This window comes from Pararhodonellum marinum, assembly GCF_015354735.1.
Classification (GTDB): Bacteria; Bacteroidota; Bacteroidia; order Cytophagales; family Cyclobacteriaceae; genus Pararhodonellum; species Pararhodonellum marinum.
The window spans coordinates 115,344-173,014 of record NZ_JACEFJ010000011.1 but is presented as its reverse complement, the minus strand read 5'-3'; the positions used below and the strand labels follow the sequence as shown (position 1 = coordinate 173,014).

42 protein-coding genes and 1 riboswitch (1 of these 43 only partly in view) are annotated in these 57,671 nt (G+C 44.5%); of the genes, 21 read left to right on the top strand and 21 right to left on the bottom strand.

Annotated elements, in window-relative coordinates; genetic code table 11:
• Positions 1-200: 200 nt before the first annotated feature.
• From H1A14_RS18140 to H1A14_RS18130, 3 genes are all read right to left on the bottom strand, one after another.
• Positions 201-1,220 carry a pirin family protein gene (locus H1A14_RS18140; protein ID WP_194777701.1) on the bottom strand — a complete coding sequence of 340 codons (1,020 nt, stop codon included), beginning with the start codon at positions 1,218-1,220 and terminating at the stop codon, positions 201-203.
• A 71-nt stretch (positions 1,221-1,291) separates the two neighbouring features.
• Complete coding sequence (locus H1A14_RS18135; protein WP_228527858.1) at positions 1,292-2,686, bottom strand: amidohydrolase family protein; 1,395 nt, start codon at positions 2,684-2,686, stop codon at positions 1,292-1,294.
• 197 nt (positions 2,687-2,883) lie between these two features.
• Complete coding sequence (locus H1A14_RS18130) at positions 2,884-3,861, bottom strand: NAD(P)H-quinone oxidoreductase (RefSeq protein WP_194777700.1); 978 nt, start codon at positions 3,859-3,861, stop codon at positions 2,884-2,886.
• 131 nt (positions 3,862-3,992) lie between these two features.
• On the opposite strand from H1A14_RS18130, the gene H1A14_RS18125 reads away from it, so the two are divergent.
• The 5 genes from H1A14_RS18125 to H1A14_RS18105 all read left to right on the top strand — a co-directional run bounded on the left by H1A14_RS18125 (position 3,993) and on the right by H1A14_RS18105 (position 13,561).
• Positions 3,993-6,215 (top strand): sodium-translocating pyrophosphatase, encoded by a 2,223-nt coding sequence (locus tag H1A14_RS18125; RefSeq protein WP_194777699.1) that lies wholly within the window; start codon positions 3,993-3,995, stop codon positions 6,213-6,215.
• Positions 6,216-7,072: 857 nt separating this feature from the next.
• Entirely contained in the window at positions 7,073-10,276 is a 3,204-nt protein-coding gene (locus H1A14_RS18120; protein WP_194777698.1) for a SusC/RagA family TonB-linked outer membrane protein, read from the top strand.
• 18 nt (positions 10,277-10,294) lie between these two features.
• Positions 10,295-11,740, top strand: a complete 1,446-nt coding sequence (locus H1A14_RS18115; protein ID WP_194777697.1) for a SusD/RagB family nutrient-binding outer membrane lipoprotein — start codon at positions 10,295-10,297, stop codon at positions 11,738-11,740.
• A 27-nt stretch (positions 11,741-11,767) separates the two neighbouring features.
• The gene (locus H1A14_RS18110) at positions 11,768-12,184 is read left to right on the top strand and encodes a hypothetical protein (protein WP_194777696.1); all 417 of its coding nucleotides are present in this window, start codon (positions 11,768-11,770) and stop codon (positions 12,182-12,184) included.
• 72 nt (positions 12,185-12,256) lie between these two features.
• Positions 12,257-13,561, top strand: a complete 1,305-nt coding sequence (locus H1A14_RS18105; protein ID WP_194777695.1) for a D-alanyl-D-alanine carboxypeptidase — start codon at positions 12,257-12,259, stop codon at positions 13,559-13,561.
• Between the two features lie 88 nt (positions 13,562-13,649).
• Here the strand turns inward: H1A14_RS18105 and H1A14_RS18100 are convergent, their stop codons facing one another.
• Positions 13,650-15,497 carry a M1 family metallopeptidase gene (locus H1A14_RS18100; protein WP_194777694.1) on the bottom strand — a complete coding sequence of 616 codons (1,848 nt, stop codon included), beginning with the start codon at positions 15,495-15,497 and terminating at the stop codon, positions 13,650-13,652.
• Positions 15,498-15,674: 177 nt separating this feature from the next.
• Here H1A14_RS18100 and H1A14_RS18095 point away from each other — a divergent pair, with 177 nt between their 5' ends.
• Positions 15,675-17,960, top strand: coding sequence for an efflux RND transporter permease subunit (locus tag H1A14_RS18095; protein ID WP_194777693.1), 2,286 nt, complete (start codon positions 15,675-15,677; stop codon positions 17,958-17,960).
• On the opposite strand, the gene H1A14_RS18090 is transcribed toward H1A14_RS18095, so the two are convergent.
• Positions 17,929-19,002 carry an endonuclease/exonuclease/phosphatase family protein gene (locus H1A14_RS18090; RefSeq protein WP_194777692.1) on the bottom strand — a complete coding sequence of 358 codons (1,074 nt, stop codon included), beginning with the start codon at positions 19,000-19,002 and terminating at the stop codon, positions 17,929-17,931. The two genes, H1A14_RS18095 and H1A14_RS18090, sit on opposite strands and share 32 nt — an antisense overlap.
• A gap of 77 nt (positions 19,003-19,079) precedes the next feature.
• Entirely contained in the window at positions 19,080-20,426 is a 1,347-nt protein-coding gene (locus H1A14_RS18085) for a M24 family metallopeptidase (protein ID WP_194777691.1), read from the bottom strand.
• A gap of 255 nt (positions 20,427-20,681) precedes the next feature.
• Between H1A14_RS18085 and H1A14_RS18080 the strand changes: the two genes are divergently transcribed.
• The 3 genes from H1A14_RS18080 to H1A14_RS18070 all read left to right on the top strand — a co-directional run bounded on the left by H1A14_RS18080 (position 20,682) and on the right by H1A14_RS18070 (position 25,076).
• A complete protein-coding gene (locus H1A14_RS18080; RefSeq protein WP_194777690.1) occupies positions 20,682-21,254 on the top strand; it encodes a DUF2911 domain-containing protein in 573 nt (190 codons plus the stop codon).
• A 233-nt stretch (positions 21,255-21,487) separates the two neighbouring features.
• Positions 21,488-22,327 (top strand): prolipoprotein diacylglyceryl transferase, encoded by an 840-nt coding sequence (gene lgt / locus H1A14_RS18075; RefSeq protein WP_228527857.1) that lies wholly within the window; start codon positions 21,488-21,490, stop codon positions 22,325-22,327.
• Positions 22,328-22,490: 163 nt separating this feature from the next.
• On the top strand, positions 22,491-25,076 hold the full coding sequence (locus tag H1A14_RS18070; RefSeq protein WP_194777689.1) for a zinc-dependent metalloprotease: 2,586 nt from the start codon (positions 22,491-22,493) through the stop codon (positions 25,074-25,076).
• A 117-nt stretch (positions 25,077-25,193) separates the two neighbouring features.
• Here the strand turns inward: H1A14_RS18070 and H1A14_RS18065 are convergent, their stop codons facing one another.
• Positions 25,194-26,363, bottom strand: a complete 1,170-nt coding sequence (locus H1A14_RS18065; RefSeq protein WP_194777688.1) for a baeRF7 domain-containing protein — start codon at positions 26,361-26,363, stop codon at positions 25,194-25,196.
• A gap of 128 nt (positions 26,364-26,491) precedes the next feature.
• Between H1A14_RS18065 and H1A14_RS18060 the strand changes: the two genes are divergently transcribed.
• On the top strand, positions 26,492-26,800 hold the full coding sequence (locus H1A14_RS18060) for an HPF/RaiA family ribosome-associated protein (RefSeq protein ID WP_194777687.1): 309 nt from the start codon (positions 26,492-26,494) through the stop codon (positions 26,798-26,800).
• A gap of 53 nt (positions 26,801-26,853) precedes the next feature.
• Here the strand turns inward: H1A14_RS18060 and H1A14_RS18055 are convergent, their stop codons facing one another.
• The 5 genes from H1A14_RS18055 to H1A14_RS18035 all read right to left on the bottom strand — a co-directional run bounded on the left by H1A14_RS18055 (position 26,854) and on the right by H1A14_RS18035 (position 35,134).
• Complete coding sequence (locus tag H1A14_RS18055; protein ID WP_194777686.1) at positions 26,854-27,837, bottom strand: c-type cytochrome; 984 nt, start codon at positions 27,835-27,837, stop codon at positions 26,854-26,856.
• A 1,046-nt stretch (positions 27,838-28,883) separates the two neighbouring features.
• Positions 28,884-30,497 carry a tetratricopeptide repeat protein gene (locus H1A14_RS23370; protein WP_194777685.1) on the bottom strand — a complete coding sequence of 538 codons (1,614 nt, stop codon included), beginning with the start codon at positions 30,495-30,497 and terminating at the stop codon, positions 28,884-28,886.
• A gap of 1,380 nt (positions 30,498-31,877) precedes the next feature.
• On the bottom strand, positions 31,878-32,897 hold the full coding sequence (locus H1A14_RS18045; protein WP_194777684.1) for an ABC transporter ATP-binding protein: 1,020 nt from the start codon (positions 32,895-32,897) through the stop codon (positions 31,878-31,880).
• Between the two features lie 4 nt (positions 32,898-32,901).
• Positions 32,902-33,936 carry an iron ABC transporter permease gene (locus H1A14_RS18040; protein WP_194777683.1) on the bottom strand — a complete coding sequence of 345 codons (1,035 nt, stop codon included), beginning with the start codon at positions 33,934-33,936 and terminating at the stop codon, positions 32,902-32,904.
• Positions 33,926-35,134, bottom strand: a complete 1,209-nt coding sequence (locus tag H1A14_RS18035; protein ID WP_228527856.1) for an ABC transporter substrate-binding protein — start codon at positions 35,132-35,134, stop codon at positions 33,926-33,928. The genes H1A14_RS18040 and H1A14_RS18035 overlap by 11 nt, the downstream gene beginning before the upstream one ends.
• A gap of 163 nt (positions 35,135-35,297) precedes the next feature.
• Positions 35,298-35,514, top strand: a riboswitch (cobalamin riboswitch).
• A 173-nt stretch (positions 35,515-35,687) separates the two neighbouring features.
• On the opposite strand from H1A14_RS18035, the gene H1A14_RS18030 reads away from it, so the two are divergent.
• Both H1A14_RS18030 and H1A14_RS18025 read left to right on the top strand, forming a co-directional pair.
• A complete protein-coding gene (locus tag H1A14_RS18030) occupies positions 35,688-37,568 on the top strand; it encodes a TonB-dependent receptor (protein WP_228527855.1) in 1,881 nt (626 codons plus the stop codon).
• A complete protein-coding gene (locus H1A14_RS18025) occupies positions 37,565-38,623 on the top strand; it encodes a YncE family protein (protein WP_194777682.1) in 1,059 nt (352 codons plus the stop codon). The genes H1A14_RS18030 and H1A14_RS18025 overlap by 4 nt, the downstream gene beginning before the upstream one ends.
• A gap of 520 nt (positions 38,624-39,143) precedes the next feature.
• On the opposite strand, the gene H1A14_RS18020 is transcribed toward H1A14_RS18025, so the two are convergent.
• The gene (locus H1A14_RS18020; RefSeq protein ID WP_194777681.1) at positions 39,144-39,290 is read right to left on the bottom strand and encodes a hypothetical protein; all 147 of its coding nucleotides are present in this window, start codon (positions 39,288-39,290) and stop codon (positions 39,144-39,146) included.
• A 169-nt stretch (positions 39,291-39,459) separates the two neighbouring features.
• Between H1A14_RS18020 and H1A14_RS18015 the strand changes: the two genes are divergently transcribed.
• From H1A14_RS18015 to H1A14_RS18005, 3 genes are read left to right on the top strand one after another with little or no spacing between them, the layout of a single operon-like run.
• Positions 39,460-40,041, top strand: a complete 582-nt coding sequence (locus H1A14_RS18015) for an RNA polymerase sigma-70 factor (protein ID WP_194777680.1) — start codon at positions 39,460-39,462, stop codon at positions 40,039-40,041.
• Positions 40,038-41,009 carry a FecR family protein gene (locus H1A14_RS18010; RefSeq protein WP_194777679.1) on the top strand — a complete coding sequence of 324 codons (972 nt, stop codon included), beginning with the start codon at positions 40,038-40,040 and terminating at the stop codon, positions 41,007-41,009. Before H1A14_RS18015 ends, H1A14_RS18010 begins: the two co-directional genes overlap by 4 nt.
• Positions 40,996-42,705 (top strand): carboxypeptidase-like regulatory domain-containing protein, encoded by a 1,710-nt coding sequence (locus H1A14_RS18005; protein ID WP_228527854.1) that lies wholly within the window; start codon positions 40,996-40,998, stop codon positions 42,703-42,705. Before H1A14_RS18010 ends, H1A14_RS18005 begins: the two co-directional genes overlap by 14 nt.
• Positions 42,706-42,771: 66 nt before the next feature.
• Here H1A14_RS18005 and H1A14_RS18000 read toward each other — a convergent pair whose 3' ends face one another.
• The 4 genes from H1A14_RS18000 to H1A14_RS17985 all read right to left on the bottom strand — a co-directional run bounded on the left by H1A14_RS18000 (position 42,772) and on the right by H1A14_RS17985 (position 45,798).
• Positions 42,772-43,611, bottom strand: a complete 840-nt coding sequence (locus H1A14_RS18000; protein WP_194777678.1) for a helix-turn-helix domain-containing protein — start codon at positions 43,609-43,611, stop codon at positions 42,772-42,774.
• Positions 43,611-44,165 (bottom strand): cupin domain-containing protein, encoded by a 555-nt coding sequence (locus tag H1A14_RS17995; protein WP_194777677.1) that lies wholly within the window; start codon positions 44,163-44,165, stop codon positions 43,611-43,613. Before H1A14_RS17995 ends, H1A14_RS18000 begins: the two co-directional genes overlap by 1 nt.
• Before the next feature lie 157 nt (positions 44,166-44,322).
• Positions 44,323-44,880: a cupin domain-containing protein gene (locus tag H1A14_RS17990; RefSeq protein WP_194777676.1), complete on the bottom strand. Its 558-nt coding sequence runs from the start codon at positions 44,878-44,880 to the stop codon at positions 44,323-44,325.
• A gap of 84 nt (positions 44,881-44,964) precedes the next feature.
• Entirely contained in the window at positions 44,965-45,798 is an 834-nt protein-coding gene (locus H1A14_RS17985) for a helix-turn-helix domain-containing protein (RefSeq protein ID WP_194777675.1), read from the bottom strand.
• Between the two features lie 231 nt (positions 45,799-46,029).
• Here H1A14_RS17985 and H1A14_RS23450 point away from each other — a divergent pair, with 231 nt between their 5' ends.
• From H1A14_RS23450 to H1A14_RS17955, 6 genes are all read left to right on the top strand, one after another.
• Positions 46,030-46,125 carry a nucleotidyltransferase domain-containing protein gene (locus H1A14_RS23450; protein ID WP_394355337.1) on the top strand — a complete coding sequence of 32 codons (96 nt, stop codon included), beginning with the start codon at positions 46,030-46,032 and terminating at the stop codon, positions 46,123-46,125.
• 286 nt (positions 46,126-46,411) lie between these two features.
• Complete coding sequence (locus H1A14_RS17975; RefSeq protein WP_228527852.1) at positions 46,412-47,641, top strand: hypothetical protein; 1,230 nt, start codon at positions 46,412-46,414, stop codon at positions 47,639-47,641.
• Between the two features lie 164 nt (positions 47,642-47,805).
• Positions 47,806-48,411, top strand: a complete 606-nt coding sequence (locus H1A14_RS17970) for a porin family protein (protein ID WP_194777674.1) — start codon at positions 47,806-47,808, stop codon at positions 48,409-48,411.
• Positions 48,412-48,546: 135 nt separating this feature from the next.
• Positions 48,547-50,892 carry a TonB-dependent receptor gene (locus H1A14_RS17965; protein ID WP_194777673.1) on the top strand — a complete coding sequence of 782 codons (2,346 nt, stop codon included), beginning with the start codon at positions 48,547-48,549 and terminating at the stop codon, positions 50,890-50,892.
• 98 nt (positions 50,893-50,990) lie between these two features.
• The gene (locus tag H1A14_RS17960; RefSeq protein ID WP_194777672.1) at positions 50,991-53,183 is read left to right on the top strand and encodes an alpha-L-rhamnosidase-related protein; all 2,193 of its coding nucleotides are present in this window, start codon (positions 50,991-50,993) and stop codon (positions 53,181-53,183) included.
• A 111-nt stretch (positions 53,184-53,294) separates the two neighbouring features.
• Positions 53,295-54,017, top strand: coding sequence for an adenine nucleotide alpha hydrolase (locus H1A14_RS17955; protein WP_194777671.1), 723 nt, complete (start codon positions 53,295-53,297; stop codon positions 54,015-54,017).
• Positions 54,018-54,037: 20 nt separating this feature from the next.
• Here the strand turns inward: H1A14_RS17955 and H1A14_RS17950 are convergent, their stop codons facing one another.
• The 4 genes from H1A14_RS17950 to H1A14_RS17935 form a co-directional block, all read right to left on the bottom strand.
• Positions 54,038-54,640: a hypothetical protein gene (locus H1A14_RS17950; RefSeq protein ID WP_194777670.1), complete on the bottom strand. Its 603-nt coding sequence runs from the start codon at positions 54,638-54,640 to the stop codon at positions 54,038-54,040.
• An 18-nt stretch (positions 54,641-54,658) separates the two neighbouring features.
• A complete protein-coding gene (locus H1A14_RS17945; RefSeq protein WP_194777669.1) occupies positions 54,659-55,939 on the bottom strand; it encodes an LVIVD repeat-containing protein in 1,281 nt (426 codons plus the stop codon).
• Between the two features lie 108 nt (positions 55,940-56,047).
• Complete coding sequence (locus H1A14_RS17940) at positions 56,048-56,464, bottom strand: HI0074 family nucleotidyltransferase substrate-binding subunit (RefSeq protein ID WP_194777668.1); 417 nt, start codon at positions 56,462-56,464, stop codon at positions 56,048-56,050.
• Positions 56,465-56,958: 494 nt separating this feature from the next.
• Positions 56,959-57,671: the final stretch of a S1C family serine protease gene (locus tag H1A14_RS17935; protein WP_228527851.1), read on the bottom strand. It continues 736 nt past the right edge of the window; 713 of the gene's 1,449 nt are visible here — the last part of the coding sequence; its start codon lies beyond the right edge, outside the window — the gene reads right to left on this strand; its stop codon occupies positions 56,959-56,961.

Below are 57,671 nucleotides of genomic sequence, written 5' to 3'. Positions count from 1 at the left end.
TTCAAAAGGAAATTAATCCATTGATTGTTAATGCTTTTTGATTAAGTCAAAATTAAATTATAGAAAATTAATTTTTTCTATTATGAAGAAATGATGACTTTTCATTCTGAATCCACTCAATGGAAACTCCTTTGATTGCGAAAAAAAAGAGACCCTGTTAATAAGGTCTCTACCATTTTTCTACGCAGCACAATGTTAGATTAAGCTTTTTCTTCCAGTCTACCATCCGCATGGATCGCAAACCTGCCTTTCTCCCTTCCATGTACATTTTCGTAATTGGGCCAAGGCCATCCACCGAATTGGGTTCTTTGGAAATCATGGACTGCTTTTTGAATTTCCTGTGGAGAATTCATCACAAAAGGTCCATGCTGAACCACCGGCTCTCCTATAGGTTTGGCCTGGAGAAAGATAAATGCCGAGGGTTTTTCTCCATTGACCAGGGTGATTGGTGAGGTTGGATTAAAGTCCAAGCCATGACCAGCCTCTAATTCTTCGCCTGCAATAGAACAGGAGCCTCCGTCATAATAAAAAAGAGATCGGTTGATTCCAGCCTGAGAAGCGGGAATCGTAAAAGAAGCGCCAGGATCCATATTGATCTTCCAGATGGCCACCTGATTGTCAGGGTCAGCTGCCCATGAATCAGGCGCAGGTTGAGGACCTTGGGTCTCGTTCAGTGCTCCGCTGATGATTTTGATTCGGCTTATTTTACCCTTGTCATCTCTTGATTCAAGGATAGGAATACCCTCAGACCAGAGCATTTTAAAATGGGGTTCCACCTCTTTTTTGGCCCTGGGCAGGTTGAGCCAGATCTGGAACAGCAGCAGTGGATTTTCTTTTTTGGTATCCAAAAGGGGGAACATTTCAGCATGCATCAGGCCTTTGCCTGCAGTCATCCATTGTACGTCACCGTTACCAAATCTCCCAGCCGCTCCTAATCCATCCGAATGGTCTACCAATCCTTCTTCTACCAAAGTCACGGTTTCGAAACCTTTGTGGGGATGGGCAGGGAAGCCAGGTACCTTGGAGCCATGGTACATGCTCCAGCCGTCCTTTCCTCCAAAATCCTGACCGATGTTTCTACCTGACAGCGATACAGAGGGCTCCATGTTGTCATTTCCTTTCGGGAATACGTCACGGTGATAAGCACAGAACAAAAAAGGATCCTGGGTTTCCCAGTGTTGACCGATGGCTTTGATTTTCAATATGGCATTTTGGCTCATGAGTTTCTTGTTTTTTTCACATGAATAAACCCGTTCTGACTCGCTTAGTTCCTGGATGAAAGGGAAAAATATCAGTCCTCCCGGTAGGCTTTGGCTATTTCTTTGAGTTTCAGATGAAGGTAGTTTCTTGACAGCCACTGTCCCTTGACCATCACTCCTTGAGGGTCTTTCAAATGTGCCAAATCATCCAGTGGATTGTTGTCTACCAGGATCATATCGGCGCTGGCACCCTCAGTGATTTCTCCAAATTCCCCTTCTTTGCCGAAAAATTTGGCTGGATTTAAGGTCCCGATCTGTAAAGCCTCCAACGGACTCAATCCTGCCCGAATCATGCCATCCAATTCATGGTGGATGGAGAAGCCAGGGACATTGAATACCTGAGGGGCATCAGAACCCAATAGCAAACCCTGTCCTGAGTTATGCAAGGCTTTGATCAATTGAAACCGAATCTGGTTGAATTGCGCCCATTGGGCTGCATTGAATTCGAGATTGTCGATCAGGTTGTCTTTGCTGTTGGACCAGGCTTCCCGGGTATCCGGGGAAATGTATTGCATTTCCGGTTCACCGACCAAGACCTGGGAAGGGATGGGAGAAAACCACCGGTCAAACAAGGCTTGGGTTGGAACCACCCATACTTTATTGTCTTTGGCCAATTGGACAAGTTCTGGTATTCGATTAGGGTCTGCCAATAAAGTGAAATTATAGCCAAAAAAGCCGTTTTCCAAGGGATTGACTTCTGCCGAAGCGGGTACCAATCCCTCCAAAAACCCATCCACATGGTCTACAGAAGCATATTGATTTTTGAGGGCATGATCTATGCCCACCAAATTGGAAACATGGCCTGCATAGGGAATACCTACTTCATGGGCTGTTTTTACTATTTCGTCAAACACATGCTTCCGGATCCCTGGATGTAGCTTGAGAAAATCGTATCCGTCAGCTTGGTAGGCGGTTACCTTTTCTCTGGCTTGCTTGGGTGTAGTAACGGTATTGCCATTCAAAGAGGGGCTCGAGGTATAAATTCTGGGTGAAAGGATGCTGTTTTCTTCCGCTTTACTTCTGAGTTCCAGATGAGAGGGTTGTCCCAACATCCCTCTGATGGTGGTCACGCCATTGGACAGATAAAGGAACAAGGTCTCTTTCATCTTGGGATCGTTCCATTCCACATTGGGCACATGGGCATGCATTTCCGCCAACCCGGGCAACAGGTATTTGCCCTGTGCATCAATGATTTGTACATCCCTGAGTTTAGGGTTGACTGTGGTGTCATAAACAGCTTCAATGAGACCATCTTTCACCAATACATGCCCTTTTTTTATACTGCCATCATGGATGTTAATGATATTTGCAAAGGTGAAAATACTCATTTCTGAAGGCTTGTTGTAGCTTTGGGCATTGGAGGATATTGCCGTCATGAAAAAGAGCAAGGATATTATTGGGTAGCTAAGAGCATTTTTGGGTTTCATGGAGTAGGGTTTTGGTGACTGACTCTTGAATTTACAAAATACCTCTCGAATTTGCTTGCTTTTTGTTTCAAGCGGGTTTTTTTGGCATTTTAGAAAAAGGTACTTTATACGGAAAGCGTTCAGGCTATTCAGCCTGTTTTTTACATTTTATTCGGAAAAAATAAATGGTCTTTAAAATCAGGCAGTTTAACCAGAGATCAAGGAATCAGCAGTATTTTACCCATATGGGATGAGGATTCCATCAACTTATGGGCTTCAGAGGCTTCTGAAAGGGGAAAGGTTTTGTAAACGATCGGTTTGATTTTATTAGGAAAATGAGGCCAGATATGGATCATCAGATTTTTGGCTATCTGACCTTTGTAGGCGATTGATTGGGGCCTAAGGGTAGAACCGGTAATGGTAAGTCTTTTGACCATGATTTTGATCAGGTCAACAGTGGCTTCCCGACCTTTCATGGCATTGATCATGATCAGTCTTCCATTGGGGTTCAGGAGATTCAGGTTTTTGGGTGTGTAGTCCCCTCCAATCATACCCAAAACAATATCTATACCCGTAATTTTTGAACTCTCTTTGATGGCTTTTTCAAAATCCTCGAGCTTGTAATTGATGGCCAGATCGGCGCCCAATTTGCGACAGAAGTCACATTTTTCTTCAGATCCGGCAGTGATGACCACCCTTCCACCAAGTGCTTTGACCATCTGAATGGCTGCAGCCCCAATACCGCTGCTGCCTCCATGGATTAGCACTGTTTCACCCGCTTTAAATTGGCCGATGTCAAATACATTATTCCAAACGGTAAAGAAGGTTTCAGGAATGGCGGCTGCCTCTACCAGATCCACGTCTTCGGGAAGTGGCAGGCATTGTGCCGCTGGAGCCAAAACATAGTCAGCATAGCCTCCTCCCGAAACCAAGGCACAGACAGCATCGCCTACTTCCCAGTTTTTGACACTTTCTCCAAAGGAGGCAATGGTACCTGATACTTCCAGTCCCGGAATATCTGCAGGAGCATCGGGAGGAGCGGGATAATGGCCTTTTCGCTGCGCTATATCGGGTCTATTGACGCCTGCAGCGGCCACCTTTATCAAAACTTCTTTCTTTTTTGGTTTGGGCTTATCCACGGTTTTAAGGATAAGTACCTCTGCTTCTCCGGGTTCAGAAATGACAATTGCTTTCATAAAAATGCTTCGGTTTAGTCTTCTTAAAATTACAGGAATTTCCGCTTAAATCCACAACGATGGTTGCTAGGTTCATTTATAGTAATATATTTGTCGGAATGTTTTGAAAAACAATAAATCCCTTCAATAATATGGAACAATTATTTCTTTATCTGGTCCCTGCATTGGGTCTTGTAGGTTTGATTATCATGTTTACCAAATCAAGCTGGGTGGTCAAACAACCCACTGGTGATGCAAACATGGTGGAACTGGCAGGTCATATTTCCAAAGGGGCCATGGCATTTTTAAAGGCAGAATGGAAAATACTCAGTTATTTCGTCGTCATCGCTGCCATCATTCTGGCTTGGTCGGGGACGCTGGTGGACAATTCCAGTCCCATCATCGCCATTTCTTTTGTTATTGGAGCAGTCCTTTCTGCCTTGGCAGGATACATCGGGATGAACATTGCGACCAAAGCCAATGTCAGAACCACTGAAGCTGCTAAAACCAGTCTTTCCAAAGCGCTAAAAGTTTCTTTTACTGGAGGGTCCGTGATGGGTCTTGGAGTGGCCGGATTGGCCGTGCTGGGAATGGGCTCACTTTTCATTGTATTTTACAACATGTTTGTCATTTCCACAGGAGGCGATGTCAATGGACAGGCTATGGAAACCGCCTTGGAAGTATTGGCAGGTTTCTCCTTGGGGGCTGAATCCATCGCTTTGTTTGCCAGAGTGGGTGGAGGTATCTATACCAAAGCCGCTGACGTGGGAGCCGACCTTGTAGGTAAAGTGGAAGCAGGGATTCCTGAAGATGATGTAAGAAATCCAGCTACGATTGCAGACAATGTCGGTGACAATGTAGGGGATGTGGCCGGTATGGGCGCTGACCTTTTTGGGTCATACGTAGCTACTATTTTGGCATCCATGGTATTGGGTAGAGAGATTGTATCCAATGATAACTTTGGAGGGATCGCACCCATTTTGTTGCCTTTGGTGATTGCTGGCTTGGGCTTGATGTTTTCCATCGTGGGAACCTTCTTTGTTCGGATCAATAAAGAGACTGACAGTGTACAGTTGGCTTTAAATAAAGGGAACTGGATATCTATTTTATTGACAGTGGGTGCTTCCTACTTCCTAATTGATTACATGCTCCCGGAAGGTGATTTGGTACTTTCTAGAGGCGGCTCCATTACTTTTACCAAAATGGGGGTATTTGGAGCAGTGTTTATAGGCTTGATAGTAGGCGCTTTGATGAGCATCATCACTGAATATTATACGGCTATGGGTAAAAGGCCGGTCAATAGCATCGTGCAACAATCTTCTACCGGACATGCCACCAACATCATAGCAGGTTTGTCGGTAGGCATGGAATCTACAGTTCTTCCTATTTTGGTATTGGCTGCCGGTATCTATACCTCCTTTTTGGCAGCGGGTCTTTATGGTGTGGCCATAGCGGCTGCAGGAATGATGGCCACCACAGCCATGCAGTTGGCCATCGATGCTTTCGGACCCATTGCGGATAATGCCGGAGGAATTGCCGAAATGGCGGGATGTGATAAGAAGGTGAGGGAAAGAACGGATGTTTTGGATGCGGTAGGCAATACCACTGCTGCTGCCGGAAAAGGATTTGCCATTGCCTCGGCTGCCTTGACTGCCTTGGCACTTTTTGCGGCTTATGTAGGTATTGCAGGAATTTCTTCTATTGACATTTATAAAGCAGACGTATTATCCGGTCTATTTGTAGGTGCCATGATTCCTTTCATTTTCTCTTCTTTGGCCATAGCTGCTGTAGGAAGAGCGGCCATGGACATGGTCAATGAGGTGCGTAGGCAGTTTAGGGAAATTCCCGGAATCATGGAGTACAAAGCCAAGCCCGAATATGAAAAGTGTGTGGAGATTTCCACCAAGGCTTCCCTTCGGGAAATGGTTGCCCCGGGAGCCATAGCTTTGCTGGTTCCGATCATCGTAGGTTTTTTGTTTGGACCTGAAGTGCTGGGCGGGGTATTGGCCGGAGTTACAGTATCTGGTGTCTTGATGGGTATTTTCCAAAACAATGCCGGCGGGGCTTGGGACAATGCAAAGAAATCCTTTGAAAAAGGCGTGGAGATCGATGGTAAGATGGAATACAAAGGTTCTGAACCGCACAAAGCCTCCGTTACCGGTGATACGGTGGGAGATCCTTTCAAAGATACCTCTGGGCCATCCATGAATATCCTGATAAAGTTGATGTCCATTGTGGCCTTGGTGATTGCCCCTCACATTTCTGAAGGAGATGGTACGCATGGTATCGTGGAGCAAAAAGAGGAGGCAAAAGAAATTGTCCATGATCAGGATTTAAAAGTAATAGAGAAGGAAATCATCATGCTCACAGAGTAGAAGATTAAAAACTTTCTATCTAAGCCCATTGATTGCAAAGTCAATGGGTTTTTTTGTGTCTTTTTTCTTTTATTCTGGAAATTAGGTTGCATGCAGAGGCGAAAAAGCGCAGAGAAAGAAGTAATCCTGGTTTTGCAAGGCGTAAATTTTAAAAAGATTTGGACACAAAGACACAAAGGCCCAGAGAATGGATGTTATTATTGTTTTGAGGTTTGGATTTTTTCAATCTGACGCAGGTTTGTTTGTATTCACGCAAAAAAACCTTTGGTTCTTAGGAATCTTTGCGAGAAAATAAATAGCACGCAAAGGCGCAGAGAAAAGGAGTGTTTTTGGTTTTTTTGGGGTGGTGATTTTGAAACTTACCCATCTTGGTTTGAATTTGATATTCTTAAAATAACCTTGGGTTTATGGGTCATTGCGAGAAAAAAACCTGACAACAAATACAAGTAGCCTAAAATGAGCCCAAACCGCAAAAAACTGCAAATTTGTTTTTTGCAGTTTTTTAGAATTTAATATCGCATAAAACTGCATTGCGAAATGAAAGAAAATCAAAACAAATTTTTACCATATTTCATTTCTACATTAATAAAATATTAACTTTTTTATTTGTTTTTACTGGAATATTTTGAAACTTATTGATTCAAAAATACCTGTTTTTTTACATTTTGACGGTAGTATTATGCGCTGTTTAAGGAGGAAATGTGATAAAAACTGCTAACAAACCCAAAAATTACCTACATCAGAAAACGCCAAGTCTTTCAATCAAAATAGACTTGGTGTATTGCGGTCGGTTCCGACGGAGGTCGGATAGCTATTAATCAGCAAACCAAATTTTAAACTTTAACCAAAAAAAATTCATGAAACACCTTTTTACCAAAATCATGGCCGTGTTTTTCCTGAGTTTGTTCTGCCTGTCCCTCAGTGCTCAGGCGCAAACCGTAAGAGGAAAGGTAACGGACCAAAGCAGCGGAGAACCCATTCCCGGTGTAAGTGTATTGGTTCAAAACACCAATGTGGGCTCAGTAACAGACATTGATGGGAATTATGTCATAGAAGTCCCTTCTGGCAACCAAAACCTGGTATTCTCCTTTATAGGTTTTGAAAGTCAGACTATCGCCGTAAACAATCGTTCCACGTTGGATGTCCGGCTAAGACAAGATGTGACAGACATGCAAGAAGTAGTGGTGACTGCTTTTGGACTAACCCAGGAAAAGAAGAAAATTTCTTTTTCAGCCCAAGAGGTCAACTCCACCGAAATCATGCAGTCTAGGGAACAAAATGTAGTGGATGCCTTAAACGCTAAAGTTGCCGGTGTACAGGTGACGCGTCAGGGTGGGTCTGCTGGTGCAGGTTCCAGCATTGTGATCAGAGGGATCCAGTCTATTTCTGGACAAAATCAGCCTCTGTTTGTGGTAGATGGCGTGCCTGTCAATAACTCCTTCAGGGCTTCAATCGGAACTTCTGGCGGGGTGGATTATGCCAACAGGGCCATCGATATCAATCCTAATGATATAGAAACTATCACGGTATTGAAAGGACCTGCAGCCACCTCTCTTTATGGGATTCAGGGGGCTACCGGTGTGGTTTTGATCACCACCAAGAAAGGCTCCAGACAAAAAGGATTTACCGTAGACATTTCTACCAATACCTCCACCGATAGGATCATGAATTACTTTCCGCAACAACTGGCCTACAGTCAGGGAGACAATGGGCTTTTCAGCGGTGGAACTACCTTCAACCATTATGGTGCCCCCATGTCTACATTACGGTATGATGAAAGTACCCCAAACCCTAAAGATCCAAGGGGAACCATTGTGGATATGAATCACCCAAATGCTGGTCCTAGAGTCCCGATTTATGACAATCAGCGTTTGTTTTTCCAAAATGGATTTACCAATGATTCCCATGTGGCTGTATCTTCCTCTACTGACAAATCTAATTTTTATCTGTCAGCAGGAAACATGTACCAGCAGGGAATTACCCCAAATAACGTCTTTAACAGGACATCATTTAAATTGTCTGCTGATTCTCAGATCAGTAAAGTGGTTAAATTCGGAGGTTCGGTCAATTACATCAACAGTACAAGCACCAAATTCGGAAGGGGAGATAATTTCTCAGATGCCATTCAAGGACTTTACAGGACTCCGCCATCATTTGACAATTCAGCCGGATTTGTTTATCCAAATGGAGAGCAGAGAAACTTTCGGGGGGCTGTTGATGGATCAAGACCTTTCAGTCCTGACAACCCTTTTTGGACGGTCAACAACAACCCCTATTCCGATGATGTAAACAGGTTTATCACATTTCTTCAGACTGATATCACACCTGCCCCTTGGTTGACGATCACCCATAGATTGGGATTTGATTTTGCCCATGATGAAAGGACCCAACAATGGGCACCCTCTTCTTCCGGTGGAGCAGCGATTTCAGCCAGTGGGGCATTGGGAGGTAGAATTTATGAAGATACCTATACAGATAAAATCCTCAATTCTGATTTGATCATTTCAGGGACCAAGGATTTCAGTGACAAGTTTTCTGGAACTTTGTTGATTGGGCACAACATGTTTTCTTCCAACACCAGCAGTTATTTCCTCAACGGAACCAACTTTGCGATACCTGGCTTATTCAACATCGCCAATACCCAGGAAAATCCCATTTTCACCAAGAATGATACCCGTAGGATGACCCAAGCCGTGTTTTCAAGAGCAAGTTTGGGTTACCTCAATTCCATATTCCTGGAGGTATCTGCTAGGAATGAATGGGCATCGACCCTTCCGGCTAGCAACAGGTCCTTTACATACGGAAGTGTTGGGTTAAGTATCGCGGTAACCGATTTGTTGAAAATTGACAGCAGAACCCTGAGTTTTGCTAAATTAAGAGGTTCTTATGCTGGTGCAGGTAATATTCCTCCGGCTTATACCACTGAAACTTTCTACAATATTGCAACGACCAGTACCAGATATGCTTCTGGGGTTAGGTTCCCGATTGATGGAGTAGGAGGCGTTTTGTTAAGTTCTGCGGCGGGAAATTCAAACCTGAGAGCTGAATTCACCAATACCTTTGAAATCGGAACGGACATTCGTTTGTTTGAGAACAGAGTAGGTATTGACTTCACTTACTACAATGCAATTAGTAGAGACCAAATTGTATCAGTACCAGTACCCGCATCTACTGGATTTACCAGTCAGCTGATCAATGCCGGTGAGATTCAAAATCGAGGTATAGAGATTGTTTTGAACGGTACGGTCTTACAGAAAGGTGACTTTTCTTGGGACATGTTGCTGAACTTCACCAGAAACCGAAACTTTGTCAATTCATTGCCTAATGACGAGCCTATCGTGGACAACCTCTTTGGTGCAAGGATTCAGAGAAGATTGATTCCCGGTGAACAGTTTGGTGTTTTCTATGGAAATGCCTTCCTGAGAAACGATGATGGAGAAATTTTGATCAATCCTCAGGGATTCCCCATCATAGATCCAGTGCAGAGAATGGTAGGTAATCCAAACCCGGATTATTTGATTGGTTGGAGAAATAATTTTAACTATAAAAACCTCAACCTTTCCTTCCTTTGGGATATCCGAAAAGGAGGCGACGTCATCAATGTGACAGCCTATTGGATGGGTAATGGTTCCGGTGTAGCCGAACATACTTTGGATAGAAACAAAGTGGCTGTCTTCAGAGGGATTATCGAAAATCCAGGAGGGGACAACAACGGGCAAGTGAACAATATTCCGGTTCCCCTCAACCAAGCCGCCTTCCAGGGTGTAGGTGCTGCCGGAGCTTTCGGCAGGGAATTGGCCGAAAGATGGGTACAGGATGGCTCTTGGGTTAGGTTAAGAGATGTTACCTTGACTTACAACTTACCTTCCACCATGGCAAGCAGAATTGGGATGACTAGGGCATCTATAGGTCTTTATGCAAGAAACCTCCTTTTATTCACCAATTATGGGGGCATAGATCCTGAAACCAACCTCAATGGTCCCAACGGTGCAGTAGGCTTGGATGCCTTTACAACTCCCAACATGAGGAGTTATGGTGCAACGCTTAATGTATCCTTCTAAACCTTAAACATGAAAGCAATGAAAATTAAGATATTCTCGTTCATATTCTTGCTCTTTGTATTGAATGCATGCGAATCTTTCGATGAAATCAATACAAATCCCAATCAAGCAACTGATGCTTCCATACAGGTGATTTTCCCTGGTGTGACCGCTGCATTTGTCTATGGGTTAAACGGAGAATCGGCACAGTTTACCAGCGTCCTGATGCAATACCTGACAGGCGTATTGGGAGATCAGCAACAGGTCAACAATTATGCCTTTATCGCTGACATGAGTGATGCAACTTGGAATAGGTTTTATTCCAATGTCCTGCTCAATATCAACACCATAAAGAGAAAAGCGGTTGAAGAAGGGGCTACCCACTATGGTGGTACCGCCAAAATCATGGAGGCCGTCGTCATTGGTTACTCAGTGGATTTGTGGAATGACATCCCATACACAGAAGCCCTCCAACTGGATGATATTTCCCAACCAAGTTTTGACAATGCTGCGGGTCTGTATGATAGGGTGCAACAACTCCTGACAGAAGGTATCGCCGATTTGAATTCAGAAAGCACAACCTCGCCAAGCACCAATGACCTGATCTATCGGGCCAATAACGAAACCCTGTGGAGACAAAATTCCAGGCCAAGATGGATCATGTTGGCCAATGCCATGAAAGCGAGGTTCCACAACCACCTGAGTAAAGTAGATCCTGCAGGTTCTGCCACAGCCGCTTTAGCAGCCATTGATGCGGGTACTTTTGCTTCGAATGCGGACCAGCCCATTGTGGTATTCGGTTCTGAATTTGCAGGTCCATGGTTCCCTTTTTTCCAAACCACATTTGGAGAAAACAATGTGGCCATCAGTCAGCGGTTCATCGATTTGTTACGGGATAGGGTAGACCCTGGAGTGGATGATCCAAGATTGCCTTTCTTTGTCTCGCCTACTACCGGAGGATTGTACTTAGGTACACCCAATGGGTCTGCCTCAAGGCCTCAAGGCTCCGTGATTCCCGGGCCTTACCTCAATTCCAGAGAAGCACCTACTCCTATATTGAATTTCAGTGAGCTGAAATTTATTGAGGCAGAAGCTGCGTTGAGAGCGGGTCAGGGGGCACGTGCTGCTGAAGCATTCAATGCGGCTGTAGCAGCTTCACTACAAAGAGTGACCGGTTCTGCCAATGCTGCCTACATAGAAAAATTTGGCAGCGAAACTGCTGGAAGCCTTACAGTGGAAAAAATCCTCACGGAGAAACACATCGATATGTTCCTTCAAGCCGAAGCCTGGACGGATTGGAGAAGGTCTATTCCAGTGGATGCCCCAAATAGTGTCTCTGGTATCCCTAACTTAGAACCATCTCCTTCCAATACCACGCAAGGTTTGTTTCCAAGAAGATTCATTTATCCAAACCGAGAAATTGTAAACAATTCGGCCAATGTGCCCAATGTGACCAATTTGGATAAAGTATTCTGGGACAGGTAATTTCTTCAACTCAAAACGATGTTAACGATGAAAAATATAAAAAATATAGCAGTCATGCTCCTGATGATGGTCTTTGCAACCTCTTGTATCTTAGAGGATGATGAACCGGAATATGATGTTGTTGGTGCGGTAGGCACCATATCGGCGCTGACAGTTTCTAATACAACTGCTTCAGTGGGACAGACGGTGACTTTTACTGCAACTGTTTACTCTGAACATGAGCCAGCCACTGAATTAAGAATGAACCGCTTGGTGGGTGGAACTGCTTCAAATGTTACCACCAGGTCTTTCACCTCCTGGAATACGGAAGATTCCTATGTGGAAACATTCCAGTACGAAATTCCTGAAGGAAGTGAGGGTACGACTTTGACGATGCAGTTTGAATTGGTTACTGAAAGCAATTTCAGCACTACCAGAAACATCACCGTTACTGTGAATCCTTGATCAAGTAATTAATTACGCTTAAAATCCTCTGTTTGCATTTGTGAACAGAGGATTTTTATTGATTTTCGTGCTATGAAAAAAATTTGGATAGTTGTTTTACTTTTGTCATTTTCATGTACCCTGAAAAAAATTGAACGTTCTGTTCATGATTCTGAAGTTTTTAACAAAGGACATGTGGGCTTTATGCTTTATGATCCTTCTGAGCAAAAAGTCTTGGCCAGCCTAAATGAAGACCGCTATTTTATTCCTGCTTCCAATACCAAGCTTTTCACTTTTTATACCAGTTATAAAATATTGGGAGATAGCTTGGCCAATGGCCTAAATTATCTGATTTCCGGGGATTCTCTTGTTTTTTGGGGAACCGGTGACCCTTCTTTTCTCCATCCGGATTTTGAACAGAGTTTTATTCCCGGGTTTTTAAAAGGAGTCCAAAAAGACCTTTATTACGCAAGCAATTCCCAACAGGTCAAACCCTTTGGTCCCGGATGGTCTTGGGATTGGTACAACTACTATTTTGCTACCCAAAGATCCGCTTTTCCCATTTATGGCAACGTGGTACGGGTAAGTAAAAAGGCCGAATCCAAAACATTGGATATTCATCCTGAGTATTTTTCAGATGCCGTTTTTGAAATTGATCCATTGGAAAAAGGGCGGTATGAACTAGTGAGAAACCAAAATGAAAATATATTTACTTATGCATATAACCCGGAGGTGGACAGTTTGAGCTTTGAAACCGATAAGCCTTTTGTCACTTCGGATAATTTGTTAATTGAATTGCTTTCAGACCACCTTTATCGGGATGTGGAAGTGGTAGACTACCAGAAGTTCAAAGACCGACCTCATGACAAATTGCCCTCTGTCCCTTTGGATACGCTGTATGCTCGGATGATGAAATCCAGTGACAACTTTTTGGCCGAACAACTGTTGCTTCAGGTTTCTGATCAGATGTTCGATTCTTTGAGCACCGAAGCTGTCATCCGATATGCGAAAACCAACCTATTGAATGACTTGCCGGATGAACCCATCTGGATGGATGGATCCGGACTTTCTGCTAGAAACATGTTTACACCCCGGAGTGTGATCGCTTTGTTGAAAAAGATCCATCAAGAAGTCCCTTTTGAAAAAATCAAGGCTTATTTTCCAGCCGGAGGGGCTTCAGGTACCATCAGAAACTGGTACCCAGGTGATGGAGGTGTACCTTACATCTACGCCAAAACCGGGACCTTAAGCATGAGCAATTGTTTGAGTGGGTATTTGTTGACCAAAAAAGGAAAAGTATTTTATTTTAGTTTTATGCTCAACAATTTCACAGTCCCTTCTGATGAGTTGAAAAAAGAAATGCAGACGGTGTTGTACCAGATTCACCAAAAATTTTAGTCAATTAACAAAAAACCTTCCTTTTGAAGATTTGGATTAAATCAAATCCAAGCAGTTCAAAAGGAAGGTCAAATTTGGCACTGACCAGTTAAAATTCTTTCACATTGTTTCCCCTATCAATATCTGCCATGCGACCTGTAGGATCTATTTCTACCCTTCTGATTTCCGAAAGAGGTTTGTCCAGGGTCACTTCGGTGGTAGGATTGGTCCATGGCCATTTTTGGGTTTTGATCCTTTTTGGCATTCCCGCTTCTTCTGGCTTGGAGCCTCTTTGGATTACCAAAGGCAGATAGACCAATTCCTGACTTCCATCTTGGTAGGTAATCACTAGATCGATAGGCATCGGCATCAGCCCGATCCTTTCCAAAGTGATTTTGACTCCTCCATTACCGTTGTTTGGTTCGACTGATTGGATCCCATAATCGATCGTTTTGGTGGTATATACCCAATATTCCTTGTACCAGTCCAATTCCATTCCACTTGTTTTCTCCATGACTCTGATGATGTCGTTGGCATTGGGGTGTCGAAACTGCCACTCATCCCAATACCTAAGCATGGCTTTATCCCGATTTTCTTCTCCGATCACATAACCCAATTGAGCCAAGAATACTGCTCCTTTAGAGTATGAGGCTGCGCCATAGGCCATATTGGTGTCGTAATGGTCGGCATGAGTGCTCAAAGGTTCTTCCTTCCCGGAATCCACCAATCTCAAATACCCTACATAGGAGCCCAATTGAGGAAAACCACTTGGTTTTTCACTGAATATGGCGGCCATGGTTTCATTGGTAGCAAAGCTGGTAAAGCCCTCATCCATCCATGGATAAAGCGATTCATTTGTTGCCAATACGCCATGAAACCAGCTATGGGCCAGTTCATGGACCATAACACCTACTAAACTATTCAATTTTCTGTTTCCAGTGATCAGGGTAGACATGGGGTATTCCATGCCTCCATCACCACCTTGGATGACAGAAAACTGTTTGTAAGGGTATTGGCCAAACCTCTCGCTCATGTAATTGATGGCAGCCGGTGTGTAGGTTTTGAGTTTTTCCCAGTTTTCTTCAGTCTGGGAATTTTTAATGTATAGATGGTGAACAGTGATGCCATTGTCCATTTCAATCCTGTCATGGGTATAATTGGGATCCGCAGCCCACATGAAATCATGGACCTTCGGTGCATGAAAGTGCCAGGTTCTTGTTTTCCCTCTAGGTTCTTTGACTTGGACCCCCTCATCCTCATAGCCAAAACCGATCTGATTGGCATTTTGAAGATAGCCGGTTCCTCCCAGGATATAGCTTTTGTCTATGGTGATCTTTACATCAAAATCACCCCAAATTCCATAAAATTCCCTTCCAATATAGGGGTTGGCATGCCAACCTTGTTCATCGTAATTGGCCATCTTGGGATACCATTGGGACATGGAATACCGAACACCCTCTTCACTGTCTCTGCCGGATCTTCTGACCTGCAAAGGCACCTGACCTTCAAAATCCAGTTGAAAAGTAACCGTTGCCTGTGGAAGGATAGGCTCATTGAGATCTATTTCCAAAATGGTGCCCACATGGGAAATCGGCTGGGCTTTCCCGTCCATGGTCAGGTTACTGACCTTTAGATAGCCAATCTCATCAGGTTTTAGGTTTTGAATGCGATCAGCCACTCTCCTGTCAGGGTCCGCTATGGTTCTGGACCTTACATCCATCATGCTGTTGGGCTGAAAGGCGTTAAAGTAAAGGTGATAAAAAGCCCTGAATAGGGTGTCAGGGGAATTGTTGGTATAAACCAGGGTTTGGGTGCCTTTATACTGGTTTTTCTTGACATCCATCTCCAGCTCCATGTCATACTTGACAGCCTGTTGCCAACGGTGGTTCTGTGCGTGTAGGATAATAGAATGAAGACTTCCAGCAGCCAAAAGCAGGCATAGATAAATTATTCTCATAGGTAAATTTAAAATTTCTCCAAAATAAATGAAATTTGGTTTCCATACCAAACCGTTAGTCAAAAGTAAAGTGGCAGAAACCCCAAAGAAATCCAACTGATAAGTCTGAGGAATTGAAATCAATTCTTTTCAAACTTTTTGTTCCAAAGCCAGTATATTTGGTAGAACAAATACTTCATGTTTAGTCAGAAAAGTGCTTTTTTGGGTTTGGCAATGGCCGCATTGGTCAGTGCAGTTTTTGTCTTTTTAGGACCTGTCCCACGCTTCAATTATGATTTTGAAAATTTTTTCCCAGTGGATGATCCGGAATTGACCTATTACCAGACTTTTAGGAAGCAATTCGAAAATGACAATGACTATTTATTGATCGCCCTGGGAAATGAGCCAGATGTATTTGAACAGGAATTTCTGGAAAAAGCAGCAGCTTTACAAAATGGTATAGCTCAGCTCAGAAAGGTGGACCAAGTAGTTTCCTTACTTTTTTTGACGGAGCCCATCATAGGTGCTTTTGGCATTTCGGAAAGGAGCCTTTTGAACTGGGAGGACCCGAGTAATTTAAAGGGGCAAAAACAAAGAATCTTGGCCGATAGGCAATACACGGGAAATTTGATCAGAGAAGATGGCAGATTTTTGAACATCATTGTCAAAAATGAGCAAAATATCCTCAAAGAAGATGGGGACACCCTTTACCGGGAAATTGATCATTTGATCAGGGAATTTGGTTTTGAGGAGGCGGTTACAGCAGGAAAAATCAAAGCTCAAGGTGAGTTTGTGCAGCTGTTGCAATCGGAATTTATTTTCTTTCTGAGCATTTCTGCCGTCCTAATCGTGATTTTACTCTGGTGGATATTCAGAACTTGGTGGGGGGTGGTTTTGCCCTTTTTTGTTTTGGCTTTCGGGGTGGGATGGACCTTTTCCATCATGCTGCTGTCGGGAAAGGCATTGGATGTGATGATGGTCATGCAACCCACCATCCTGCTGATCATAGGTTTGAGTGGTCTTGTCCATTTTTTGACGCTTTATATGGCCAAATTAAGAGAAGGTCTAAGCAAAAGCCAAGCCATTGAAAAAACATTCTCCGAACTCTCATTGGCAGTTTTTTTAACCTGCCTAACGACTTCATTGGGATTTGTTTCTCTTTATTTCACCAATGTGGTCAGTTTAAAGGAATTTGGATTGTATACCGGGATAGGGGTAATGATCATGTTTCTCGCCATCATGTTGTTGACACCGGGATTTTTGTATCTTTTTTCCCCATTGGCAGGGGCTAAAGACCCCGTGCTGCGTTCTTTTTGGTTGGTCAATTTGAGAAAACTCCTGCTGCTGATCCTAGCGCATCAAAAGAAGGTTTTGGTAGGTTTTGCCCTTCTTACCTTTCTCGCCTTCTTGGCGGTAAGCCAATTGAAGGTCGATGGTTACCTTTTGGACAACTTACCCCAAGACCATCCTTTGGTTCAGGATTTTGAGTTTTTTGATGAATATTTGGGTGGTTCCAAACCTTTGGAGTTTTCCATTGAGGTAGGAAAAGGGGCTGAGGATTTATTGGAATACCCTGTTTTGGTGCAGATGGATGCACTGGAATCTTTTTTGGAAACCAATTTTGAGACGGGGGCCATTTTCTCCCCACTTGCGCTGGTAAAAGGCCTTAATAAAGCGCAAAATGGTGGCAACAGCAAAGCGTATGTTCTCCCAAGTAGGGGACAATTTGAGAGAATGCAGCGCTATTTGGATCAAGGTATCCGTAAGATGGATGTAAAAATACTGTCTGAGGACCAAAAAAAAGGGAGGTTATCTACCAGGATGGCTGATGTAGGAAGTTATAAAGGAGAACAGCTAAAGGCTAAATTCAGGCATTTTGTGGAAACAGAAATAGACAATTCCTATCTACAGGTTCGAATGACAGGCACCTCTTTGTTAATTGACAAAAGCCACAGCAGCATCAGTTGGCAAATGGCGAGAGGACTATCCGTGGCCTTTGTGTTGGTTGGTTTGATAGCGGGTTTTTTGTTTCGGTCATGGAGAATCGCTTTGGTGGTTTTGCTGCCCAACATCATCCCTTTGCTGTGGATGGGCGGCTTGATGTGGCTGATGGACATAGACCTCAAGCTCTCTACGGCCATCATCTTTACTGTGGCCTTTGGCATTGCGGTGGATGACAGCATCCATTTTATGACCAAGTTACAATCTGAATTGGTGGGTGGAAAGTCATTGATTTATGCCATCAAAAGAACCTATCTGACCACCGGGAAAGCCATTATCCTGACCACAATCATCCTTTCTTCCGGTTTCTTTATCCTTACATTCAGTCAGTTTGGCGTGACTTATTACAGCGGTCTGCTGATCAGCATGTCTTTGATTTTTGCTTTGTTGGCTGACCTTATTTTGTTGCCGGTGTTGTTGTTGCCCTTAAACAAAATTTGGAAAAAGAAATTCAATCGATATCATCTATTGAAGAAGACTTAAAGGGTGATGACCATGTGTAACTGGCTGAGATGGGAAAATGGTCGGAGTAATCCACTTCTTTGTGGGTTTTAAATTGTATGACCTCCAGATCCATGTCATTAAAAATATGGTCAATTCTCAAAAAAACCAGTACTCTGTTGAAGGTAAAACCAAATCCCTTTCCCCCTTTTTCGAAGGCATTGTCCAGGATTTTTCGAAAAGTAAAATAGGTGTAGCTAAAAGGCACATCGTTAAAGTCTCCCATGATAATAACCGGATGCGGGCTGTTTTGGATGTGTTCATTCAGGATGTTAACTTGGGCAGCTCTTGAATTGATTCCCTTTTTCAGCCTTTTGAGCGTTTCTCGGTAGTTCTCCCGTATGCCCTCTACGTTGGCAAGCCCGGCGGCATCAATGCTCATGGATTCCAGGTGTCCGTTGTAAATCCTGAGGGTGTCTTTATCCACCTTAATGTCAACAAAGATCACCCCATTGTTTACTTTGTTGTCGAATATCTTCCCTTCATTGATGATGGGAAATTTACTGAATATACCTATGCCGACAGATTTTCTTTTCTCATCCCCACTGATGACGTGGTAGGAATAATTGATCTTTCCTTCCTCGCTGAGGCGTTTGATCGCATTGTGTGTGGGGGTGGTGTAGTCCTGGTACATTTCCTGAAGACATTTGACTTCAGCAGGGTGTTCCCTGATCCATCGGAATACATTTTCCCGGTGGGTATTGACTTCGGTGCCTTTGGCCGCATAATTAAAAAGATGCACATTATAACTGAGTACCTCCAGTTTTTTGTCAGCATCAAGTGGGCTGTTCCATTGGAAGGTCACTACCACAAATTTCCATCCCAAGATCAAGGCGATCAGCGGTACGATGAGTAGTTTTCTTTTGGCCATAATCAATACCACGAGAAACAAAAGGTTCAAGCCAATGACCAAAGGGATCAAAAGAGGCATCAGGCCTGCATAGGGGAGTACTTCAGGCGAAATATTTACACTGAAAAATAAAATTACGGAAATCAGAAATAGAGAAATAGTGAGAAAACGCATCCTACAGCGATAATTTTAAAGCATATACTTGTGACTGTAACGGCATGAATTGGGAGATGGGTTTATCTTTTTTGGATTTATTTTCTTTGATCTGAACTGATCAAGATCAAGTTTTCTTGAGGAGGGATTAGGTAACGTGCCCCATCTTCTGTGATTACGGCCATTTCCTCTACAGACATTGTTTTTTCACCATTTTCAGGAAGCTTCCAAGTATGGAATCCGTCAAAGGCAAAAACCATCCCTGGCTTCAGGACTTTTTGTGAGGCAGGTCGCAGTGCCGCATTGTTCATTTGGGCACCACCCAGATTTGGTCCCACATCATGTGCCACATAACCTACAGGATGACCTGTGCTCCACATGACATATTCCGAACCCCTTTTTGCCATCCAATCCCGCTGGGCTTTGTCCACTTCATACCCGGTGACTCCAGGTTTCATAGCAGCTAGAGCAATGCGACTTCCTCCTTTGGAAGATTCCCAATAATACTGAACAGAATCGGGGGCTGATTTTTCACCCGGTCTGAGCACATAAGCAAAACGCTGAATATCGGTAACCCACATGTCAAAAACCTTGATGCCAAAATCAATCTGAATGACATCGCCGGGCATGATCACCTTGTCGGTGGCATGGGAATGTCCTCTGTCAGGACCTGAATTGACATTGGGATTTTGGTCTGGAGACCAACCGTCTTTCACGCCAAATGCCTTCATCTTGTTTTTGAGAAATCTTGCGATATCCGCATCGGTACTGAGGCCGGGAACCACTTGCTTGTAGGCCTCTATTTGCCATTGGGCTGTCAGTTCTGCAGCCTTGGTCAGAATGGCAACTTCTGCTGGGGTCTTTATGGAAAGCCATTCATTTAGCAATTCACTGGAAGAAACAAATCTGTCAGACATGTTCCCAAACGCATCCTCAAGCCTCAATCGCTGAGTATAGCTCAACCCGTCAGCCATTTCGTTTTCTTCTGAGCTGTTGACCGCGATTTTTTGAAAATTTTTGGCTTTGATGTAATCTCCTGCCATATCAATGGCACTCAAGCCCCTTTGAACCGGCCTTACCTCATCATGAATGTCAAGTTCAGCCAAAGCAGTAGCTTCTCCGATTGGAGAGAAAACAAGAGAATTGATTTTTCCCCTTTCCAAAAAGAAAAGAAATACAGCTGTACCACCTGCATTTTCACCACCGACATGATGGGCTATGGGATCATTGTTGTTTTCTCGGCAGACAATCACCCAAGCATCCACCCCTGTCGTTTCCATGGCTTTAGGCAATAGGTTTTTGAGTCGCTCTTGCCTGATTTCAGGCCAGGGACTTGGGCCAGAAAAGGGATTATCCTGTGCAAAAATAGGTAAAATGGCTATATAGGATAGACAAAAAAGGCAAAAACAGACAACAATTCTGGGAATAGAAAGGAAATGCGCCATGCTTATATTTTTCTTCGGACAAATGAATCGGTAAGTAATGAAAAATTAGGCGTTTTTGAAAGCATTCTTTTTGGATTGGTGTGTTGAAAAACGCAAACCAAAGCGATAAAGGTAATTCTTTTATTTTCCATTGCACTGAAAAGGATCCAAAACCTATTCCAGCAAAAACATGCAAATTTTGCCCCGCATTGAAAAAGATAGCTTGAGAAATTAAAAAATTGGCTAAATTCGTTCTTGTAAATCAATTCTCAAGCTATGAAAAAATCAAGTTATTTGCTTTTCACCTTTTTAATGGCCACCTCTGTGATCTTATACAGTTGTGGAGAAAAACCCACGGAAGATAATTCCGAAATGAATGAAATGATGGAAGAGACACCTGAGGTGGAGGAAAGGCCCAGCCCTTTGAGAACCATCTCCGGTGAAGTTTCAGGGAAAAAAATAAACATGCAATACGGTGCCCCATCCACCAAAGACCGAAAGGTTTGGGGTGACTTGGTGCCTTACAATGAGGTATGGCGTACCGGTGCGAATGAAGCCACCTGGGTGGAATTTGATACTGATGTTACCTTAGAAGGGAAGCCAGTATCAGCAGGTAAATATTCCTTGTTTACCATTCCGAGGTCTTCAGGAAACTGGACAGTCATATTAAACAGTGACTGGGATCTGGAACATGGTCACTACCAATACAAAGAAGAAAATGACGTAATCCGTGTTGAAAGCACTCCGGAATGGGTCGATGAACACCAGGAACAATTGACGGTTGCCGTCGAATCACCTGGAATCGTGGTGCGATGGGAAAAACTTAGATTGCCCATTACTGTCAATTAAAAATTCAAAGCCCGGAGTCCAATCCGGGTTTTTTTCTTTACCCTGACCCAGAAGAAAGGGATTGGTACTAAAAAAGGACACCCTAAAGATCATTGGAATGAAAAAAAATGCAGGAAGCGTATATGGAGATTTCTTAGATTTTTTCCTAGCGGGTATACCACTCCAATAGTATTCTCGGTACATGTTGATTTAAGTTTGGAAGTAGACTAAGATTTAAAAGCACCTATAACTTCATGATGATCCATCAAATATTTTGGAACCCAAATGAAATCATTCTTGACTTGGGTTTTTATCAATTGGCTTGGTACTCACTTTTTTTCTTAATTGCGTTTGTTTCCAGTTATTTTATCCTCAAAAAACATTTCCAAAAAGCAGGCCTGCAAGATGAACAACTGGGAAGACTGATCATGTATGTGATTTTTGCTACCATCATTGGGGCGAGATTGGGTCACTGCTTTTTTTATGATTGGGATTACTATTCTGATCACCTACTTGAAATTATCCTTCCTTTTACTTTCGATCCGCGTTTTGAATTTGTTGGGTTTAGAGGATTGGCATCTCATGGAGGGGGAATAGCTGTTATCCTGGTGTTGATCATATTCGCTCGGAAAGAGCAGATTGATTTGTGGTGGCTCTTGGATAAAATGGCATTGGTGGTCCCTTTGGCAGGGGCATGTATCAGGTTGGGTAATTTGATGAACTCGGAGATTATCGGGAAACCCGCCGATGTTCCTTGGGCATTTATTTTTGCCAAAGTGGATATGATTCCACGGCATCCAGGGCAGCTGTATGAGGCCATCTTTTACCTAGTGCTTTTCTTCTTTCTTCAATACTTTGATAAGGTAAACCGACACAAGAAAGGATTTCTATTTGGTTTGTATTTGGTTTGCACATTTATCGCCAGGTTTTTCATCGAGTTTCTCAAAATTGATCAATCTGATTTTGAAGCCGATTTGTTACTTAATATGGGACAGCTTTTAAGTATCCCGTTTATCCTTTTGGGAATAGGAATTATGGTTTTGAAAAATACTTCCGGCCAAGTTCAGAAACCTCTGGCAGAATTGATGGATTAATCATAGACGCCTGGGATTTTTTTGATCTATTGCACATTTTTTTAACAGATCATCCAATATTTCTGAGGGAACAATTTTATCCTATACCCTTGAATAAATCCTATCTACTCATTGAAATTTGAAAAGAATTTGTAATTTGTTTGCCTATATTAAACTTAAAAAAATGATAAAAGTGACCAAATGCCTTTTGTTGTCAATGACATTGATTTTTGCAGTTACCATCATGTCAGGCAATGATGCCATGGCCCAAAAAAAGAAGAAAAAGTCTGCTGAAACACCTGTAGTTACAACTGCCCCAGAGAAAAAAAGTGAGAAAAAGAAAATAGAAGACCTTACCAAAGGCCACAAAAAATTCGAAGGTCTTTTTACTTTTTTTCAAGACACCGTTTCCGGTGAAATCAAGATGCTGGTTGCCAAAGATCAGATCGGGAAAGAATTTATTTATTTCAGCCAGATTGCTGACGGGGTGGTGGATGCTTCCACTTTCAGGGGTGCTTACGGGGACAACAAAATATTCAAAGTGGAGCGGTATTTCAATCGGATCGAGTTTGTGACACAAAATGTATCGCATTATTTTGATCCCCAAAACCCGCTGAGCCGTGCATCAAATGCCAATATCAGCCATGGAGTGATGGCAAGTGCCAAAATAGAGGCTGAAGATGAAGAAAAGGGTTTGCTTTTGATCAAAGCGGATAATCTTTTCCTAAAGGAAACATTTACACAGGTGAAACCTTCTTCCTATCCCATGCAATCTCCCATGGCATTTAAGCTGGGCAACCTAGACAGTGACAAGACCAAGGTCTTGGCTGTCAGGAACTATGAAAAAAACACCGATCTTGCCATAGAATATGTTTATTCTTCTCCATCAGTGGTAAATGGAGGTTCAAGCGCAGTTACGGACGGGAGAAATGTGAGTGTTAAGGTATTTCACAGCCTCATAGAGGTGCCAGATAATGGGTACGAACCAAGGTTTGATGATCCGAGAGTGGGTTATTTTACCACCAATGTCACTGACATGACTTCAACCAGTCCCACCCCATTCAGGGACCTGATCCACCGATGGGACCTACGCAAAAAAAATCCCGAGGCAGACATTTCCGAACCTGTAGAACCCATCGTATGGTGGATAGAGAATACAACGCCTACCGCATGGCGACAAACCATCAGAGATGCGGTAATGGAATGGAATGTGGCCTTTGAAGCTGCTGGATTTAAAAATGCGGTGGTGGTCAAACAGCAGCCTGATGATGCGGACTGGGATGCCGGTGACATCCAATACAATGTTTTGAGGTGGACCAGTTCACCAAATCCTCCTTTTGGCGGCTATGGACCTAGTTTTGTAAATCCCCGTACCGGTCAGATTTTAGGCGCTGACATCATGTTGGAGTTCGTTTACCATTCCAACAGGGTGGTCTATGAGAGGTTATTCGGAGACGAAGTCATGGAGGGTGACATGGCCATGAACATGCATGAGGGGCATTATTGCATTGCCGGTACGCACCTTCAACACAACATGATTTTTGGACAGGCCTTTTTGAGAGCCAACGGGGCTGATGAATTTGAAATGGAAGGGATGAAACAGGAGGCCATGGCAGAACTGTTGATGCATGAAGTAGGGCACACCTTGGGGCTTAATCACAACATGAAAGCTTCTCAGCTTTTCTCTCCGGAAGAATTGTGGGACAAGGACTTTATACAGGGCAAAGCCCTGTCAGGATCTGTGATGGACTATTTGTCCATTAATCTTGCAGCTGAAAAAGACAAACAAGGCCATTATTTTTCCACCAAGGTGGGACCTTATGATATCTGGGCGATTCAAGCTGGATATGCGCCGGTTTCTTCCGAAGAAGAGCTGGAAAAAATCCTGGCTCTTTCTACCCGTCCTGAATTGGCCTTCGGAAATGATGCGGATGACATGCGTTCGCCTGGAAAGGCCATAGACCCGCGGGTAATGATCGGTGATCTTTCCAACGACCAAATCAAGTACTCCGTCCATATGATGGAAACCATCAAGAAATTGATGGGAGGACTGCAGGAAAAATATACCAAAGAGGGAGAGTCCTACCAAGAGCTTACACAAGCCTACAACGTCCTGATGGGGCAATATGCTACGGCTGGGGGCGTAATGTCCAGATTTATCGCAGGGGTGTATGTGGATAGGGCCATGGCAGGTCAGGAGGGGGCTACCCAACCGTTTACTCCTGTTAGCCTCAAGGACCAAAAAAGAGCCATGTCGGCACTTTCCAAATACATGTTTGCTCCCAATGCCTATGACATTCCTGAAGGATTGGCCAATCATTTGGCGCGGCAAAGAAGAGGTTTTAATTTCTTCAGTGGGCCGGAGGATCCAAAGATTCACCAGCAGGTGTTGAATGCCCAGCGGAACGTACTCAGCCACCTGTTGCACTACAACACGCTGCAAAGGATGGTAGATACCGAATTGTATGGCAATGAATATAATCTGGCGACTTACATGAATGACCTTACCAAAGCAATCGTCGATGCCGATATCAATGGCAACGTCAATACTTTTCGTCAGAATCTTCAGCTGGAATATGTGAACATGCTACAATCCATGCTCATGGGGTCATACAGCAACCGATACGGTCATCTGGCCAAATCTGCCGCCCTTCAGAACCTGAATTACATCAAAAGAAAGGCAGGAAATCCTTCTGGGAATCTATCGAGTAAAGCCCACAAGGAACACTTGGCCTTGCTGGTAGAGAATACCTTAAAAGAGATAAAATAAAACTTAACTTGAATGCAAAGAAAAAGGCTGCCTAATTCAAATTTGGCAGCCTTTTTCTTGTCTTGGGAAACCTTAATTCAAGCCCGGTATAGCAATCCTAAATCACAAATCGGGTTTTTATAGCGCATACCGAAGTGTACCTGCAATCTGGGTGTCTTCCGGCATGTCTTCGGGTGCTACCAGATAAACTTTTCCTTTGAATTCCTTTACTTTAGTAGCTGCTTCGTCAATGAGGCAATGGTTGCCGTTTTGTCTGGAATCGCTCAAGTGAATTTTGTGGGTTTCAGGATCATATTTACCCCAGAGATGCTCATGTTTCTCATTGACAAGAAGGGTGTCGACTCCACCTGTCAATGCTGCCAAAATCAGTTTGTGGTTGTCATTGCTGATGGCTAGATTTTTGGCTTTTTTAGCACCAAAAACTTCTTTACGTGCCAGCCTTTCCTGTCTAAAGTACGGTTCTGCCAATTCCCATGATTTTTGGTGAAGTTCCTGCATGTCTTTCTCTGAATATGCTCCCGTAACCATTCCTTCTTGCAAGTGGTTGTATTTGCTGGCTTGCCTGAAAATGGGACCCAGGTATTCCACGCCGGCCAGGTAAAGTGGCAGTGGATTTTTATAAAGGATGGGCTCCAACATATTGGTCATTCTGTGGAAATAATTAAGAATATCTGATTTTTTCTCCTCGTCCGAACCGTCTCCATGCCCGTGGTACATGGCTCCTGCATTGCCTACCCTACCCTGTGCATGCAAGTGGGACTGATTCTCCATTTCCTCCATTTCGCCTGTGAATGAAACAGCCACCGCTTCAGGATCAATGGTTACTTCCTGAATGATGCTACGGGTTACTTCATACAGCCTGATTTGGTCCAAATTAAGCAAAAGCAAAAAATAGTGTCCGTCATCATTGAGCTCGGGAATCATCGGAAGCAAAAAAGGTTTGGTGCCAATGAAACAAGTGCTGTCTTCGATATGAACAGGAAGCTGAAAAATCTCCATCTCTCCATCGTTCAAAAAGCAAGCAAGCATATCAGAATTGTATTTCCAGAAGTCATAATCATCCAGTATGATTCTGGCGGGCTGTGTGATCTTTTTGATCTCATCCTCATCCATATCATATTCCTCTGCCAAACCTTTTTCGGCTTTGGCAAGCTGATTTTTAAAATGGGTTTTGTCCGCTTGGTAGCCGTTGGTGCTTTGCCTATGGGTGGGCGTGTAAATGGATATAAATGGATTACCGGTTTTTTGGGTGAGTTTTAGAAACTCATCTAGGCTGAATAATTTCATGTTTAGAAGGTTTAGAAAATTATAATAGTAAATTTGTAATTGAATGATTTAATTTAATAGATCTAAAATTACAAAAATTATACCTTTTACTTAAATAATATGAGGTTTATATTGAAAAAATTAAATTTATGAACTATACCGAAAATTACCAGGGGATCAAAATAGACGTCCAATCTGTTGAGGATGAACTCAGCACCCACGTTCAGTCAGAGATCAGGTCTTGCATTGATAAACTTTCAAGGTTTACCCGCGAAATCAATGCCGTGGATGTTTATTTTAAAAATGAAGGTCAAGGGAATGCGGCCATGCATATTGTAGGTATGCGGGTAGCCATACCTGGGCCTGGAGTCTTTGCTGAAGATAAGGGCGACAACTGGATATCCTTGCTCAAATCCGTCACAGATAAGAACATCAGACAGCTCCAAAAGGTAAAATAAAAATAGGGCTACCTCAAATGGGTAGCCCTTATCATACTCATTCGACTGATTTTTTACCGCATGCTTACCGCAGGCTTGAATTTTTCTATGTAGTTTTCTACAGGATCCAATGTCATGATATAGGTGTATATGGCTTCAAGATCCTGTTCGGTCATGCCGGAATACATGAACCAGGGCATGATAGTTTGGAATTCACCAGGTTTGACGGGAGTCAATTCCTCATGGTTTTGGTACATTTTGAATCGCTGTACAAACATGTCTTTGGTCCAGTTTTTCAACCCGCTTTCATGAGGGGTGAGGTTGGGAGAAGTCAGTAAACTGCCATCCGGAAAGAGGAATTCCCTTCCTCCTGCCAAAAATTCACCCACAAATTCACCGTTCTCAAATTTGGTGTGGCATTCTCCGCAGGAACTTGCGGTTACAAGGTATGCTCCATAGGCAACTTGATCGATGGGACTGGGTTTGGTGGTAAAGGAGGGTTTAGCCGGTAAGGTTCTCATGATCAGGTTAATTGGAAAATCGGCCTTGGATTTAGGATGATTGGTTTCCACGGGTTCAAGTGACCTGATGTAGGCAATGACGGCTTCCACATCCTCCAGGTCCAGTTTTCCGAAATTGTGGTAAGGCATGACAGGAAAGATGGGATCTCCGTCTTTTTTTACTCCGGTGGTAATCAATCGCAGCAATTCTCCATCGGTCCAGTCCCCAATGCCATAGGGCGTGATATTGGGGGACACAAAAACCCCCGGAAATCCCATGGAATGGTCAAAGATTTCTCCGCCAGCGGTCAGGGTACTGGCAATGGGTGGTCCACTGAAGATACTGAAATCCCTCACGGAGTGGCAGTCCACACATTGCATCACATGGTAAGCCATGTATTTTCCGTGGGCAACTTTCTCTGGGGTTATTTCCACTTTGTATTCCGGATCGGCAGGCCCCACATTGGGAAGAGCAAGGGATATATAGGCTACCGCGACCACAATGACCACCAACAGGGCAGTGAACACATAGGCAAGGATTTTGAGGATTTTTTTCATAGGAACGGTCAGGATTTAGCTTGTTTTGAAGCAGCAATTTCCGATTATTCCATATTTTAGAGATCACCCAAAAGGGTGATTTTTTTGGTATGATGGTATTAATTGATGTGGTTTTATAAGTTTTTTTTTCTCAAGGGTGGCAATTTTTTTTGCGCACAGATTTCACAGATTCTCACAGATTTTTTTTGGATGAATGGGAGTAGAGCTAGGTATATTTGCTCACAGGTTTCTCGGATCTGATTTTCTCTCACAGATTACACAGATTTTCACAGATTTTTTTCGAGATTCGAGCCTTGTCCCTATCCTTTAAACCCCTTCAGGGTTTTATTCCATAGGCTTTCCATACTACCCGGGTTGCCACCCGGGGCTAATAACCTCTCGGTATTAAATCTCTACCTAGTCGGTAGACAGGCCTCCGGGATTTCTCAATGGATTTTGTTTGACTCAGATTACATCCCATCTACCACCCCTTACCTTTTACTTCTTACCATTTTATCATCCGACATCCGACATCCGACATCTGTCAAGTCCTCTCTACTTTCAACTTATCCTGAAGGAATTATAAATTTTGAATGATGAATTGGGAGTTACTGGTTTTGAATTATGAATTTAGAATGATGAATAATGAATTATGAAAGAGTTACGAGATAAGAAACTTTCAGCTTTCAGCTTTGAGCTTCTAGCTTCAAACTCACAATTTTTACCATTTAAATCCCATCCCACCTACCACCCCTTACCTATCACTTCTTACCATTTTATCATCCGACATCCGTCATCCGACATCTGTCAAATCCTCTCTACTTTCAGCTAATCCTGAAGGAATTATAAATTTTGAATGATGAATTGGGAGTTACTGGTTTTGAATTATGAATTTAGAATGATGAATAATGAATTATGAAAGAGTTACGAGATAAGAAACTTTCAGCTTTGAGCTTCTAGCTTCAAACTCACAATTTTTACCATTTAAATCCCATCCCACCTACCACCTCTTACCTTTCACTTCTTACCATTTTATCATCCGTCATCCAACATCCGTCTTCCGTCAATCAATAACTCCTAAGCTTATGCAGCAAATCGGTTCGGTTTTGGGCGTGGGTTTTGGAGAAGATGTTTTTCAGATGGGTTTTGATTGTGTTTTCACTGACAAACAATATGTCTGCAATTTCATGATTGGTATGGCCCTTTTCCACCAGTTGGATGATTTCACTTTCCCTTTTGGTGAGCGGGGCGATAAGTTGCCGGTTGATCTGCTCAAAATCAATGGTTTTTCCATTGCGTTGTCGGGCGATCCTGTCATTCAGGACTTTGCCGTTGGCCGCTAAGGTTTTTTGAAAAGCGGTGGTCTTTTTCCACCTTTGCAACCAATAATAACCTGCCCCGATCGAAAGCAAAAACAGTGTGACGAGAACGACCATGAGTTTGGTGTTTTGGGATTTTTCTTTGGCTATGGCAGCTTCCTGGGACATGATTTGTTTGTCTTTCTCTATGGCTTCAAACCGGGCCTGCATTTCCTCAAAGGCCCAATGCTTTTGTTCGTTGTTGATGCTGTCATGGAGGAGGTTGTAACTTTTCCAGGACTGAATGGCTGCTTCCGGTTCACCTAAAAATTCGTATGCATTGGCAAGTTCCTTGACCACTTGCTTTCGCAGTTCCAACCGCTCAGAATTTTCGACCATTTTATGGGCAGCGGTGAGCTTTTTCAGTCCTTCCTCAGATTTTCCGGATTTGATTTCCAGCATACCCAGGTAAGCCAAAGCAGCTGCTTTTTCATGTATTTTGTCATTCATAAGGTTTTCATAACCTGCTTTCAGCCTCTCATAGGCTTCATCAAATTCGCCCAGATGATACAGGGCCACTCCCAAGCCTACATTGACTTCGGCCATGTCTCTGTCATAAGCCATGTCTTCGGACAATTTTTGGGCGATTGAAAACTGCTGAAGGCTTTTCTCAAAATTCTGGGTGTAGGAATAAAGTAAGCCCAGGTTATGATGGGAATTGATCAGGGCGATGGTATCCTGCAGGTCAGCCTTGATTTGCAAGGACTTTTCATAGGTATCCAAGGCCTTTTGGAAATTTCTCCGGTAGCGGTAGATCACCCCCAGATTGTTCAAGGCATGGGCAGCACCTTCCAGGTAGTTGGATCTTTCACTGAGATCCAGGGCGGCATGGTAGTGGGGAAGGGCTTTTTCGAAATTGGTCTGATAATAGTAAGCCACACCCATGGCATTCTTCAGTTTGGCCATGCTGATGGTATCTTCTGCAGCTTCTGCCAGGTCGAAGGCAAATTCAAGATGCTTCATGGCCTCCTCAAATTTGTCCTGAAACTCTAAAGCCAGGGCTTTTTGATAGATAGACCAAATCTGACCCTTTTCGAAACCTAGCTCCTTGGCCAGATTAAAGCCCGCCTGTCCATAATGAATGGTCGAATCCAAATCCGTATCCATGTGGTAGTAGGCAATATCCCGAAGCAGCCAAACCCTGTTGGTGTCCTTTTGGCTTTTGGAAAGTTCGACCAATAAACTGTCAATCATAGCACGGTCCTGTGCCTGAACCAAACTTGGAGGCAATCCCAAAAAAAAGCACAACCAAAAAAGCGCTTTACAAATGGCTTTGATATGGCTAAAAACCATATAGGACAAATTAAACCTGTGTATATGCATGACAGTTAAGGATGTCTTTAATCAATTCAATTAATTAATGAAAGGATATAAAATGTTAGTAAACAGTCTATAAACACCAACCAATGCTTTTTAAATTTAATAAAAATGGGAGAAATAGGATTATAATTTCGGGATTATCCGCAAAGAAATCTTTTGCCTTAGATTGCCAGGTTTTGGAAGGGGTGATCACGTTGTAAGGTTTTCTGGATTCAATCCTTCGATCGCATCCGCTGTTCTCAGTTTATCTGTTTTCCATTTATCCATTCATCAACTTTCTGCCTCCAACCCATTCCCAATGGCCATGAATTTCGGGCAATCCACCTAAGGTAGGTAGGCCCGACAAGATTTGAAAAACGGCATCGGTGAGCAGGGAAACAGAAATCGGAGAACAGAAACTGTGGTGGAAATCTCGAATACAACTGGCAAGCAAATCGAAACCCCATGTCACAATAGCTCCGATAACCTAGTCCGACAACAGACCCCCGCAGGTGGGTCTTGATAACCCGACAACAGGGTTCTGAACATTAGGCATTATGCTAAACCTATATTTTCCTGTTAGACCGTTCTTAATACAGCTTTGGGCTTTTTCTCACTTTCCCGAGCATTCCTCAACGCGGAGAAAATCTGTCGTACCTACGGCACTAATTTTTACCAATTTTTATCCTATGATCCCGGCAATAAATTACCGGGCTATTAAATCGTTCGTGCCTACGGCACTGTTTTTCAACTGCTGATTTGTTATCCCTACTTTGAGCTTCATGCCACTTTCAGCTTTCACCTTCGAGCTTTCACCTTTTCCCTATTCCTTAAACCCCTTCAGGGTTTATTCCTATTCGGCATTCCATTCTACCCGGGTTGCCATCCGGGGCTAATAACCTCTCGGTATTGAATCTCTACCTAGTCGGTAGACAGGCCTCCGGGATTTCTCAATGGATTATGTTTGACTCAGTTTACCTCCCACCTACCACCTCTTACCTTTCACTTCTTACATTTTCACATCCGTCATCCGTCAAGTTTTTTTCCGACTTCCAGCTTCCAACTTCAAGCTCACAATTTTTACCAATTACCTCCCACCTACCACCTCTTACCTTTCACTTCTTACATTTTCACATCTGTCATCTGTCAAGTCCTTTTCACTTTCAGCTTTCACCTTCGAGCTTTCACCTTTTTCCCGGTTCTCTAATATCCTAATTTTTCAATTCATCATTCTTAATCCCCTAAGTCTCTCAGTCTCTAAGTCCCTCATTCCCTGAGTCCCTGAGTCCCTAAGTCCCTGAGTCCCTAGTTCTCTCAGTCCCTAGTTCTCTCAGTCCCTCAGTCCCTCAGTCCCCCCTTTCAACTTTCATCTTGCAGCTTTCAAACTGATACTTTGATATCCTGTTATTCCGTTTTCCAGCTTTCAGCTTCAAAAAATTCCTGAATACTGCCAAACCGGAAAATTTCCTGCCCTGATTTCAAACGGATTTCAAAAGGATGGGGGATCACCTCAAGTTTCATATCCATTTCCAAAGTCAGCCCCCGCTTGAGCATGGCTTTTTTCACCCATTGAGTTAAAGCATCAGGACCCTGAACCAATGGGGGTTCCAAATGATCCAAAGTCTGTACTTTTCCTGATTCTTTGCTGAAAAACAAATGTTGATCCGGTAAGAGCAGGTTGATCTGTTCACTCAGGACCAGGTCTTCGGGTATGCCGGTCACCAATGGTGACCCACAGGGCATCAGCCAAAACCGATCGGCTGTATCCAGCGCGATGTCCAGGTCATGGGTAACCACCAAAACTGCCTTGTTTTTTCGGAGGGCTATGTTCCGCAAAAGGTGCATGATTTCAAATCGGTTGGCCAGATCCAGATGTGCCGTAGGTTCATCGAGGACAAGGATTTCCCCATCCTGGGCAAGGGCCCTTGCGATCATTACCTTTTGCAACTGACCATCACTGAGTTCAGAAAGCCTCCGGTCTCTGAGGTAGCCGACATGGGTGGCCTCTATGGATGCATCAATCTGGGAAATATCAGTATCTCTGAGATTACCCAGCCATCCCGTGTGGGGGATTCTTCCCAAAGCCACCAGTTGGGCGACAGTCAGGTTACCGGTGGTCACCTTGTCGGTCAGGACCACGGCGATTTTACGGGCAAGGTCTTTATGGGACAATTGGCTTAGCTTTTTGCCTTGGTAATAAATTTCACCGGAAAGCGGGGGATGTTGGCCCAAAATTGCCTTCAGCAAAGTGGATTTCCCCACGCCATTGGGGCCCAGCAGGCAGGTCAATTGTCCTTTGGCCAGGTCAAAGGAGATGTTTTCGGCCACCAGAAAGGTGTTGTTGCCATTTTGGTAGCCTAGGCGAAGGGCATTTCCGTGAAGAATTGTTTGGGTGGCGCTATTTTCAGGTTGGGTGTCTTTCATGCGGCTAAAATTCTTTACTGAAATTCCTCCTGAGGATCAACCAGATGACCATGGGTGCCCCGACCAGCGAAGTGACCGCATTGATGGGTAAGGTCTGGGCCGAACCAGGCAGCTGACTGACGGCATCACAGGCCAATAGTACCATGGCACCCAACAAAGCAGCCGCCGGAAAGAGAATGCGGTGGTCTCCGGTTTTGAACAGCAGCCTTGCCATATGCGGTACAGCAATCCCGATAAAGGCTATTGGCCCGCAAAATGCAGTCGCACAGCCTGCCAAGATCCCCGTACTGATGATCATGGCCCAGCGCAGACGGTGGATGTTGATGCCCATGCTGGAAGCATATCCTTCGCCCATCAGCATGGCATTGTAGGATTTGATAAAAGCCAAAACCGGAATCAATCCAATCAACGAGGCGATCAGAAAAGCATGGAGTTGCTGGCCACTCGTACCTCCGAGACTGCCCATGGACCATACGGTATACACCTTCAATTGCTCTGCTTCACTGAAATAAGCCAAGACCGAAACGATGGCAGATGCCGCACTGCCAAACATCAAGCCTACAATCAATAAGGTCATGCTGTCCCTGACTTTCCAGGCAGTCAGGCTCATCAGCAATAGGACCAAAATGGCCCCCAGAGTAGCGGCAGCCACCACGGCCCATAGTCCAGCTGCCCCTGCGTAAAGGCTCCAGCCAAATGCGGAACCGGCCATGACCAACAAAGCCACCCCCAGACCCGCTCCCGAACTGATGCCCAACACAAATGGCCCTGCCAGGGGGTTCCTGAAAAAGGTTTGCATCTGAAGTCCACTGACGGAAAGGGTAATGCCCGCCAGAATCGCCGTCAGGGCTTTCGGCAAGCGGTACTCAAACAAGATGATTTCCCAGGTGTTGCGGCTGAAGCTTCCTCCCAGCATTCTCCCTACTATTTCCTGAAAAGGGATGGTCACCGAACCGATGCCAAGGTTGGCCAAAAACAACAAGAGGCAGCCCAAACAGCCCAAAAAGAAGAGTAGGGGATATGTGAGTTTATTTTTCATCCAATCGGGTGTAAAAATAAAGCGAATAATCCGGTAAAAGTGCGGGATGTAAAATTTTGATCAGGTCTTTCAGGATCAAATCCGGTCGCATATAGCCCAATTCGAAATAAGTGATGCCCCCTGTGGACCCTTTGTTGAGGGTATAAGTGTAGACTTGGGCTGTTTGGAAGGATTTGAAGGCGGTGTACCTGCGGTCAGCTGTTTTCATGCTTTGCAAGCTGGTAAAATCCGAAGCCCCAATCCAGAAATCAGCCTGATAGGCCTGATCCAAGACGGATTCAAAACCAAGTTGGACGCTGCCTGTACCGGTTTGGTTTTCAAAAATGTACCTGCCACCTGCTGTCTCCAACAACCGAGTGCCCCAGGAATCCCCACCGGGTACATACCAGATGTCTTTGTACATGACCCCGGCCATCACGGTAGGTTTCTGTTCTGATGTCAGGTTTTCGGTTAGCTTGGCAGCAGCTTGGTAGGCTGATGCGATTTCCTCAAATATGGCAGTTGCCTGCTCCAGCTGATTGAGCAGGACCCCGGTAAATTTGATCCATTCTGCTCGCCCTAGAGGATGCTGTTCCACATACTCCCCATTGATCACAGCGGCCACACCTGCCGAACGCAGCAGCTCCAGATTGCCCAGGTCTTCTCCCAGAGTGGACAACATTACCCAATCCGGTTCCAGGTCTATCATGCGCTCGATGTTGGCCTGGGCACCGGAACCCAGGTCCTTGATTTGACCGCTGTCTATGATATCCCTGGTTTTTTCGGAGGATATCAGCTCAAGGTTGGGAAATCCGATCAATTTTCCCGAAGCATTGAGGTAATCCAGGTGGGGGATGTGTGTGGTAGAGGTGACGATGACCCGCTTTACGGGCATGCGGATGACCGCATCAAAACCCTCCTTGGATACTTCCTCCCCGCCCTCTTTCAATACCAGGTAACGAAATGGCTGATGCGCTCCGGGAAAGCCCTGACTGACTTCCAGAATAAAATGCCCATCTCCTTCCCAAATGCCAAAACCTTTGGCGTATGAAAGGGGAATGGCGGTTGCTTCCTTTAGGTCCCCTTGTTTTTCCGGACCATGACAGGAAAAACAAAGTGCTCCCAACAGTCCCGCCAATAAAAGCAGATGGTAAACCTGGCGTAACAAATACCAAATTCTCAAATCCGTGAAAAGGGAAAAAGGAGCATGTATGTTCAATTTTAAAGCTGATTTGCCGCCTCTAATCAGACGGAGTTTTTGTTCAAAGCCCCCAAATTAAAGCATTGTAATGACAAGTTCCAAGTAGGGTGATGTGCATGATTTTATGGGTTTGGTGAATTTTTCTGATCCCTTGCATTGAAATTTTCGAACTTTTTGACTTATGTTTGTTTCAGAAATTGGTTTCCGATCCTGATTCAGGCCCTCGGAATTAAAAGGGAATCCGGTGTAATGCCGGAGCTGTCCCCGCAACTGTAACCCCGTCCCGGGAAATCCGGGATCAGCTTTTGTTCTGCAATGCCATTGCCCCGAATATTCAGGGTGAGAAGGCCAACAAAAGTCGGGGGAGCCAGGAGACCTGCCTTTTTTGTCAAATTCAAAGCTTTCGGGTGAAAGGCTGAGATGGACTTAGGAGCTTTCATTTTCCAGTCTGCTTGGATCTGTTTGTCATTACCATGCAGTTACCGGATATTTTCTCCTGAATTTCTCTCAATTTTAGCACGGAATGACTTTGGATTAAATAATTGGTTTTCATTATTTAATTCGAAAGGCATTGCCATTACTGTATGTTATGTTGCTGGGAGGGCTTTCCTTTGGGAATGGTTTCCTTCCTTTTGACCGGGACACGGTGGATTTGCAGCCGGTGGAGGTATACAGTCCTGCCTTGGACAAGTTTACCCATGGACAGACTATCCGCAGACTGGATCGCAGAGACCTCGCTGAATTTCAGGGACGGTCCTTGGGGGATCTTCTGCAGGAACGGTCGGGCCTTTTTGTCCGGCAATACGGGGCCGGGATGCTGGCTTCCATCACCATGCGGGGAACCTCAGCCGGGCATACCGCGCTTTTCTGGAATGGCCTGCCCATCAACAGTCCGTCTTTAGGTCAGGCAGACCTGTCTATTTTACCTATGGAGGGTTTTGATGAGGCCACCGTACATTTTGGGAGCACCGGGGCCTTGTACGGAACAGATGCCATAGGTGGTGCCATTCACCTCAACAAGCGCCTCCGATTCAGTCAGGGCCATCAGGTGAACCTTCAACAGGCCTTGGGAAGTTTCGGCAGGCATAATACCCGGATGGGACATGCATATTCCAACGGGCGGTTTTCCAGCAGGACCGGCATCTACCACAATTTTGCCCAGAACAACTTTCCCTTCATCAACCAAGCCAAAATCGATACGCCGACGGAAAGACAAAACCATGCCAGGGTAGCCCAATGGGGTGCCACACAGGACCTTGCATGGCAAATCGCCGGAAAGAGCCAGCTGAGTACTTCCATCTGGTGGAACCATACCGACCGGGAGATACAGCCTGTGATGGGCTCCAACACTTCCGACCAACAGCAAGACGGCAATTTGAGGTGGGTGGCTGATTACCATCACTTCGGCCAACTCTTCAGCTGGAATGCGAAGACCGGTTTGATCAGGGATGAATTGATCTTTAATGAAGCCTCCAGAAACCTGGTTACCCAATATTTTATGGGAGGTGAAGCTGAAGGAAAATTCGGGGAAGCCTGGGAAACCAAATCAGGGGTTCGGTTTACCTTGATCGAAGGAAAACTCAGTACCTATGCAGCTTGGGAAAACCGACTGGAACTTTATCAATCCGTTAATTTCAGACCCGGGGAACGGTGGGGGCTTTCTCTCAATCTCCGACAGCTGGTTTACGAGGGAAACTGGGCTCCATTCACTCCGGCCATCAGCGGTACCTATGCCTTGTTGCAAACGGAATCCCACCAATTGGATCTCCAGTCGGCTTTTTCGCGCAGCTTTAAGGTGCCTACACTGAATGACAGGTTTTGGGTGCCCGGTGGCATTCCCGATCTGGAATCCGAAAAAAGCCTCAGCGGGGAGCTGGGATTGAAGCATCTGTGGACAAAATCCGATTTTCAATGGGAAACGCAGGTTACCTACTTTCAGATGAAAGTGGACAACTGGATCATCTGGCTGCCCAATGGGTCCTTTTGGTCACCCAGTAACATCCGGGAAGTCCATAACTCGGGAGTCGAATCTTTTGTAAAAGGCAGTAAGAGTCTGGGGAAATGGCAGATTGAAGCACAGGCAGACTATGCCTGGAACCGAGCGATCAACCGGACCAATGTCACCGAAAATGACCGCAGCCAAGGCAAGCAATTGCCTTATACCCCTGAACATAAATTTCAGGTGACCGGCAGGTTGGGAAGAGGTTCCCTTTCCACTTATGTCAATACCCATTGGGTAGGGGAGCGATTTATTGCGACAGACAATGTTTCCAAATTATCGGCCTATCAGTTGTGGAATTGGGGTGGCACTTATGCTTGGACAGCCTTTGGAAAAATGAAAGGTGACTTGGGCTTACAAATCAACAATCTATTCAATACGGATTACCAGGTGCTTCGCCTAAGGGCCATGCCGGGAAGAAACTACCAAATCAACTTAACCATTAACTTATGAGAAAATTTACCCAAGTATTTCGCTTTTGCCTGGTTGGTATCGCCTTTTTGGTCTTCAGCTGTGACAATGATCCCGGAGAAATGCCCCGGGGAGAATTTGAAGGGGGGATTTTGATCCTCAACGAAGGTGCTTTCGGGGCCAATGACGGAGAGGTATTTCACTTTGATCCCATGCTTGATGCAATGAATTCCGATGTGTTCGAAGGCAAAAACGGGCGACCTTTTGCTGGTCTTTTACAGGACATGGTAGAGGCAGATGGCAGAATTTATCTTGTGGCAAATACAGGAAAAGTAGAGGTGGTGGATGCCCGTGACTTTTCCAGTATCGGTGCGGTAAGTACAGGCCTGGACATCAGCCGTTCACTTGCTGTCGCCAATCAAAACCTATACATCAGCGATTGGGGACCTTATGATGAAAATTTCAACAGTCCCGACTCTTACATTGCTGTAGTCAACGATCCCAATGGAGGCAACATATCCCGGAAAATACCGGTATCAAGCCGACCTGAGGGGCTATATGTCCAAAACGGCAATTTGCTGGTGGCCTGTGCCGCGGCCGGCAAACTGGAAGTGATCTCCCTAAATGACCAAACTGTAGGCAGCAGTGTGGAGGTGGATGGTACGCCCGCGAGGTTTTTCGAGGATGGAGGGAGGTTATTTCTTTTTGCCCGCGGCAGCGATCAGGTTTACTTTCATGAGATCAACAGGGGAAGCTTAGGCATACAGCAAACCATTGCTGTTGCCTTGGAACAGCCGACCGGGATTTTTTCCCATGATGGACAGGGGAATGTATGGGTGGTCACTTCCTCTGGATGGCCTGATTATGAGGATGCCATTGCCAAAATCACCCTCAATTCCGCCCAAGTGGAGCAAGAAGCGCTTTATACAGGCTCCGGATTCTATGGCCTGGGCATACATCCGGGCAACGGGCAGATTTATGTGGGAGACAACAACGGGTTTCAGGGCAACGGCATAGTCATCGTCCTCCAACCCGACGGGCAATTGGTGAGGACCTTGGCTGCAGGCAGGGGGCCTTCGGGGTTTAGGTTTAGGTGAGGGTTTTTTGAATTGGGATTTACGAGTTACGAGTTGCGATGCTTCAGGTTATGAATAGTTTTCAAGTTGTCGGGTTGTCATGTTGTTTTGTTATCGTTTAATTCTGTATTCAGATATCTTGATTGAGTTCTAGATGTTGAATTAGATTTACGAGCTACGAGATGGGATGCTTTCAGGTTATGAAAAGTTTTCAAGTTGTCGGGTTGTCATGTTGTCTTGGGATTTACGAGTTAGGAGTTAAAAACCGCTTACTTTTCACCTTTTACCTTCTACAATTTCCCCCTACTTTCAGCTTCAGGCTTTGAGCTGTTCTTGCTTTCACCTTTCGAAGTTCAAAAGACCACTCGCTCCGAAATTACGTAGACCCTTCGGCACGCTCAGGGTGACGTAGAAGGAGAAGATCATACTTCTATTTCGCTGAAGGCATATTTCGTCCTATACAGGAAATATTTCAGCCGAAGGCTTTATTTCCAATAATTCATCATTTCAAAGACCTTTATTTCATAGTTTCTCTGATTTTCTAATAATCCTCTTTGAGCTTATTGCTTTGAGCTTTTACCTCTATTTTTCTGTTTTTCAGATAGCCTGTTTCTCTGCTTTCAGCTTTCACCTTAGAGCTTTGAGCTTTTACTCTGATATCCTGATGTTCCGTTTTTCGGTTTTCCATTTTCCGTTCCCCACGGCTTTCAACTTTCACCTTCGAGCTTTGAGCCTTTAGAGCTTTCAAATTAGAACAATAAATATTTCAAGCCCCCATAGGGGTAAACCGCTTTTGAGTTTTCTTTTTTTTAAGAAGAACCAAAATCTTATCTTGTGTGTGATTTTATACAATTCTCATGCAGGCGCTAGATCAAAAGCTTTTCTCAGCCATTATTCAAGGAGATGTACCTGCATTTGAGATGTTGTTTAAAACCCATTATTCCCCATTGTGCCGCTTTGCCACAGCCTACCTTACTGACCCCGATGCCGCTGAGGAGATCGTACAGGCCACTTTTATACGCTTCTGGGAAAAGCGGGAAAGCATCCAAATTGATATTTCCCTGAAGGCCTATCTTTATCGGTCTGTGAGAAACGCCTGTCTCAATGAAATAAAAAGGCAGAAGGTCCGCCACCTTCATGCCCAGTCCGTGGTGGCCGAAGGGGAAAAGTTCAGTCAGGCTTCGGACCATCTGACGATGAAAACCGAATTGGAATCAAAAATCCAGGAAGCCCTGCAGTCACTGCCCGAACAATGTAGACTGATATTCAAAATGAGCCGTTTTGAGGAACTGAAATACCAGGAAATTGCCGATGAACTCCAAATTTCCATCAAAACGGTGGAAAACCAAATGGGAAAAGCCCTGAAATTGATGCGCCTTAAATTGAAAGATTATTTACCCATGATATTGATCCTGATGGGTCGTCTGTTGGAAGTATGAAGGAGAATTCAGAACATATTGAAGATTTGATCAGCAAATTCCTTGTCGGTGAAGCCTCGGAGAAGGAATCCAGGACACTCAGGGAATGGTGCGCTCGTTCACCTGAAAACCAAAAATACCTGGACGATGCCCGTTGGATCTTTGACCGAGCCCAACTGCCGGATCAGCCTGATTTCGACACTGATATTGCATGGGCAAAAGTGAAAAGCAAAATCAAACCCGAAAAAGACAATACCCGCACCCTCATGCCTCTTTGGAAGGTGGCAGCGGGTTTGGCCTTGCTGATGGGTTTATCCTACCTGTTCTACATATTGCTGACGCCAATACAGGAATTTCAATTTACAAGTGGAAATCAGGTGCTTACCGAATGGATGCCTGACCGGACAGAGATTGCCCTGAATCAGGATTCCGAAATCCGCGTAGAGTACCATGAGCGAAAAAATTCCGGAACAATCCACCTGAACGGAGAGGCCCTGATCAGCATTCCGGAAGATAAAAAAGTCAATTGGACAGTAAAAGCGGGTGAATTGCTGATCGAAGATATTGGTACCGTTTTCCATGTCAAAGCCATTCCCAATAACCCGGTGGTGGAGGTCAATGTTCAGGAAGGAATGGTCCGCTTTTATACACTGGATCAAGCAGGCATTACCCTTCAGGCGGGAGAAAGAGGTACTTATGACAGAGATTTGGCTGCTTTTTCAAAAGCTGCCTTGGATCCAAATGTAGTTTCCTTTAAGACCAGGGTTTTTACCTTTCAAGAGGAAGAATTGGATCAGGTGGTGGCGAGACTGGAAGAAGTTTACGGCAGAACCATTGTTTTGGAAGGACCGATTGCTTCATGCAGGCTTTCCGTGGTCTTTGAGGATGAAGACCTGTCCACCATCCTGTCCATCCTGTCAGAGACCTTGAACCTCCAAGTGTTGGATGAAGGCCAGTTGATCAGATTGAAGGGAGATGGCTGTTACTGACCTTACCTTTGCTTTCCTGATCCGAGGGTTTGGGATAATGGTGGCTTTGCCTTTGTTTTTCCTTACGCTTTTACCGGTTCGCGCACAGGAAGTACCGGTCTTGGAGCGGAAAGTCAGCATCAATGCTGCAAAGGAAAGGGCAGATATTTTTCTCAATCGACTTTCTAAGGAGGCCGGCTGCATATTTTCTTACAGTTCGGCAGCCATAGATGCCCAAAGGCCTGTAACCGGGAATTTTACCGACCAACCTTTGAGAGAAGTGCTGGAGATTGCCTTTCAAGGGGAGGTGGATATGAAGCAAAAAGGAGTCTATGTTATCCTGACACCTAAGCCTGCTTCGAAAAAAGAGATGGTTTTCAGCGGATATGTGGTCGATGAATCTACTGGGAAGGGCCTTCGAGATGTGACAGTGTATGACCCGATCACTTTAAAATCTTCCACCACGGATGCCTATGGGTTTTTTGAATTGACTTTAAAAAACCCAGCCATGGACAGTATCCAATTGGTGGTCAACAAAAAAGACTATTCGGACACCTTGTTGGTTAAAGGCAAACAATCCCCTTTTCAAAAAATACTGCTAAAAACCAGTGAAGTGGACTTGGAAGAAGTGGGAAGAAGCATCACCAAACCCATGAAGGATTTCTGGCTTTGGACCAAAAATCCAGAAGGATTCACCAATCTGGAAAATGTCAGCGATACCATCCACCGCCGGTTTCAATTGTCCCTGCTTCCTTTTATCGGAACGAACAGAAAGCTTTCCGGTAATGTGGTCAATGATTATTCCTTGAATATTTTGGGAGGGTTTTCTGGGGGGACCAATAAGGTGGAATTGGGCGGATGGTTCAACCTCAACAAAGGCAATGTGCAGTATGTACAGTGGGCAGGCCTGTTCAATCAGGTGGGGGGATCTGTCAAAGGACTCCAAATGGCCGGATTGGCCAATGGGGCTTTGGGCAATGTGGAAGCGGTGCAGATGGCGGGGCTGATCAATTTTACCACCGGGCAGGTAAAAGGGCTTCAAATGGCGGGTATACTCAACCTTGCCACCAATGAGGTCAAGGGAGTTCAAATGGCCGGAATTGCCAATTATTCCCATCGGGATCTTGAAGGGGTCCAACTTGCGGGGGTGCTGAATGTGGGAAGGAATGTCAGAGGCAGCCAAATTGCCCTGTTCAATTATGCGGACAGCATCAAAGGGGTACCCATAGGGCTGATCAGCTTTGTCCGAAAAGGATACCATCAGGTGGAGATCGGTGCGGACGAGGTACTGCCAGTCAATATTTCCCTGCGGACTGGCACCAGATCATTTTACAACATGATTTTTGCGGGAGTCAGGCCGGAAGAGGCCGATTCCACCACTTGGGCTTTCGGTTATGGAGTGGGAACTTCTCCCAGATTGGGCAAAAAGTTATTCCTGAACCTTGAATTAAGCGCCTCCCAAATGAACAAGGGAAACGTGGCCGCACTTAATCTGGTCAACAAGGCTTATCTTGGCCTAGAGTATCAGATCGTCAAGGGGTTTGGGATCTATTTTGGTCCTAGTCTCAACTGGCGGGTATATGACAGCTCATTTATGGATCACCCTGAATTGTTTACCTATACCAAACCCAACATTCAAAATGAAAGTACCTTGCCCGCAGACAACATCGCCACCCAATTGTGGATTGGGGGCAGGGCAGGGTTGAGGTTTTTTTGAGGACTTAAAGGAACTAGCTCCTGATTTGACTGAGACAAAACTCTTTTTTTGAATAAAATCAGATTTTTAAACCTGCTGCACTTCCACCACCCCAAAAGTCCTTTCGGGGGCTTTGGTGTCGAGTTCATAAAAACCTGTCGGAGTCATATTGGTGAAGTATTTGTAATCCTTGACCAAATGCTGGTAATCATAATACCCACAGGCCAATGCAATACTCAGCCAATCCAGGTGGGGATTGGCGTTTTTCATAAAAAATGCTTTTTCAAATCGTACCACTTTATCAAAAAGTTTCGGTCCGACCCCGGTCCTTTCGGTAAATCTCCGCTGGAATTGACGGTTGCTCAGACAAGCATCTGAAGCAAGTTGATCCATGGAAAGAGGTCGGTCTTGGTTCAAAATTACAGAACTGACTTTGTCAATTCCCTGCATACTGTATTTTGATCTAATGATGACTTTCTCTAAAAACGCTTCAGCAATTCGGATCAATTCTTCTATTCCAGCGGTATTGCACATTTGCTCATGTATTGATCTGATTTCTTTTCCCCAAACGGCTTCGGCATCAATAAACGTATTGGTGATTTCATAAGCGGGAATACCCGTAAGCCGGAAAAGTGCGCTGGGCTGAAGCACCATTTGCAAAACCCAAAAATCCCTTCCTATATACCTTTTAGTCACTATTGTATGCTGCCCTATAATGGTGCAATTGGGAATGGTCAAGATTTCTGGATTTGAGCCATAGCTAACTTTTTGAGGGTTACGGAGCCTAAATACAAGACAGGTTTCAGGCCGGGGACAATAGACCTTATAGGGAATTATTGCCCCGGAATCAAATTCAAATCTGATGATTTGATGCTTCCTGACAAACTCCTGTAAATGATGGCTTGGTATATAATCCCTGAGAACCATTATTCCAAAGTTAAGGGAGGACCTACATTTTTCATCCCATGTGCCATAAAAATCTTCTCTGCTTCCTCCACAGAAGGCGGTCTTCCCAATTCATCCATGGCGTAGAAAAACTCTTCCATTTTAATCGCCGGCTGAAGGATATAGATCAACTTTCCCCTTTCTGTAGTCTGTATCCAAGTATGGGGTACGTTTCGGGGAAGGAAGATGGTATCTCCAGCTGATAATTTGTGCTGCTTATCGCCCAACTGAAAAAGATAATCCCCTTCCACTACATAAAACACCTCATCCTGTTCCAAATGTACATGCAGCGGCGGTCCTGTTTTTTCCATGCCAATATACTCAAATACAGACATTTGTCCATCAGTGTCTTTGCTGGAAATTTTAAGGTCATTCGGATTGACACCTTTGTAAGGAGTATGCCTTCCATGTCTTGCCTCACCGGATTTGACCAAAAAGCCATCTCCATCCATTTTTTTCTCTTTAGAGAGTGCCATAAGGTCTGACCCAAAAGCAGTAAGGGCCGCAGTGGTGACAATAAATTTTCTTCGTTCCATAATTCGCTGTGGTTTAAGGTTATACACAAAAATAAATCAAACCCACAGAGGATTGCTGGTAAAAATCGGACGTTTTATAGATGTTTTTCCCTGAGGATAATTTTCAAAAAACATCCAAAAGAAGGCTTTCCATTTATCGCAATTGATCCAAAAAAAATCAATCAGCCTCCAGAGGCGGCCCCATCAAAACCATGTTATGTTTATTGTAGATTTCTGAAACAATCGGAGGGGAAAATTCTTTCAGCTTTGAAAGCTCTTCAAAAAAGTTTTCCATCTTTCCAGCACCTTGGACTATGATCAATATTTTAGATGGAGTCGCACTATTGGTGACCCATCCATGGGGTATATTCCTTGGAGCAAGGATGGTATCACCATGGCCAAGACGGTATATTTCATCCCCTATTTTGATTTTTACATTTCCTTCCAGGACATAAAAGGTTTCATCCAGATCAGGATGCATGTGAAGGGGTATTCCTTCTTCTCTATGGTTTTGGGAACTTTCAAATACATAGAGATGGCCATTGGTATCTTTTCCACTGATTTTGCAATCCAAAACCGCTTTTCCTATCTGGATCCTTTTACCAAATCGATCCTGGCCGGAACCTACATGAATCGGTTTGCCATCCATTTGTTTTTCACTAGATGCAATAAGGCTTGGGCTGAACGCAACAGCAGGGACCAAGAGGCCGCTTTTGACAAAGTTTCTTCGTTTCATGGTGTTGTTGTTTAGGGGTTAAATTCTAACTAACAACACAAAGTTAAACTTGAGGCTATTGAGTAATTGGTAAAAAATAAGCAATCAGACCAAATCAAGCCATTTCTCCGGAGAGGACTGAAAATTCACTAACATGGAAACAGGTGTCTCACCTGAAAATCTTTTGAAATCTTTTGCCAAATGCTGATAATCAAAATATCCTGAAGCAATGGCAATGCTCAGCCAATCCATTTCAGGACACTTTTCCTTAAGTGAGGCAGCCTTATTAAACCTACATATCCTGGAGAAAAATTTGGGACTGACCCCCACCTGTTGGATAAATTTTCTCTCAAACTGGCTGTTGCTCAAACAGGAAAGACCTGCCATTTTTTCCAAGTTAAAATCTTCAGGGCTATCCATGATGAGCTTGGTGACCTTTTCCAAATGGCCATTGGATGTGAGATTTTTTCTTCTAATGTAAGATTCAAAAAAACGATTGATGATTTCCATTACCTCTTCGTAGGATTTCGCATCGGCAAGCATATCATTGGTATCTAACATTTCTTTGCCAAGAACAGCTTCTGCATCCATGATTCGATGTGTAAATTCATGCATGGGAATCCCAAACAATCTGAAAATGGAATTTGGATAAAAATCAACGTGGACCATGAGGTATTCTTCGTTGTGGGACACATTGTAAAGTAACCTATAAGTTGACTGACCCAAAATGACTGATCGGGGGGATTTTACTTTGAAATCCAATTCTGGGGTTTCAGCTACTACAAATCCCTTGACGTAAAATGTGATTCCGTGAAAGGGAAGTGCGGGATAACTCTTTGGTGGTGCAGGAACAGATTGGTCAAATTTAAAATGTGCCATCAAGTACCCCTTAATAAAGGGGCTAAGTATCTGACTGGGCTTGACGTATTGAAAAATCATGTTAAACACTTTATTATCAGACTAATCTCTGAAAAATAAAACAAAAACCAATGGTAAAAAATAAGCATTATCCGAATAATTAGCTTGCTCGGAAAGCCCTCCTAGAATGTAATAAAATAGCCGAACAGGTCGGTTTCTCCAAAATGACCAGGGAAGAAATTAATGCTGAAGTAAAGCTGACCAGACCAAGTTGAATATTCAGCTCCGTAGGAGCGACCGATTTATTAACCGTTGGGTTTTAACCCACGGATTCGAAATGTTGGACTTTTTGGTTCCTACCTACGTGAAGAACAATCCGATGACAACGATATTGATTTGCTGATTTAATTTGAGCCTGAAAAAGAAAATTTTGACAACTTGATGGCGGTTTATAATTTGTTTGAAGAAGTATATAAAAACCAAAAATTCGAAGTTGTCACAAAAAATGGTTTAAGCCCATATATTGGCTCCAACATGTTAAAAGAGGTACCATATGCCTAAAGATGCAAAGGAAAATAAGTTTTGTGAAAAGTAAGCTGTAATTCTGCTTTTTGACTTTTTCAAAAAATATTCTTAACCCCCATAGGGGTAAAGTACCTTTCGCCTGTCATGGAATTGAAAACAAATCAAAACCATGAATCCATTCAGCAAAACAATCACGGCAACAGCAATTTTCGCACTCTTTTCCACAGGGTTAAGTCTCGGGCAGTCTTCCTTGGACCCGGATAGCCTGGAAGTTTCCCCCATCGAAATCCCTGTTTCCCAACAGGAAAATCTACCTCGCCACAACAAATTTCAGCCCTTCCAGCTATCTGGAGCCGATACCACCTCGGTGGCCATCCAATTTTCCTTTGTTCCCTTTGTCGGAACCAATGGCATGAATTCGGGCAATGCAATCAACGATGTCTCCTTCAATCTCCTGGGCGGTTATTCCGCAGGCACCAGGGCCTTTGAAATGGCGGGAATGTTCAACATCAACCGGGGTGACATGACCGGTGTACAGTTGGCGGGCCTTTTCAATCAGGTCGGGGGCAAGGTGGATGGAGTGCAACTTGCAGGCCTGTTCAATTCCAACCTGCAAAACGTCAAAGGGGTGCAGTTGGCTGGACTGACCAATTTCACCACCGGAACAGTGGATGGAGTACAATTGGCCGGCCTGATGAATTTTTCACCCAAAAAAGTAAAAGGAGTGCAGGTTTCCGGTCTCCTGAACTTTACCGCAGCTGAACTCGAAGGAACGCAGGTCTCCGGCTTGGCCAATTTTGCTGCTAAAGACGTCAAAGGCTCCCAAGTGGCCCCTTTCAATTATGCCACTAAGGTTCAGGGTTTTCAGCTCGGCCTCTTCAACTATGCAGACAGCATGAGTGGGGTGCCGGTGGGACTGATCAGTTTTGTCCGCTCAGGCTACCATACCGTGGAGCTTAGCTTCAATGAAGTGCTGCCACTGAATTTGGCTCTGCGCACCGGAAAGCGGGAATTTTACAACATTCTTTTTGCTGGCATAAGACCTGAAATCGGCGAAAATGTAACCTGGGCATTTGGCTATGGGATCGGTACCTCTCCCCGGTTGGGCAGAAACCTCTTCCTCAACATCGAGGCGAGTTCGGAGCAGTTGAATCAAGGCAATGTGGAAGCACTGAACCTGGTCAACCGGTTGTATGTTGGGGCTGAATTTCAGGTGGTTAAAAAAATGGCCCTCTTCGCAGGACCTACTTTGAATTTCAGGGTTTATGACGATTCCTTCCCGGATCATCCGGAACTTTTCACCTATGTCCGTCCCACAATTAGGAACGAGCGGGCTCATCCTGAAGACCTATCAAGCCAGCTATGGTGGGGATTCAGGGCAGGTCTACGTTTTTTCTAACCTGATTTTCAAACGCCTTTTACAAAAAAATCAACAAGCAAATAGGGGTATCCTTGCCATGGATTGTCATACCCTTGAAAACACAACCAATTTCAAATCCAATCCGGCTTAGGAGCATTACGGGAGGGATTGTGACTCAGAAAAACTTAAACAATCAAAACACAATGAAAAAGCTAATTGCAATGATTATTCTATTGAATATCGTCTTCACAGCGTATAGCCAAGAAGCAGAAAGATTTAGATTTCAAATGGATCTGGGGATAGCTGCCCCAAATGAAGGGGGGATCGGTGCCTTGGTCAATTTTGAACCTCAGGTGCTCGTCAGGAGCAATCTTGCTCTGGGTCTGAGAATGGGAGTAGCAGGTTTGGCCAAAGAGCTAGTCTATTACGAGATTCCAGATGATTATAGCGGAGAATTAGGCGCAAATACATCGGTTTTGGGTACGGCCAATTATTATTTCAATTATGGAAAAGGTGGTGTAGCTCCTTATATCGGTGCCGGATTTGGATATTATGCCTTGAGCAATATCAAAATAGAAAGCAATGATATCTCGTCAGAAGATGTGGGACGATTAAAAGCGAATTTTGCTTGGGCGCCTATGGCGAGAGCAGGGGTGGAACTCGGGAAATTCCGAATTGGTGTAGAATACAACTTTGTCCCCAAAAGCAATTTACAAAACATAGGCGGAGAGATCATTGGCCAAGCCACCAATGAATACTTTGGATTTACACTAGGGTATTTTGTTGGTGGAGGGAAATGGGGGAGATGATTTCAGAAATCGGACTTGGATTGTCTTGCTGTGAAATTGTGAACAATCAAAAGGTGAACGGTCCAAATTATTTTATCAAGTTTTAACAAACCAAGGTACTTTCTGGACTTTAATTAGAAAAACTAAACCAGTATTATGAACTCCTTTTCAAAAATCCTTGCAGTTCTTTTTTGCTTTGGGCTGAATACACTGCAATCTCAAACTCTGACCCAGACCATCCGGGGGAAAGTGGTGGATCAGGTTACCAAATCCCCGATGCCCGGCGCTACGGTCATGATCCTGGGCACCGATCCGCTTTTGGGCAGCACCACCGATAGCAACGGTGATTTTAGAATTCCCCAGGTGCCTATTGGAACTTATACGCTGCGCGTAGGATTTATCGGCTACCGTGATGCCTTGCTTTCTCAGATTCAGGTCAATTCCGGGAAAGAAACGGTCTTGTCCGTCACCATAGAGGAGGATTTCAGTCAGATGCAGGAAGTGGTGGTCCTGGCTGCAGACAAGGACAGGACCATCAATGAAATGATCGGAGTGAGCGGCAGGACTTTCTCGGTGGAAGAAACCCGGAAGTTTGCCGCAGCGGTCAATGATCCAGCCAGGATGGCATCTTCCTACTCAGGCGTGGTGAGCACCGATGATGGCAACAACCACATTTCTATCCGGGGCAACAACCCCAATGGACTCCTTTGGAGAATGGAAGGCATAGACATTCCCAATCCCAACCACTTTGCCTTCCCGGGTTCGGCGGGAGGGGGCATCTCCATCCTTAGCGCCCAGTTGCTGACCAATTCGGACTTTATCACCGGGGCCTTCCCGGCGGAATATGGCAATGCCCTTTCCGGGGTATTTGACCTCAGCCTCAGAAAGGGCAACAATGAAAAACGGGAATTTACGGTGCAGGCAAGTTTTCTCGGAACCGACATTGCTGCTGAAGGGCCATTTTCCCCCAACTACAAAGGTTCCTATCTGATCAATTACCGGTATTCTACCCTTTCTCTCCTTTCTCAAATCGGCGTTCCGTTGGGGGATTTCGTGACCAACTTTCAGGATCTTTCTTTCAACTTTTTCCTGCCCACGGGAGAAAAAAGCACGATTACCGTCTTTGGTTTCGGGGGTAAGAGTGACCAAAACAGAAATGCCCAAAAGGACTCTTTGAGTTGGACGGGGGAATTTGACCGGCTCAGTTCCACTTTTTTCTCCAATTCAGGGGCCGTAGGCATCAAGCATTCTTATATCCTGAAACAATCCAATTTTCTGCAGACCACCCTATTGGCATCCGGGACCAGCATGGGAGATAAATATGGGCGGCTCGATCAGGAATATCAAAATGATGAGCGTTTCTTTTCGGAAAACGGCCAATCCAAAATCACCTTCAGTTCGGTGCTGAACACCAAAATTTCTCCAAAATACAGCCTCAGAAGCGGGATTTTCCTTAATCAACTGTATTACAAGGTCCAGGAAAAAACCTATGAGGAAGGCCTTGGGCAAATGGAGACCAACATTGATTCCAAGGGCAACACCCAAAGTGTCCAGGCTTTTTCACAGCTGAACATCAGGGCAAGCCAACGCCTGACCCTCAATATGGGCCTGCATTACCTGCAATTGATGCTGAACAATTCCAATTCAATAGAACCGCGACTGAGTGCAGCGTATGAATTGGATGAAAAGCAAAGGATCAGCTTGGGATATGGTCTGCACAGTCAGGTACAGCCCTTGGGGACTTACTTTGCCAGACAGGAAGAAAACGGTGAAATCCTTCTGCCCAACAAAGCACTCGAACTGAGCAAGTCCCATCATCTGGTTTTGGGATACGACCGGTCCCTGAATCCCTACCTGAGGATGAAAGTGGAAGCATATTACCAGCACCTGTTCCAAATTCCCATCAAACCAGGCGAAGATCAGACCTTTTCCATCATCAATCAGGAATGGTCTTTTGCCACTGACGCATTGGTCAACCGGGGACTGGGAAAAAACTACGGGGCGGAATTTACCCTTGAACAGTTTACCCACAACAACCTCTACTTCCTTTTGTCGGCCTCTTTGTACAACTCCCTTTACAAAACCGAGGAAAACAGGTGGAGAAACACCCGATTCAATGGCGGGGCAAACTTTGTCCTGACCGCAGGCAAAGAATACCAATGGAAGAAAAACAGGACATTTGGCATCAACCTGAAATCAATGTATGGAGGTGGGCTGCGCAATACCCCGATTGATCTGGAGGAATCCATCAACAAAGGAGAGACCGTATGGGTGGAGTCGAGGGCTTTCGAATTACAGAATCCCGCCTATTTCCGAACCGATGTCAGGATCAGCTTGATGCGGAACCGACCCAAATCCACACAGACCCTCGCTTTGGACATTCAGAATGTCACCAACCGTCAAAATGTATTCGGCAGCTATTTTGAACCCATGGAAAACAGCATCAAAACCATCTACCTCACCCCGATGATTCCCATATTTAGTTATCGGGTTGAGTTTTAAAGCCATATTGTGATTCCCGTCTTCATGGTGGAAAAAAAATCAATGAATATCAACCGATCAAGAATCATTTGGTAATTATTGCGTTGATGGGAAGAAGTATGAAGCCAAAAAGTGATCCAAACCGATTTAGTGAGCACGGCCCTAAGCCTGTATTTCAGGTCAAAGCCGACAGAGTAGAGCAGGAGGGCTTTGTTGCCATGGCCAATTCTCCCACCGAAATCGTCTCCAATCAAAACCGGCAAAAAGCGAAATGGACCCTCAGGTCTGACATTTCCCATTATCCTACTTTTAAAAGTGAGCAAATCCTGATCGATGCGCTGTACAACCTTTCCTTAGAGGAAGTCATCTTAAACACAGAAGCAGATCAAACCTTCCGGACAGGTGAAAAGTGGGAAGGCGTATGGACCCGGGATGTAAGTTATGGGATCATGCTGGGCTTGGGTATCCTGGAACCTGAAATGTCCAAAAACAGCCTTCGAAGGAAAGTAAAATCAGGAAGGATCGTTCAGGACACGGGAACCGGAGGTGCTTATCCCGTATCTTCAGACAGGGTGGTCTGGGCCTTGGCGGCCTATGAAATTTACCAAGTGACCGGAGATCGGGATTGGTTGGAGGAAATCTATCCCGTCATCAAGGATTCTGTAAAGGATGACCTGAAAAATGTACACGATCCGAAAACCGGATTGGTCAAGGGAGAATCTTCCTTTTTGGATTGGAGGGAACAGACTTATCCGCGATGGATGCAGCCCGCAGATATTTTTGAATCCCTTGCTTTGGGAACCAATGCTGTCCACCATCAGGCCAATAAACTCCTTGCCTTGATAGCCGCTGAATTGGAAGATCATGCACCTGCACAGGAGTATGCCCGCCATGCTGCAAAGATCAAAACGGCCATCAACACGCACCTTTGGATGGAGGACAAAGGCTACTATGGACAATATCTTTATGGAAGAACCCATAAGCTGCTTTCCCCTAGGGCAGAGGCATTAGGAGAAGCGTTGTGTGTGCTATTTGATATTGCTGATCATGACAAACAGAATCAGGTGGTTGCCCAAACTCCTGTTACCCCGTTTGGGATCCCCTGTATATTTCCGCAGATCCCTGGTATTCCCCCTTATCACAATGATGGCGTATGGCCTTTTGTACAAGCCTTCTGGTCCTTGGCAGCGGCGAAAGTGGGGAATGAAGACGCATTGACAGAAAGTTTGGATGCCATTTACAGGGCTGCTGCACTTTTTCTGACCAACAAGGAAAATTTTGTTGTCCATTCCGGGGAGCATGCAGGCACCCAAATCAACTCCGACAGGCAGTTATGGAGTGTAGCCGGCAACCTTGGGATGGTATTTAAGGTGTTTTTTGGGTTGGGTTTTGAAAAAGATTACCTGACTTTTAGTCCTTCTGTCCCCAAAAAATACACCGGAAAGAAGCAGCTTCAAGGTTTAAAAATAAGAAATGTCGTACTGGATTTGGAAATGGAGGGTTTCGGAAGACAGATTCAAACCATCTCCCTGGACGGACAGCTCTTGGACAAGCCCCAGATTCCTTTGACCTTGGAAGGCCAACATCACGTAAAAATTTCTTTGACCAACCATTCCGGACCACTCAGCAAAATCAACAAACAGGAAGTGTTTTTTTCTCCGGACACCCCCAAAGCAAAATTACATGCAAACACCTTGGTTTGGGAAGGTCAGGATGATGCGAAAGGGTATAAAGTCTTAAAAAATGGAAAGTTTTATTTACAGACCGAAAAGTCTCAAGTTGCGATAAGCGGAAAAGACCATGCGGTTTACCAGGTAATAGCCATATCCGACAGGGAAGAGGAATCCTATGCCAGCGCACCCATATTGGCGAATGCAGCTGAGGGGATGGGTGTGGTGCAGTTGGAGAAATTTGCCGGACCGGTACTGTCAGCCTACAGCGGTTATCGGGGAGAAGGCTATGTTGAAATCAGTAAGACGGTGAACAAAGCCTTGTCTTTTACATTATCCATTCCTCAGACCGGGGATTATGCGATGCACTTTGTCTACAGCAACGGCAATGGCCCGATTAATACCGGCAACAGCTGTGCCATCAGGGCCTTGTATCGTGAAGATGTTTTTATTGGAACATTTGTTTTTCCGCATAGAGGGATGGAGATATGGGATGAATGGGGTGAAAGCAATTCCATACAGCTTCCATTGGAAAAAGGATTGCACCACTTTACCCTTTCTTTAGAAGCCTTCTGTGAAAACATGAACGGAACGATCAATCAGGCCATGTTGGATTGCGTCAGGGTGGTTAGGTTGGCGTGAGGCTTTCAGCAGATGAAATTTCTAGCCTTCCAAATTCTTTTTACTCAAATGATTTAAAACCTAATTGTGCCACCTGTAACTTTGAAAAATTCCGAATTTTGAACCTTTATCATGAAAAAATACGCAAGTATCCCTGTATCCCTAAGCTGGTCAGGGGGGAAAGACAGTGCCTTTGCCCTTTGGAAACTGAATCAATCCCCAGAATATCAAGTGGTCAGATTGCATACCACCTTTGGGCAGGAAACCCGAAGAGTAGGCTTGCATGGCATACACGAAAGCTTGATAGAGGCCCAGGCTTTGGCTGTAGGATTGCCGCTTGATAAGCTTTATTACCCTGCAAGCGCTGATAACCAAGCCTATGAAAAAGCCATCAATGCCTATCTCAATACTTTAGCGAGCCAGGACATTAGGCACCTTGCCTATGGGGATATTTTTTTGGAGGACTTAAGGCAATACAGGGAAAAGCAATCCGCAGCAAAAAATATGGAAACCCTGTTTCCACTCTGGGGAATAGATACCCAGAAACTGGCCCAGGAATTTATCCAAAATGGTTTTAGAACTTTAATCTGTGCAGCCGATTCCGAAAAGATCCAGAAAAAATGGATGGGAAAAGCCTTTGATCCAGACTTTTTGGCCGGGCTTCCTCCGGACCTCGATCCATGTGGGGAAAATGGGGAATTCCATACCTTTTGCGTGGATGGTCCCATTTTTTCCCAATCTGTTGCGGTGAAGATGAAAGAAATTATCTCTAAATCCTATTCCTTTACCTTGGCCAATGGGGAAGAAAAAAAGCAGGAATATTGGTTTGCAGACCTTCATCTGTCAGCTGATTAGCTGTTGTAGGATTTATCCGATTAAAAAACCAGACCCATTTTTAGGACCAGGTTGTGGAATTGAAGCCGGCTGGCCTGGAGATAGCTCCAATGGGAGGGATCGGTGCGATTGGCCCCGGAAGGCAAGGAACCGGTGAGGGGATTGCCTTCATAATAATGGACGGTCTGGAATTTATATCCAAAGCTGAGACTGAGTTGGGTTTTTCCTTTGGTTTTTTTGCGGAGACCTATCGATGGATGGAAGAGCATCCCGCCATCATACCAGGAATGTCTGTTCCACTCATCGAGTTCCATTTTTTCCAAAAGGGTAGAACCATACCCAATATCCATGGACAGATAGGGACTGAACTTGCGCTCTTTTTCCAGGATACCTCTCCAGCCCATTCCCAGAGGCATCAAATGAAGACCGGGATAGGTGTCCATCCCTATAAAAAATCCAAATTCATGGTAGGGATTGATACGGACGCCATTAAAAGTCTGAAAAGTAAAGTTGGTCCTATTAGCAAATTCATTGCTTCCCCTTTGAACACCGATTTCGGTTTGGTTGACAAAGGGCATGTTTTGGGCAAAAGCGGAACCCATCAGGAGGACCAATAAAAAAGAGGCTGCACTTAAAGTTTTCATATCTACAATTCTCAGCAATTAAAGGGGCATCGGGTTGCGGACATCGATGCAACTGAGTTTTCTTAATTTTTCTGGATTGCTGTAATCAAACTGGCAGACCCCGTCCGGACCGATGACGATAAGGGCTTTTGGGCCCGGAATGATGTCCACGGATTTCATCTCTTTCAGGTGTTCCAGCTGATTTTCTGACACCCGCAGCACATCGGATACATTGAAGCTTTTTAGACCATGTAACCCCTCTGCCAAGTAAAGGTAGTCTCCAGCCAGGCCCAAACCGTGTGGGTTGTCCATAGGATAGGCCTTCAGCAGCTTGGGTTGGTAAGGGTTTTTGATATCGATGACCTGAAGTTGATCCACATCCATGCGGCACATCATCCCTGACCTGAGGGTGACAAAGGCATAGTTCTCATTGACGACCACAGGGTCACAGGCGGTAACGTGTTCATATACCGCCATTTTCTTGGGACTGGATGGTTGGCTGGCATCATAGATGTGCATGCCTGTCATGGAACCGATAAAGAGTTTATCCTGAAAGGGAAAAATCGTCTCTATGCCCCAACCCAGATTGATCTTGTCCAGATAAGCAGGTTCTGTGGGAGACTGTACATCAAAAACCCTCAATTCATAATCGTTCACTGCGTAGAGGTGCCCACTCATCAGGGTAAACCTGGCCATGGAGCCACCCTGACCATAGCTTTGTCCTCCCGATTCAGACCTTTGACTAGAAAAACCTGCTGCATCCGAGAAAAATAAGCCATTTCCCCATCCTCTGTTGGGCATCATGCGGTTGGTGGTGGTGATGACCGTATCTTTATACGTAACAAAAGTTCCTGTTTCCTGATGGGTGTAGATATTTGGGAATACGTCCTCCACCCTTTTGACCACTTTGATATCCTGTGGATTGCTGATGTCAAAGGCTACAAGGTCCACATAACTGTCGGCATAGAGGATATTGGAATTGATGGCCATATCCACTGTTCCCGGCACGTTGATAAAGTTGATGTTGACGGGATTGGAGGGGTTTTGGTTGTTGATGATGTGGATGCCTTTCTTGGGCTCGTTCACAAAAAGGTAATCTCCGTAAATGTATATCTTGCCGGGATTTTCCAGTTGCTTGCCCGGCTCAATGATAATTTCAGCTTCCCGGAAAGTATTGATCTGCAAAAACACGGGAACCTGTGTATGGTAGGTATAGGTGGTCTCTACTTCATCCTGACATGCCGGAAGCAGCAGTACCATAAAAAGGGATAAAAGAAAGTTCAAAGACCAATTGTGACGGAGGTATAGCGATCTGCCCATAATTTTGAGATTTTGGTTGTAAAAAAAGCCTGTTTGAAGATAAGACGCAAGTGGTATAGAAAGTGCGACAAGGGAAGCAAAAAAAAATTATCAAAATGAGCAATATTTTCAGGAATCTACGATGCGGCTCATCTTTCTCCCAAAATTTTCTAAAAGCAAAAGGTACTTATGCCGGATATTTTCAATCAACTCCCGGTCATGGTTTGCCTCATAAATTGGGGTGATTTTGATCCGGCAGATGATCATTTCCAACCATCCCGAACCATCGTCAATCAGATCGGCATGGAAGGCCTCCAGGGTGGTATCCCGGGAGCCTGAAAAGGTTTTTTTGCTTTCCTTTCTGAAATATTCTGCCATGGTGGTCAAGGCAAGTTCATGGGTGAGTTCGAAAGTCCTGATGATTTTGTGCCCATATCGGTCCATGTCCTCTTTTTTTTCAGCCAGATCTATGGTTTCTTTCAGCTCATTCAGTGCTTCTTTGAAATCCTCCAGACATTTTTCGCAGTTTTTTTCTATGGGCTTCATGTGAAAGGTATTTGTTCTAATTTAAGAAATTATTCTGATTCCTAGGAATGAAAGCCACTATAATGATGGATTTACTGATGGAGATATTGATGGATTTTAGGTGGATGTTAAGTAGATTTTGGGTTACCTCTCATTCTAAGCGTTCTATGATTGACTACTTTAACTTTTAAAATTGAGTATACTCAAGTAAATCATAAAAAAAAATTGATATATGGAATTCTGCAATAGCCAAATTATCTTTTCTCTACACCTCGGCAGGCCTGTCTTCCGAGGCCATTTTGACTTTTTACATTTACTGGTAAAGCAGCGTATAAACAATAAAAAAAAGAGCCTGAAAAATTTCAGACCCTTTTAGGGAGTTAAAATAAAAGATGAAGCTATTTCTCAGTGATTATATCTTTTAATTACTATCAAACATGTTTTCATCGGACTTCCGGCTTCCCACCCGTTTAAAGGAGAATATTATGTTACTGGCAAAGAAGCGGAAATCCATTTTATCGAATGTTGTAAGACTGCATGAAGGGCTGTCCATTGGGAGAGACGCCTTCCAGCAGCAGTCGACCACTGAAGGCCTCCAGAAACTGACCGATTTCTTTGGGGCCGGTGGCCGGTTCCTTGTTGACTTGAGTAAGGATAAAGCCATCCCTCAGGCCCAGATCTCTAAGAAATCCCCGGGTCATGCCTGTGATTTTTACCCCGTGGGAAATTCCCAATCTATCCCTTTCTATGGTATTGACGGCCTCCAGTCGGGCCCCGAGCAGGTTGGAACTGTAGAATTCCCTTTTCAGAATGCCACTACCTCCCTCTAAGTTCTGTAAAGCAAGGTCAGCGTTCTGGGTTTTGCCGTTGCGCTGGTAGGTCACTTGGACCTTGTCTCCGGGATAATAATAGGAAAGCACTTCCTCAAAACTTCCTTTACCGGTAATGCGCTGTTGTCCGATTCTCAGGAGCACATCATTCTTCTGTAAGCCTGCTTTTTCCGCAGCCCCACCCCGCACGATATGGGTGATGATGACACCGTCCAGGCTCTCCAGTTTCATTTCCTCAGCCAATTCCGGGGTGATTTCCACCGCATCAATGCCTGGGATGGCTTTCTGGACCTCTCCATATTCGATCAGGTCATTGGCGATTTTCATGGCGATATCCACCGGTACCGCAAAGCCATACCCGGTATAGCTGCCTGTTCGGGACAGGATGGCCGTATTGA

What these genes read in the sequence shown, in the direction of transcription:
- H1A14_RS18140 (WP_194777701.1), bottom strand. Translation starts at nt 1,220, where the DNA reads ATGAGCCAAAATGCCATATTGAAAATCAAAGCCATCGGTCAACACTGG.
- H1A14_RS18135 (WP_228527858.1), bottom strand. Translation starts at nt 2,686, where the DNA reads ATGAAACCCAAAAATGCTCTTAGCTACCCAATAATATCCTTGCTCTTT.
- H1A14_RS18130 (WP_194777700.1), bottom strand. Translation starts at nt 3,861, where the DNA reads ATGAAAGCAATTGTCATTTCTGAACCCGGAGAAGCAGAGGTACTTATC.
- H1A14_RS18125 (WP_194777699.1), top strand. Translation starts at nt 3,993, where the DNA reads ATGGAACAATTATTTCTTTATCTGGTCCCTGCATTGGGTCTTGTAGGT.
- H1A14_RS18120 (WP_194777698.1), top strand. Translation starts at nt 7,073, where the DNA reads ATGAAACACCTTTTTACCAAAATCATGGCCGTGTTTTTCCTGAGTTTG.
- H1A14_RS18115 (WP_194777697.1), top strand. Translation starts at nt 10,295, where the DNA reads ATGAAAATTAAGATATTCTCGTTCATATTCTTGCTCTTTGTATTGAAT.
- H1A14_RS18110 (WP_194777696.1), top strand. Translation starts at nt 11,768, where the DNA reads ATGAAAAATATAAAAAATATAGCAGTCATGCTCCTGATGATGGTCTTT.
- H1A14_RS18105 (WP_194777695.1), top strand. Translation starts at nt 12,257, where the DNA reads ATGAAAAAAATTTGGATAGTTGTTTTACTTTTGTCATTTTCATGTACC.
- H1A14_RS18100 (WP_194777694.1), bottom strand. Translation starts at nt 15,497, where the DNA reads ATGAGAATAATTTATCTATGCCTGCTTTTGGCTGCTGGAAGTCTTCAT.
- H1A14_RS18095 (WP_194777693.1), top strand. Translation starts at nt 15,675, where the DNA reads ATGTTTAGTCAGAAAAGTGCTTTTTTGGGTTTGGCAATGGCCGCATTG.
- H1A14_RS18090 (WP_194777692.1), bottom strand. Translation starts at nt 19,002, where the DNA reads ATGCGTTTTCTCACTATTTCTCTATTTCTGATTTCCGTAATTTTATTT.
- H1A14_RS18085 (WP_194777691.1), bottom strand. Translation starts at nt 20,426, where the DNA reads ATGGCGCATTTCCTTTCTATTCCCAGAATTGTTGTCTGTTTTTGCCTT.
- H1A14_RS18080 (WP_194777690.1), top strand. Translation starts at nt 20,682, where the DNA reads ATGAAAAAATCAAGTTATTTGCTTTTCACCTTTTTAATGGCCACCTCT.
- lgt (WP_228527857.1), top strand. Translation starts at nt 21,488, where the DNA reads ATGATGATCCATCAAATATTTTGGAACCCAAATGAAATCATTCTTGAC.
- H1A14_RS18070 (WP_194777689.1), top strand. Translation starts at nt 22,491, where the DNA reads ATGATAAAAGTGACCAAATGCCTTTTGTTGTCAATGACATTGATTTTT.
- H1A14_RS18065 (WP_194777688.1), bottom strand. Translation starts at nt 26,363, where the DNA reads ATGAAATTATTCAGCCTAGATGAGTTTCTAAAACTCACCCAAAAAACC.
- H1A14_RS18060 (WP_194777687.1), top strand. Translation starts at nt 26,492, where the DNA reads ATGAACTATACCGAAAATTACCAGGGGATCAAAATAGACGTCCAATCT.
- H1A14_RS18055 (WP_194777686.1), bottom strand. Translation starts at nt 27,837, where the DNA reads ATGAAAAAAATCCTCAAAATCCTTGCCTATGTGTTCACTGCCCTGTTG.
- H1A14_RS23370 (WP_194777685.1), bottom strand. Translation starts at nt 30,497, where the DNA reads ATGCATATACACAGGTTTAATTTGTCCTATATGGTTTTTAGCCATATC.
- H1A14_RS18045 (WP_194777684.1), bottom strand. Translation starts at nt 32,897, where the DNA reads ATGAAAGACACCCAACCTGAAAATAGCGCCACCCAAACAATTCTTCAC.
- H1A14_RS18040 (WP_194777683.1), bottom strand. Translation starts at nt 33,936, where the DNA reads ATGAAAAATAAACTCACATATCCCCTACTCTTCTTTTTGGGCTGTTTG.
- H1A14_RS18025 (WP_194777682.1), top strand. Translation starts at nt 37,565, where the DNA reads ATGAGAAAATTTACCCAAGTATTTCGCTTTTGCCTGGTTGGTATCGCC.
- H1A14_RS18020 (WP_194777681.1), bottom strand. Translation starts at nt 39,290, where the DNA reads ATGGAAAACCGAAAAACGGAACATCAGGATATCAGAGTAAAAGCTCAA.
- H1A14_RS18015 (WP_194777680.1), top strand. Translation starts at nt 39,460, where the DNA reads ATGCAGGCGCTAGATCAAAAGCTTTTCTCAGCCATTATTCAAGGAGAT.
- H1A14_RS18010 (WP_194777679.1), top strand. Translation starts at nt 40,038, where the DNA reads ATGAAGGAGAATTCAGAACATATTGAAGATTTGATCAGCAAATTCCTT.
- H1A14_RS18005 (WP_228527854.1), top strand. Translation starts at nt 40,996, where the DNA reads ATGGCTGTTACTGACCTTACCTTTGCTTTCCTGATCCGAGGGTTTGGG.
- H1A14_RS18000 (WP_194777678.1), bottom strand. Translation starts at nt 43,611, where the DNA reads ATGGTTCTCAGGGATTATATACCAAGCCATCATTTACAGGAGTTTGTC.
- H1A14_RS17995 (WP_194777677.1), bottom strand. Translation starts at nt 44,165, where the DNA reads ATGGAACGAAGAAAATTTATTGTCACCACTGCGGCCCTTACTGCTTTT.
- H1A14_RS17990 (WP_194777676.1), bottom strand. Translation starts at nt 44,880, where the DNA reads ATGAAACGAAGAAACTTTGTCAAAAGCGGCCTCTTGGTCCCTGCTGTT.
- H1A14_RS17985 (WP_194777675.1), bottom strand. Translation starts at nt 45,798, where the DNA reads ATGATTTTTCAATACGTCAAGCCCAGTCAGATACTTAGCCCCTTTATT.
- H1A14_RS17975 (WP_228527852.1), top strand. Translation starts at nt 46,412, where the DNA reads ATGAATCCATTCAGCAAAACAATCACGGCAACAGCAATTTTCGCACTC.
- H1A14_RS17970 (WP_194777674.1), top strand. Translation starts at nt 47,806, where the DNA reads ATGAAAAAGCTAATTGCAATGATTATTCTATTGAATATCGTCTTCACA.
- H1A14_RS17965 (WP_194777673.1), top strand. Translation starts at nt 48,547, where the DNA reads ATGAACTCCTTTTCAAAAATCCTTGCAGTTCTTTTTTGCTTTGGGCTG.
- H1A14_RS17960 (WP_194777672.1), top strand. Translation starts at nt 50,991, where the DNA reads ATGAAGCCAAAAAGTGATCCAAACCGATTTAGTGAGCACGGCCCTAAG.
- H1A14_RS17955 (WP_194777671.1), top strand. Translation starts at nt 53,295, where the DNA reads ATGAAAAAATACGCAAGTATCCCTGTATCCCTAAGCTGGTCAGGGGGG.
- H1A14_RS17950 (WP_194777670.1), bottom strand. Translation starts at nt 54,640, where the DNA reads ATGAAAACTTTAAGTGCAGCCTCTTTTTTATTGGTCCTCCTGATGGGT.
- H1A14_RS17945 (WP_194777669.1), bottom strand. Translation starts at nt 55,939, where the DNA reads ATGGGCAGATCGCTATACCTCCGTCACAATTGGTCTTTGAACTTTCTT.
- H1A14_RS17940 (WP_194777668.1), bottom strand. Translation starts at nt 56,464, where the DNA reads ATGAAGCCCATAGAAAAAAACTGCGAAAAATGTCTGGAGGATTTCAAA.